The organism is Ottowia sp. (genome assembly GCF_035444425.1).
GTDB lineage: Bacteria > Pseudomonadota > Gammaproteobacteria > Burkholderiales > Burkholderiaceae_C > Ottowia.
In genome coordinates this window covers 1-55,551 of record NZ_DAOMOQ010000001.1, presented here as the reverse complement: position 1 = coordinate 55,551, position 55,551 = coordinate 1, and the positions used below count along the sequence as shown (strand labels likewise).

Sequence of the window (55,551 nt, the reverse complement as noted above, 5' to 3'; positions counted from 1 at the left end):
ATCGGCGCGCACCCGTGGCCAGCGCGGCAAGGATCAAGAGGCCGCCAGACCGGCCTCGCCCTGCATCGAACCAGTGCCCGGCCAGTGCGCGAACGCGCAGGTCGACGCTCACATTTCACGAGCACATCCGGCATGAACTTCGCCGCGTGGACACGCTCCGTGACTGTTATCATGAATCTTCGTCCCAACCGGCGGCGGCATGGCTTGCCGCCCGTTGTTGAACGGTCGTTTCCGCCGCCGATTCCGGCGACGTCCTGATCAGCCTGCTGTTCTCGCCTGTTTCCCACCAGATGGATCTGGTCTATCTGCTGCTGCTGCCTTTCGCCGGGAGCCTGGTCGCTGCCCTGATGCCGACGCACGCCCGCACGGCGGCGGCGGTGTGGGCAGCGCTGGTATCGACCGCCGCCGCGGTCTGGGTGGCGTGGCTGTTTCCGCAATTGCAGGCCGACGCGGTGCTGCGCGAGGAATACCGCTGGATTCCCTCGGCCGGCATCAACCTGGTGGTGCGCATGGACGGCTTCGCCTGGATGTTCGCCATGCTGGTGACCGGCATCGGCACCTTGGTCGCCATCTACGCGCGCTACTACATGTCGAAGAACGACCCGGTGCCGCGCTTCTTCTCGTTCTTCCTGGCCTTCATGGGTGCCATGCTGGGCGTGGTGCTGTCGGGCAACCTGGTGCAGATCGCCTTCTTCTGGGAACTGACCAGCCTGTTCTCGTTCCTGCTGATCGGCTACTGGCACCACCGCAAGGACGCGCGGCGCGGCGCCCGCTTGGCGCTCACAATCACGGCCGCCGGCGGGCTGGCCCTGCTGGCCGGCGTGCTGATGCTGGGGCACATCGTCGGCAGCTACGACCTCGACGCGGTGCTGGCCGCCGGCGAGCGCATCCGCGCGCACGAGCTGTACACGATCATGCTGGTGCTGGTGCTGCTGGGCGCGCTGACCAAGAGCGCGCAGTTCCCGTTCCACGTCTGGCTGCCGCGCGCGATGGCGGCGCCGACGCCGGTGTCGGCCTACCTGCACTCGGCCACCATGGTGAAGGCCGGCGTGTTCCTGCTGGCGCGGCTGTGGCCGGCGCTGTCGGGCACGCCGGAATGGTTCTGGATCGTCACCGGCGCCGGCGTCATCACGCTGGTGCTGGGCGCCTACATCGCCATGTTCCAGACCGACCTGAAGGGGTTGCTGGCGTACTCGACCATCAGCCACCTGGGCCTGATCACCCTGCTGCTGGGGTTGAACCGCGACCTGGCGGCGGTGGCGGCGGTGTTCCACATCATGAACCACGCGACCTTCAAGGCCTCGCTGTTCATGGCCGCCGGCGTCATCGACCACGAGACCGGAACGCGCGACGTGCGCCGGCTGTCGGGCCTGCGCAAGGCGATGCCGATCACCGGCACGCTGGCCTTCGTCGCCAGCGCGGCGATGGCGGGCGTGCCGCTGCTGAACGGCTTCCTGTCGAAGGAGATGTTCTTCGCCGAAACCGTCGACCTGAGCGCGATGCCCTGGCTCGACATCGGCCTGCCGATCGCCGCCACCGTGGCCGGCATCTTCGGTGTCGTGTACTCGCTGCGCTTTTCGGTCGACGTGTTCTTCGGGCCGCCGGCGCACGATCTGCCGCTGGAACCGAAAGAGCCAGTGCGCTGGATGCGCGTGCCGATCGAGATCCTGGTGCTGCTGTGCCTGGTGGTCGGCATGCTGCCGCAGTGGTCGATCGGCCCGGCGCTCGACCTGGCGGCGCGGCCGGTGGTGGGCGGCACCATGCCGTATTTCAGCCTGGCCGTGTGGCACGGCTTCAACAAGCCGCTGATCATGAGCACGATCGCGCTGATCGGCGGCATCACGCTGTTCCTGCTGCTGCACCGCGGGCTGGAAAGCGGGCGCATCGACCGCGTGCCGCTGCTGCAGGGCATCGACGGCGAGCGCGTGTTCCACAGCCTGCTGTACCGGCTCGACCGCGGCGCACGCCGCACGCTGACGCTGCTGTCGACCTACCGGCTGCAGCCGCAGATGCTGCTGACGGTGCTGGTGGCCATCGCGCTGGCCGGCGGTGCGCTGTGGCGCGGCGGCGTCAGCGGCGGCGACCGCGCGCGCGTGCCGGGCAGCTTCGAGTTCGCCCTGCTGTGGGTGCTGGGATGCGTGTGCGCCCTGGCCACCGCGCACCAGGCCAAGTTCCACCGGCTGGCGGCGCTGATCATGATCAGCGCGGTCGGCCTGGCGGTGAGCCTCACGTTCCTGTGGTTCTCGGCACCGGACCTGGCGCTGACGCAGCTCACGGTGGAAGTCGTCACCACCATCCTGTTCCTGCTTGGCCTGCGCTGGCTGCCCAAGCGCATGCAGCGCGAGGCGCCGCGCCTGCAGCCGAAGGTCTACCTGCGGCGCGGGCGCGATCTGCTGGTGGCGATCGCCGCCGGCCTCGGCATGGCGGCGCTGGCCTACGCCATGATGACGCGCGCCGCGCCGCAGAGCATCTCGCCCTTCTTCATCGACCGCGCGCTGCCCGAGGGCGGCGGCACCAACGTGGTGAACGTGATGCTGGTCGATTTCCGCGGCTTCGACACCATGGGGGAAATCACGGTGCTGGGCATCGTCGGCCTGACGGTATACGCGCTGCTGCGCCGCTTCCGGCCGCCGCGCGAGACGGTGCAGCTGCCGCCGCAGCAGCGCGCGGTGCCGCCCGACCTGGTCAGCGACCTGATCAACCCGCGCACGGCGCAGGACACGGCGCTCGGCTACGCCCTGGTGCCGGCGGTGCTGGTGCGCCTGCTGCTGCCGATCGCCGCGCTGATCTCGATGTATTTCTTCATGCGCGGGCACAACCTGCCGGGCGGCGGCTTCGTCGCCGGGTTGGTGCTGTCGATCGCCTTCATCACCCAGTACATGGTGGCCGGCACGCACTGGGTCGAGGCGCACCTGCAACTCGGCGTGGTGCGCTGGATCGCGGTCGGGCTGCTGCTGGCGCTCGGCACCGGCCTGGGCGCCCTGTGGTTCGGCTTTCCGTTCCTGACCTCGCACACGGCGCACTTCACGCTGCCCTGGCTGGGCGAGATCCACGTCGCCAGCGCGCTGTTCTTCGACGCCGGCGTATTCGCCACGGTGGTCGGCGCCACGCTGCTGATCCTGACCGCGCTGGCGCACCAGTCGGTGCGGGGTCACCGGCGCGCGCCGGAGAAGACCGTCACCGCCACCACCGGTCCGCGGGAGGTGGACTAGGCATGGGGCACCTCCCTGAGTCGCTCACATGCCTTCCCTCCTCTCCTGCGGGAGGAGGGACACAGCCAGTGCCCGGCGCAGGTCCGGGCACGGCTGTCGCTGGCATGGCCTGCTCCGCGGCCCTCTGTATCGTGGCCGGGGTTGCACAGCTGAGCACGGCCAGGAAGGAGGTCGGCGCATGGAAATGATCCTGGCGATTGCCATCGGCGTGCTGGGCGGTTCCGGCGTCTGGCTGGTGTTGCGCCCGCGCACCTTCCAGGTGCTGATGGGCCTGGCCATGCTGTCGTACGCGGTCAACCTGTTCATCTTCGCCATGGGCAGCCTGTCGCTCGACAAGGAGCCGATCGTGCTGCCCGGCCTGGTGCCGAACCTGGAGAACTACACCGACCCGCTGCCGCAGGCGCTGGTGCTGACCGCGATCGTGATCGGCTTCGCCACCACGGCGCTGTTCCTGGTGGTGCTGCTGGCCTCGCGCGGCCTGTCGGACACCGACCACGTCGATGGCGAGGAGCCCGACGACGGCACCGCCCTGCTGCCGCGCCCGACCGCGTACGCCGACTCGTCGGAGGCCAGGCCGTGAGCTTCACGAGCCTGGTCGAGTGGGCGATGCCGCACCTGGTGGTGCTGCCGGTGCTGCTGCCGATGGCGACTGCCGCCATCATGCTGCTGCTGGGCGACACGCGCCGGCCGCTCAAGGCCGTCATCAACGTGCTGTCATGCCTGCTCGGCGTGGTGATGGCGATCGGCCTGGTGGTCTGGGTGCAGCACGGCGGCGAGGTGCAGGCGGTGGGCGTGTACCTGCCGGCCAACTGGCCGATCCCCTACGGCATCGTGCTGGTGGCCGACCGCCTGTCGGCCATGATGGTGCTGCTGAGCAGCGTGCTGGGCCTGACCGCGGTGCTCTACGCCAGCGCCCGCTGGCACAAGGCCGGCGTGCATTTCCACCCGCTGTTCCAGCTGCAGCTGATGGGCCTGTACGGCGCCTTCCTGACGGCCGACCTGTTCAACCTGTTCGTGTTCTTCGAGATCATGCTGACGGCCTCCTACGGCCTGCTGCTGCATGGTTCCGGCTGGGCACGCGTGCGCTCGGGACTGCACTACATCGCCATGAACCTGCTGGCGTCGAGCATGTTCCTGATCGGCGTCGCCATGCTGTACGGCGTCACCGGGACGCTGAACATGGCCGACATGGCGATCATGGTGCCGGCGATTCCCGAGAACGACCGCGGCCTGCTGCACGCCGGCGCAGCCATCCTGTCGGTGGCCTTCCTGGTCAAGGCGGCGGCCTGGCCGCTGAACTTCTGGCTGCCCTCGGCCTACTCGGCCGCCAGCACGCCGGTGGCGGCGCTGTTTGCCGTCATGACCAAGCTGGGCGTGTACGCGATCCTGCGGGTGTGGACGCTGCTGTTTCCGCAGGAGGCCGGCGTGTCGGCGCTGTTCGGCGGGCCGGTGCTGGTCGGGCTCGGCCTGCTGACGCTGGCCTTCGGCGCCATCGGCATCATGGCGACCCAGCATCTGGGCCGCATGGCAGCGTTCAGCGCCATCCTGTCGTCCGGCACGCTGCTGGCGGCGCTCGGCTTCGGCCAGCCCGCCGTCACCGGAGGCGCGCTGTACTACATCCTGGGCTCGACGCTGGCGATCAGCGCGTTCTTCCTGCTGGTCGAACTGGTCGACCGCACGCGCGAGGTCGAGGAAACGCCGCTGTACGTCAGCGAGATCGAACCCGACGACCCGTTCGCCTTTCCGGTCGACCTGCTGCCGGTACGCGACGTCAACCTGGACGACGACGAACAGGCCCTGATCGGCCGCGCGATTCCGGCCGCGATGGCCTTTCTAGGCCTGGCCTTCATCGTCTGCGCGCTCACCATCGCCGGGCTGCCGCCGATGGCCGGCTTCGTCGGCAAGGTGGTGATGCTGTCGGCGCTGCTGAATCCGGCCGGCTTCGGCGAGAGCGCCACCGTGTCGGTCGCCGCCTGGGTGCTGCTGGCGCTGCTGGTGATCAGCGGCCTGCTGGCCACCATCGCCATGTCGCGCGCCGGCGTGCGCTACTTCTGGGCCACGCACGACCGCCCGGTGCCGCGCCTGCGCATCATCGAGACGCTGCCGATCGGCGCCCTGCTGCTGCTGGTCGGCGCGCTGGTGTGGCAGGCCGACGCGGTGCTGCGCTACGTCAACGCCACCGCGCGCGGCCTGCACGATCCGAAGGAGTACATCGGCACCGTGATGTCGGCCAAGCCGGTGCCCTCGCCCAACGCCAGCGGCGAAGGAGGCCTGCGCCGATGATCAAGCGCCTGCTGCCGTGGCCGCTGCTGACGCTGTCGCTGATCGTCATGTGGCTGGTGCTGAACCGCTCGCTCGGTCTCGGCCAGATCATCCTCGCGGTCATCTTCGGCATCGGCGCGCCCGCGCTGCTGGCGCCGCTGCGCCCGGCGCGCCCGCGCGTGCGGCACCCGCTGACGGTGATCCGCCTGATCCTGGCGGTGGGCCACGACGTCGTCGAATCGACCATCGCCGTGTTCCTGGGCGTGCTGCGCGAACGGCGCCAGCCGGTCAGGAGCGCTTTCGTCATCATCCCGCTGGAGTTGCGCGACCCCACCGCGCTGGCCTCGCTGACCATGATCACCACCGTGGTGCCGGGCACGGTGTGGTGCGAACTGGCGCGCGACAGCAGTGCGATGATGCTGCATGTCTGGGACGTGCCCGACGAAGCCGAGTTCATCACCTTCTTCAAGCGGCGCTACGAACAGCCCCTGATACGCATCTTCGAATCATGAGCCCCCTGCTTTCCGGCGTCATCACGTTCACCCTGGGTGCCTACGGCGTCGCCATCCTGATCGCGCTGTGGCGCATGCTGCGCGGCCCCACGGCGCAGGACCGCGTGCTGGCGCTGGACCTGATCTACATCATCGGCATGCTGATCGCGCTGGTGGTCGGCATCCGCTACACCTCCGACGTGTACTTTGCCGCCGCGCTGCTGATCGCCCTGTTCGGCTTCGTCAGCTCAGCCGCCATGGGCAAGTTCCTGCTGCGCGGAGAAGTGATCGAGTGATGAGCGCCGACACCCTGCCCTTCTGGGTCGAGATCATCGTCGCGGCGCTGCTGATCCTGAGCGCCGTGCTGACGCTGGGAGCGTCCTGGGGCCTGATCCGGATGCGGAACTTCTTCCAACGCATGCACCCGCCGGCGCTGGCCTACGTGGGCGCATCCTGGTGCGTGACCTTCGCGTCAATCATCTACTTCTCGGCGCGCAGCCAGGGCCTGCAGCTGCACGTCTGGCTAATCATCATCCTGCTGTCGATCACGGTGCCGGTGACCGCCGTGCTGCTGAGCCGCGCGGCGCTGTTCCGCGGCCGGCAGGTCGGCCAGCCGGGCATGCCGCCGGCGCTGCACCCCAGGACGGCGCCGCCGGCAAACGACGGCGGCCGCTGACGTTTTTGGCGCGCGCCTGCGGCGCGCTTCAATCCAGCCGCGCCATCCGGCAGCCGTGCGGCATGGCGGCGCCGTCGGCGCTGAGCTGCCGCACCACGCGGAAGCCGTAGCCCGAGCCCTCGACATCGAACGCCACGCCGGGCGTTCCCACGCGATCCATCACGCCCACCGCCAGCGGCTGCTGGAACTGGTGATCCGCCGCGCGCATGCGGCCGCGCTGGCCGGCCAGCGTGACGTCGGCGCGCTCCAGTTGCAGCGCCACCGCGCGTGGCTCGGTGCCGCCGGCGCGCTCGATGGCCTGTGCCAGCGCCTCGATCAGCAGCTGCATGCGCAGGTGCACGTAGTCGTCCTGCGGGCGCGGGAAGCGCTCGCGGAACGACTTGTAGAACGCCGCGCTCTCGGCCGTCGGCACATTGGGCAACCAGTCGGCCACCGCCACCACCTTGCCGATGCCGGCCTCGCCGATCGCCGCCGGCGCGCCCAGGGCGTTGCCGTAGAAGGTATAGAAGCGGCCCTCGAAACCGACGTCGCGCGCGGCCTTGATCAGCAGCGTCAGGTCGTTGCCCCAGTTGCCGGTCAGCACCGCCTGCGCGCCGCTGTTGCGGATCTTGGTGGCGTAGGGCAGGAAGTCCTTGATGCGGCCGATCGGGTGCAACTCCTCGCCCGCGATCACCACGTCCGGCCGCTGCTGGCCAAGCTGGCGCTTGGCCTCGCGCAGCACGGCGTGGCCGAAGCTGTAGTCCTGGCCGATCAGGTAGATGCGCCCCAGTTGCGCGTCCTCGCGCATCAGCTCCATCAGTGCCGTCATGCGCATGTCGGCGTGGGCGTCGAAACGGAAATGCCAGAAGCTGCACAGCTCGTTGGTGAGGATCGGATCGACCGCCGAGTAGTTGAGGAACAGCACCCGGCGCGCCGGTTCACGCTCGTTGTGCTTGTTGATGGCGTCGATCAGCGCCGCCGCCACCGCCGAGGAGTTGCCCTGCAGCACGAACTGGATGCCGGCGTCGATGGCGGCGCGCAGCATCGACAGCGACTCCTCGACCTGGCCCTTGTTGTCGAAGCGCTCGAGCTGCAGCAGGCGCCGCCCCTGCGCCGTCGGCACGCCACCACGCGCATTCACGCGCTCGATGGCCCAGCCCAGGTTGCGGAACACCGCCTCGCCGGTGTTGGCGAACGGGCCACTGAGCGATTCGATCAATGCCAGCTTGATCGGGGCGCTGCTGCCGCCTTGTGCGCCGGCCAGCAGCGGCAGGCTGCCCAGCAAGGACAGGGACGCGCGCAACAGCGCGCGGCGGGATGGGAACGTCATGGGAAAAACTCCAGAAAACAGCTTGAATGCGACAGGCCGGCACCAGACCGCGCGTTTGGCCGCGCCCGATCAGGCGTGGCACGCAGTTGCCGGCAGGATGCAATGAAGCGCTTGGTGGCGTGACCGGGAACCGGCCACGTTGTGGACCAGGAGGTCGGCACCGCGCTCAGGCAAGCTGCGATGGTAACGCGCGGCGTGCGGGCGTCGAGATACCAGGTGCCGGTGATCCGGTTTCGGCTTGATCGGCCTCAAGCCGTCGCCAGCTGATCCAGCGGCCAGCGCGGCTTGACGTCGAAGGCGTAGTCGGCGCGCGGCGCCTCGGCACCGGCCTGGATCCGCATCGCGGCCGCCAGCGCGATCATGGCGCCGTTGTCGGTGCACAAGTCGAATTCCGGGTAATGCACGCGCACGCCTTGCGCCGCGCAGGCGGCGCCCAGCTGCTCGCGCAGGCGCGCATTGGCGCCGACGCCGCCCGCCACCACCAGACGCTCCAGGCCGGTCCGGGCCAGCGCCGCCAGCGATTTCTTCACCAGCACGTCGACGATGGCGGCCTGGGTGCTGGCCGCCAGGTCGGCGCGCATCAGCTCGCAGGGTGCGCTCTCCAGCCTGCGCGCCTGCGTCAGCACCGCGGTCTTCAGGCCGGCAAAGGAGAAGTCCAGGTCGCCGCTGTGCAGCAGGGGACGCGGCAGCTTGTAGGCGCTGTCGTCGCCGTATTCCGCCAGCCGCGCCAGCGCCGGCCCGCCGGGATAACCGAGCCCGAGCAGCTTGGCCGACTTGTCGAAGGCCTCGCCCGCGGCGTCGTCGATAGTCTCGCCCAGCAGCGTGTAGCGGCCGACGCCGTCGACGCGCATCAGCTGCGTGTGGCCGCCGCTCACCAGCAGCGCGACGAAGGGAAATTCGGGCGGATCGGCGCTGAGGAACGGCGACAGCAGATGCCCCTCCAGATGGTGCACGCCCAGCACCGGCTTGGCCAGCGCCGCACCGAGCGCGCATGCGACACCGGCGCCGACCAGCAGCGCACCGGCCAGGCCGGGACCGCGCGTATAGGCCACGACGTCGATGCCCGACGAGGTCAGTCCAGCCTGCTCCAGCACCTGTCCTGTCAGCGGCAGCACGCGCCGGATGTGATCGCGGCTGGCCAGTTCCGGCACCACGCCGCCGTAGTCGGCGTGCATGGCCGCCTGGGTGTGCAGCGCCTGCGCCAGCAACCCGGGCACGCCGCCGTCGCGCGTGCGCACCAGCGCGACGCCGGTTTCATCGCAGGAAGATTCGATGCCAAGAACCACCACAGACATGGTTCGACATTATCCGCGCCGGCCTCGGGCGGCGCGCCGGCGGCGGCTCAACCCATGCTGCCGGCGATGTAGTTTTCCAGCTGCTCGATGATGAAGCGCTGCTCCTGCAGCTCCGCGTTCACCAGGTCACCGATCGACACCAGGCCGATCAGTTCACCGCCATCGACCACCGGCAGGTGGCGCATGCGGCCCTTGGTGATGATGCCCAGGCATTCCTGCACGGTCTGGCGCGGGCTGACCACGTACAGGCGCGCGGTCATCACGTCCATCAGCAGCGTGTCGGCCGACGACAATCCCTGCAGCACCAGCTTGCGCGCGTAGTCGCGCTCGGTGAAGATGCCCAGCAGCGCATCGCCCTGCACCACCAGCACCGAACCGATCTGGCGATCGAACATGATCTGCAGGGCATCGCGCACCGTGGCGGTGGGCGGCAAGGTGGCCAGCGTGGCATCTTTTCTGGCCGACAGGATATCCGCGACTGTCAACATGACGACCTCCTCCAGGCTAGGTGAACGCGTTCGAGCATGTATCCTGCCACAACCGGGCGCCTGCGGGCTACTGTCGTTACCGCAGCTCACGCCACACCCGGGATCGGCCGGCGTCCCTGCTCATGTCGCTGCGGCCTTCAAGCCAGCACAATCATGGCTTGATACCGGTTCCGCCACTGTTGCAAGACCTGAAGAAGCACCCATGACCGCGCCTGCGCTCCGCATGATTTCCTCCATGGCCACCAAGAAGGTGCTGACCGAACTGATCGCCCTGTACGCGCAGCAGCCAGCCGGCGCGGCGGTGGCGCTGGAATCGGTCGGCGGTGTCGATGCGGCCAGGCGCGTCGCCACCGGTGAAGCCTTCGACGCCGTCGTGCTCGGCGCCGACGCGCTCGACCGGCTGGTGGCCGACGGCCACGTGCGCGCAGGCAGCCGCATCGACATCGTGCGCTCGGACGTCGCCGTGGCGGTGCGTGCCGGCAGCCCGCACCCCGACCTGGGCAGCGAGGCGGCCGTCCGGCAGGCGGTGCTGGCCGCAGGCAGCGTCGGCTATTCGACCGGACCCAGCGGCGTGGCGCTGGCCCGGCTGTTCGAGCGCTGGGGCATCGCCGACGCGGTCAACGCCAAGCTGGTAACGCCCCCGCCCGGCGTCCCGGTCGGCTCGCTGGTCGCCAGCGGCGAGGTGGCACTCGGCTTCCAGCAACTGAGCGAGCTGATGCACCTGAGCGGCATCGACGTCGTCGGTCCGCTGCCTGACGCGATCCAGATCACCACCGTGTTCGCCGGCGGCGTCGCGACAGCCTCGCAGCAAGCTGACGCGGTGGCGGCCTTGCTGGCCTTCATGGCCTCGCCGCAGACCAGCGACATCAAGCGCGCCAACGGGATGGATCAGGCCTGAGCGCCGGCATCATGGACGCGGCGCTTCAAGGCCCCGCTTCCGCACCACGCAGCAGCTCGATCAGCGCGTCGCCGACGGGCACCGGCGAGGCATCGGCCACCCATGCGACGCCGATGGCCGGCAAGGGTACCTGCAGCGTGGTGTCGAGGCGCACGCCGAGTCCCCAGTCACAGATGAAGCGCGCCAGGCTGGCCGGCGCCAGCACCAGCGTCTGCTGGTCGGCCAGCACCTCGACCAGCACCGACTGCGATGACGTCGAGATCGGATGAACCCGCATCGGCGTCATCGACGCAGCAAACAGCTGGTCGAGTGCCTGCCGGGCCTCGATGCCGACAGGCGGCAGCAGCCAGGGGCAAGCCGCCAGATCGGCCAACGCCAGCCGCGACTTGCGGGTGAGCGGGTGGCGCACGCCGCACAGCACCACCGCCTCATCCTGCAGCAGCGCCTCGAAGCGGATGCGCGCCGGTACCGCGCGCGGCTGGCGCAGCAGGGCCAGGTCCAGGCGGCCACCGAGCAGGTGCTGCAGCAGTTGTTCGCCGGTTTCCTCCACCACCTCGACGCGCCATTGCGGCTGGCGCTGCAGCAGCCGCGTCAGCTGGCGCGCCAGCAGGGCCGCCACGGCCGGCAGCGTGCCGACCCGCAGCAGTCCGCTGGCGCCGTCACGCACCGCCGCCATGGTTTCGGCCGTGGACTGCACCGCCTGCAGGATATTGCGCACCAGCGGCAGCACCGAGGCGGTCACCGCCGTGGCGCGCATGCCGCGCGCATGCCGCTCGAACAAGCCCATGCCGAGCAGGCGCTCAAGCTCGGCCATGGCCTGCGTGGCGGCGGGCTGGCTCATGCCCACCGCCTCGGCGGCGCGCACGAGGCTGCCCTCCTCGGCCACCGCTACCAGCAACTGCAGATGCCGCAGGCGGGCCCGGGCCGCCAGGCGGGCGTACAGCACGTGCGGCGGCGGCAGCGGTGAGCTCACGGTGGCATCGGCAGCAAGCTATTTGTCTTGCTTATATCACTCCGTATTTTCTATTTGTGTTTCAAGGTGCGATTCCCGAACAATGCCCGGCACGCGTTCACATCGCTTCATCACGCAGGAGACACCAGCATGACCCAGACACCCGCCTTCCCGTCCCGCCGCCGCTTCGCCCGCTGCATGCTCGCGCTGGCCGCCGCCGCGACATCCTTCACCGCCGTCGCGCAGGCCAACTATCCGACCCGCCCCATCACCCTGGTGGTGCCGTTCGCCGCCGGCGGCGCCACCGACATCGTGGCCCGCATCGTGGCCGACAAGATGCGCTCGATCGGCCAGAGCGTGGTGGTCGACAACAAGGCCGGCGCCGGCGGCATGATCGGCGCGCAGGCAGTGGCCAAGGCCAAGCCCGACGGCTACACCATCGGCATGGGCACCGTGAGCACGCTGGCGGTGAACCCGGTGCTGCTGAAGTCCTACAAGATGGACCCGGCCAAGGACTTCGCACCGATCACGGCCCTGGTCGTCATCCCCACCGTGGTGTCCGCGGGCGCCGGTTTTCCGGTCAAGAACTTCGACGGCTTCCTGGCCGAGGTGCGCAAGCAGCCGGACCACTACAACGCCGGCTCTCCTGGCATCGGCTCGATCGGGCACCTGGTCATCGAGGCCATGAACGAGGACCTGAAGATCCAGCTGCGCCACATCCCCTACAAGGGTATGGGCCCGGCCATCACCAGCGCGCTGAGCGGCGAGACCCAGGTACTGAGCGACCAGTACCCGTCGTCGGCATCGCACATCAAGGCCGGCAAGCTGACGCCGCTGTTCGTGGGCGCCAACGCGCGCCTGCCCGAACTGCCGCAGGTGCCCACGCTGAAGGAACTGGGCTACCCGGAGCTGAATGAACTGGCCATCACCTGGTTCGGCCTGGTTGCGCCGGCCGGAACGCCAGCCGAGATCGTCAGCAAGCTCAACGCCGCCGCTGTCGCCGCGCTCAAGGATCCGGCCACGCAGGCCAGGCTGAAGGACCTGAACGCGCAGACCGTCGGCAACACGCCGGAAGCCTTCGGCCAGATGATCGCGCAGGCCGGCGAGCGCGTGCGCCGCATCGCCCAGTCGCGCAAGATCGAGGCCGAGTGATGGCCGGCGACCCCCACCCGCTGGCGCAGCGAATCGAGGCGCTGGCGCGCACCCAGCACCCGCGCGTGGTGGGCTGGCGCCGCACCATGCACCGGCAGCCGGAGCTGTCGTTCCAGGAGCGGGAGACGGTCAGGTTCCTGCTGGCCGAGCTCGCCCAGGTCGACTGCCTGGAGATCGAGCGGCCTACCGATACCAGCATCGTCGCCCGCCTGCGCGGCGGCCGACCGGGCCCTACGCTGGCCATCCGGGCCGACATCGACGCCCTGCCGATCCAGGACGGCAAGCACTGCGACTACCGCTCGCAGGTGCCCGGCGTGATGCACGCCTGCGGCCATGACGGCCATGCGGCGATGCTGCTGGGCAGCGTGCACCTGCTGTCGGCGCTGCGCAACGAGTTGCCTGGCGAGGTGCGCTTCTTCTTCCAGCACGCCGAGGAGCAGCACCCCGGCGGCGCCGCCGAGATGGTCGAGGCCGGCGTGATGAACGGCGTCGACCGCATCATCGCCGCCCACGTCATATCAACCCAGGACACCGGCGGCATCGTGGTGCGCGACGGCCCCGCCTTCGCCAGCTCGGACCGCTTCGTGCTGCGCGTGCTCGGCAAGGGCGGCCACGCGGCCAATCCGGACCGCTGCATCGACCCGGTGTTCGTCGGCGCGCAGATCGTCGCCAACCTGCAGGCCATCGTCGCGCGCAACACCGACGCGCACGACGCGCTGATCATCTCGGTGACGCGCTTCCACGCCGGCGAAGCCTTCAACGTGATTCCGGACGGCGCCGAACTGGGCGGCTCGGTGCGCTGCTTCTCGGATGCCGTGCGCCGGCGGGCACCCGAGCTGATCCGCCGCATCGCCGATGGCGTGGCCGGCGCCCACGGCGCCCGCTGCGAGCTGGACTACGTGCTCGGCTACGCTCCGGTCGTCAACGACGCGGGCGTGGCCGGTGCGCTACGCCACATGATCGAGCGCGACATGCCGGCGCTGCAGGTGCGCGAGATGAATCCGATGCCGAACAGCGAGGATTTCGGCGCCTTCCTCCAGCACGCTCCCGGCGCCTACGCCCTGATCGGCGCGCGCAGCGCCGCCAAGGGCATCTGCCATCCGCACCACCATCCGATGTTCGATTTCGACGAGGATGCCCTGCTGCACGGCGTGCAGCTGTTCAGCAACGCGCCGTTCACCCTGAACGGCGCCTGAGCGCTGCGCCGGCCAGCCAAGGACACCCGGCCGCGCGCCCGACGGCGCGGCTCGGCGTCGAACATGCCAAGCCGCCCACCATCGGCTTCGGTCGACCCGCGTCGAATCCGCACCGCCCGATCCGTTGCAAGGAGGCGACCGAGCGGCCTGGACGCTGCCACACACGTCCAATCCCCCGTCAACTGGTTTATTCTTGACGCCTGTCAATTGAGCTCGGCCCAACCCCCAACACAATCCAGCCCATGGCCATCAGCCAGTACATCAAGGACATTGGCCGCGGTGCCGATGGCGCGCGCGCGTTGTCACGCACCGCCGCGTGCGACCTGCTGGGGCAAGTCCTCGACGGCGCCTGCACCGACCTGGAGATCGGCGCCTTTTGCGTCGCCATGCGCATCAAGGGCGAGACCACGGAGGAAATGGCCGGGTTCCTCGACGCGCTGGACGCCCGCATCACCAAGCTGCCGGCCAGCCCGCGCCCGGTGGTCGTGCTGCCGAGCTACAACGGCGCCCGCAAGCTGCCGGTGCTGACGCCCCTGCTGGCGCGGCTGCTGGCGCGCGAAGGCCTGCCGGTGCTGATCCACGGCTGCGCCACAGAGGACCGCCGCGTCAGCACCCAGCAGGTGCTGGCCGAAGCTGGCCAGCTGCCGCAGCCGGCCAGCCAGTCGATCCCGTGCGGCAGCGTGCACTTCGTCCGCACCGAGAGCCTGCACCCGGGCCTTGCGCGCCTGCTCGAGGTGCGCCGCGCCATCGGGCTGCGCAACCCGGCGCACAGCCTGGTCAAGCTGATGAACCCGGTGGCCGGCCCGGCCCTGGTGGTGGGCAGCTACACGCACCCCGAATACGCGGCGTCGATGGCCGCCACCTTCCAGTCGATGGGCACGGCGGCGCTGTTGCTGCGCGGCACCGAGGGCGAGCCGGTGGCCGATGCGCGGCGCACCCCGCGCATGGAGCTGTTCATGCACGGTCGCACGCGCTGCGTGCAGGAAGCGCAGTCCGGCCCCCTGGGCGCCCTGCCCGCGCTGCCGACCGCCATCGACGCCCGCAGCACCCACGAATACATCGAGGCCGTGATGGCGGGCACGAGTCCCGTTCCCGAGCCGATCGCGCGGCAGGTCCGGCACATCGTGCAGGCCTGCCGCAGCATGGAAGCCGAAGGCGCTGCGATCCGCTCGCAGCGGTTAGCCGCATGAACACCTCCATCCGCAAGCAGGGACAGGTCACCTTGGTCGGTGCCGGGCCCGGCGACCCCGAATTGCTCACCATCAAGGCGGTGCGCGCGATCCAGTCGGCCAGCGTGATCCTGGTCGACGACCTGGTCGGCGAAGGCGTGCTGAGCCACGCCCGGCCGGGCGCACGCATCATCTACGTCGGCAAGCGCGGCGGCTGCAAGAGCACGCCGCAGTCGACCATCGAGCAGCTGATGCTGGACGCCGCGCGCGCCGGCGAGAACGTGGTGCGGCTCAAGGGTGGCGATCCGTTCATCTTCGGCCGCGGCGGCGAGGAAGTCGAGAGCCTGCGCCGCATCGGCATCGAACCGGTCGTCATCAGCGGCATCACCGCCGGCCTGGCCGGCATCACCAGCCTGGGCGCGCCGCTGACGCACCGCGAGTACGCGCAGGGCGTGGTGTTCGTCACCGGCCATCCGCAGAAGGACGGCCCCGGCGTCGACTGGGTGCGCCTGGGCGAGGCGGCGCGCGAGCTGCGGCTGACGCTGGTGATCTACATGGGCATCAGCAGCGCGGCACGCATCCAGGCTGGCCTGCTGGCGGCGCTGCCGGGCGAAACCCCGGTGGCGGTGATCCAGCGCGCCACCTTGCCGGCGCAGCGCCAGTGCATCACCTGCCTGGCGGATCTGCGCGACAGCCTGGCCGCCTGCGGTATCGGCAGCCCGGCCGTGATGGTGGTCGGCGACGTGGTGCGCGGCGTCGCGGCGATGCATGCGCAGCCGATGCTGGCCGACGTCGCCTGAAAACGCGCCAGACCCACATCAACCAGGGCCCGGACAGCGCCGTGCGGCGCTTCGACGCGATCATCCTCGGCGCCGGCGCCGCCGGCCTGTTCTGCGCCGCGCAGGCCGGGCAACACGGCCTGCGCGTGCTGCTGATCGACCATTTCGATCGCGTGGCCGAGAAAGTGCGCATCTCCGGTGGCGGACGGGCCAACTTCACCAACCGCGAACTCGATCCGGCCGCGCCACACAAGCACTTCATCGGCCGCAACCCGGCCTTCTGCCGCTCGGCGCTGGCGCGCTTCACGCCGGCGGATTTCACGGCCCTGCTGGACCGGCATGGCATCGGCTACCACGAGAAGCACAAGGGCCAGCTGTTCTGTGACCGCTCCGCCGATGACCTGATCGGCCTGCTGCTGGCCGAATGCGACGCCGCCCAAAGCGCCGGCGGCCTAGTGGAACGCTGGCAGCCGTGCCGCGTGCAGCGGGTGGAGTATGGCACCGCCGCCGACGACGACCCGGCACAGTCGTCAGCGTCCTACCGGATCACGACCGAGCGCGGCCTGGTCGAAACGCCCGCACTGGTGGTGGCCACCGGCGGCCTGTCGATCCCGAAGATCGGCGCCAGCGGTCTCGGCTTCGAGCTGGCGCGCCAGTTCGGCCTCAAGCTGACCGACACGCGGCCGGGCCTGGTGCCGCTGACCTTCGATGGCGCGGCCTGGGCGCCCTATGCCCAGCTGGCCGGGCTGTCGCTGCCGGTGCGCATCACCATCGGTGACAAGCCGCGGCGCGTGGACTTCCATGAGGACCTGCTGTTCACCCACCGCGGCCTGTCGGGGCCGGCGGTGCTGCAGATTTCCAGCTACTGGCGGCCCGGCACGCCGATCCTGATCGACCTGGCGCCGGACGTGGATCTGGCGGCCGAGCTGCTGGCGGCCAAGGCGCGCTCGCGCCGGCTGATCGCGCGCGAACTGGCGGCCTGGCTGCCACAGCGGCTGGCCGAGGCCTGGGTGGCGCAGGACGCGGCCTGGCAACGCCCGATCAACGAAGCATCGGACAAGGCCTTGCAGCGGCTGGCGGAGTGCCTGCAGCGCTGGGCGCTGACGCCCACCGGCACCGAAGGCTACCGCAAGGCCGAGGTCACCGTGGGCGGCGTCGACACGCGCGGGCTGTCGTCGCAGACCATGGAGGCCAGGACCCGGCCCGGGCTGTACTTCATCGGCGAGGTGGTGGACGTGACGGGCTGGCTGGGCGGCTACAACTTCCAGTGGGCCTGGGCCAGCGCCCACGCCTGCGCGGCAGCCTTGGGTATGCGTCACCGCAGCTTGCCGACTGCTCAGGAAAGCCTATAATGGCAGGCTTTGCTGGCAAACGCCCCGCCGGCCATACTAGTTCAATGCGCGGGGCAACACTTGCGGCGCATGGCGATGAACCACCGCGTGGACGGGGCCTGATCTACCCCGGATTCACCGCATCACCCGCTGGCCGCGTATACATGGAAACTGAATGACGACGATCCGAGTCAAAGAAAACGAGCCGTTCGACGTGGCGCTGCGCCGCTTCCGGCGCACCATCGAGAAGCTGGGCCTGCTGACCGAACTGCGCGCACGCGAGTTCTACGAGAAGCCCACCGCCGAGCGCAAGCGCAAGAAGGCCGCTGCCGTCAAGCGCCACCACAAGCGCGTGCGCAGCCAGCAGCTGCCCAAGAAGCTCTACTGAGTTTCGGCTCGGGAAACCGCAGTGATTGCCGTTTCCCCCATTCCAAAGGCTCGCCGGGGACGCTCAGCGAGCTTTTGTCGTTTCTGGAGAACACCATGAGCCTGAAAGAGCAGATCACCGAAGACATGAAAGCCGCCATGCGCGCCAGGGACTCCGAGCGTCTGGGCACCATCCGCCTGCTGCAGGCGGCGATGAAGCAAAGGGAAGTCGATGAGCGCATCACGCTGGATGATGCAGCGGTGATCGCCATCGTCGACAAGCTGATCAAGCAGCGCCGGGACAGCATCACCGCCTTCAGCCAGGCCGGCCGCCAGGACCTGGTGGACCAGGAAAGCGCCGAGTTGAAAGTGCTCGAAGCCTACCTGCCGGCACGCCTGTCGGCCGAGGAGATCGCCGCCGAGGTCAAGCGCATCGTCAGCGAGTTGGGCGCCGGCGGTCCTGGTGACATGGGCAAGGTGATGGGCGTGGTCAAGCAGCGCCTGGCGGGCAAGGCCGACATGGGTGTGGTCAGCGCGGCGGTGAAGGCAGCGCTGACGGGCTGATCGGCGCACGTCGTCAAGCAGCGCTGCCGAACCCGCCGCCACCCGGCGTGTGGATCTCGAAGATGTCGCCCGACTGCATCTCGGCGCTGCCGATATGCGCCAGTTCCTCCACCTGGCCGTCCGCGCGCAGCACCCGGTTGATGCCGACCATGCCGGGGCCGCCGCCGGCCATGCCGAAGGCGCCGCGCTCGCGGCCGTTGCTGAGGATGCTGGCGGTCATCGGCTCCAGGAAGCGCACGCGGCGCACACCGCCGTCGCCGCCGTTCCAGCGGCCCTGGCCGCCTGAACCGGCGCGGATCTCATAGCTTTCCAGACGCACCGGAAAGCGCCACTCCAGCACCTCGGGGTCGGTCATGCGCGAGTTGGTCATGTGCGTCTGCACCACGCTGGTGCCCGGAAAGCCGCCGACCAGTCGGCCGCTGTCGTCGAATTCACCGCCGGCACCGGAGCCGCCCGAGATGGTCTCGTAGTACTGGTACTGCGCGTTGCCGAAGGTGAAGTTGTTCACCGTGCACTGGCTGGCGCCCATCAGGCCCAACGCGCCGATGATGGTGTTGGTGATGCAAGTCGAGGTCTCGACGTTGCCCGCCACCACGCTGGCCGGCGGGTTCGGGCGCAGCATGCTGCCCTCGGGGATCACCACCTCGATCGGCTTCAGGCAGCCGGCGTTGAGCGGGATGTCGTCGTCGACCAACATACGGAACACGTACAGCACCGCCGCCATGCAGACCGCCGTCGGGGCGTTGAAGTTGTTGCTCTGCTGCGGCGAGGTGCCGGTGAAGTCAACCCTGGCAGTGCGCGCCTCGCCGTCGATGCGGACCGCCACCTGGATCTGCGCGCCGTTGTCCAGCGGCAGCGTGAACTTGCCGCCCTGCATGCGCGCCGCCAGCTTGGTGATGGCGCGGCGCACGCTTTCCTCCGCGTTGTCCTGCACGTGCTGCATGTAGGCCTGCACCACGTCGAGGCCGAACTGCTGGACCATCTTGCGCAGCTCCTGCACGCCCTTTTCGTTGGCGGCGATCTGCGCCTTCAGGTCGGCCAGGTTCTGCTGCGGGTTGCGGCTGGGGTATTCGCCGCTGGCCAGCAGCTCCAGCATGCTGCGCTCCTGCAGCACGCCGCGGTCGACCAGCTTGACGTTGTCGATCTGCACGCCCTCCTCCTCGATGCGGGTCGAGAACGGCGGCATCGAGCCGGGCGAGATGCCGCCGACATCGGCGTGGTGACCGCGGCTGCCGACGTAGAAGATCGGCTCGTCCCTGCCCTCGAGGTACACCGGCGTGATCACCGTGATATCCGGCAGGTGCGTGCCGCCGTGGTACGGATCGTTCAGCACGTAGACGTCGCCGCGCTGCATGTCGCCGCGGTTGCGGGCGATCACGGTCTTGATGCTCTCGCCCATCGAGCCCAGGTGCACCGGCATGTGCGGCGCGTTGGCGATCAGGTTGCCATCGGCGTCGAACAGCGCGCAGGAAAAATCCAACCGCTCCTTGATGTTGACCGAGTAGGCGGTGTTCTGCAGCTGCAGGCCCATCTGCTCGGCGATGTTCATGAACAGGTTGTTGAACACCTCCAGCAGCACCGGATCGACGGCGGTGCCGGCCGCGTACCGGATGGCGCGCGGCGTGGTGCGCTCCAGCACGATGTGATCGAAGGCGGTGAGACAGGCGCGCCAGCCGGGCTCGACCACGGTGGTGGCATTCTGCTCGGCGATGATGGCCGGGCCGTCGATCGCGTCGCCTGGCCGCAGGTCGGCGCGCTGGATCAGCGCGGTGTCGTGCCAGCCCGGCTGGCCATCGGTGCCGGCGACATACATGCGCACACGGTCGCAGCACGGGACCTCGCGTTCGGGATGCAGCGGGTGCGCCTGCTCGGTTGGCGCATCGCCGGTCACCACTGCCTCGACCGACACCGCCTCGACGATCAGCGCCTTGCCCTCCATCAGGAAGGCGAAGCGCTGGCGGTAGGCGGCCTCGAAAGCGCGCGTGATCGCATGCATCACGCCGGCGTCGCTGGTGTGGCCGGCGTGCAGGTGCGGAAACGGCACGATCAGCGCCGAATCCGTGCCCTCGTAGCGCACGTGGGCGCGGCGGTGCACATGGACGTCGCCACGGCTGACCTGCTGACGCTCCAGCTCCTGCTGCGCCGCCAGCGCCAGCTCGCTCAGCGTGTCGCGCAACTGCGGCACGTGGTCGACCAGCAACGGCAGTTCCACCGCGGTTTCGCGCATGACGTTCTGGTCCGCCAGGCCCATGCCGTAGGCCGACAGCACGCCGGCCAGCGGGTGCACCAGCACGCGCGTCATGCCGAGCGCGTCGGCCACGCCGCAGGCGTGCTGGCCGCCAGCGCCGCCGAAGCACTGCAAGGTGTAGCGCGTGACGTCGTAGCCGCGCGCCACGCTGATTTTCTTGATCGCATTGGCCATCTGCTGCACAGCGATCTGGATGAAGCCGTGCGCCACCTCCTCGGGCATACGGCCGCCGGCTTCTTCGTGGGTGGCGATCTCGGCGAACTTCGCATGCGCCGCCTCGGCATCCAGCGCCTCGTCGGCGGCCGGGCCGAACACCTTGGGGAAATGCGCCGGCTGGACCTTGCCGACCATCACATTGGCATCGGTCAGCGTCAGCGGCCCGCCACGCCGGTAGCTGGCCGGCCCGGGGTTGGCGCCGGCGCTCTCGGGTCCGACACGGAAGCGCGCACCGTCGAACTGCAGGATCGAGCCGCCGCCGGCCGCCACCGTGTGGATGCTCATCATCGGTGCGCGCATGCGCACGCCGGCGACCTGGGTCTCGAACTCACGCTCGAACTGGCCCGCGTAGTGGCTGACGTCAGTCGAGGTGCCGCCCATGTCGAAGCCGATCACCCTACCCTGCCCGGCGATCTCGGCGGTACGGGCCATGCCGACGATGCCGCCGGCCGGCCCCGACAGGATCGCGTCCTTGCCCTGGAACACCAGCGCGTCGGTCAGGCCGCCCGAGGACTGCATGAAGAACAGCCGCACGCCCGGCATCTCGGCCGCCACCCGCTCGACGTAGCGGCGCAGGATCGGCGACAGGTAGGCATCGACCACGGTGGTGTCGCCGCGGCTGACGAACTTCATCATCGGGCTGGTCTCGTGCGAGGTCGAGACCTGCGTGAAGCCGACCTCGCGCGCGATGCGCGCCGCCGCCTGTTCATGCTCGGGGTAGCGGTAGCCGTGCATGAACACGATCGCCACGCTGCGCAGGCCGCTGGCGTGCTGGGCCAGCAGGTCCGCCTTCAGCCGCGCCTCGTCCAGCGCCTGCACCAGTTCGCCGCGCGCGCCGACGCGCTCCTCGGCCTCGACCACGGCGCTGTAGAGCAGTTCTGGCAGCACGATGTGGCGGTCGAACAGGCGCGGTCGGTTCTGGTAGGCGATGCGCAGGCCGTCGCGAAAGCCGCGTGTGGTCACCAGCAGCGTCGGTTCACCCTTGCGCTCGAGCAGCGCGTTGGTGGCCACCGTGGTGCCCATCTTGACGCACTCGACCAGCTCCGGCGTGATCAGCTCATCCGCTTGCAATTTCAGCAGGTGGCGGATGCCGGCCACCGCCGCGTCGGCGTACTGCTCGGGGTTGTCCGACAGCAGCTTGTGCGTGACGATGCCGCCGTCTGGGCGCCGGGCCACGATGTCGGTGAAGGTGCCGCCGCGGTCGATCCAGAACTGCCAGCGGGCGGGGGATGCTTGTGTGTTCATGGTTCAGCAGAGAATCGAAAAAGCCAACAGCCGGACACGAAGGACGCGAAACAGCTCGGAAGAACATGGATTTCTCTTGCGTTCTTCGCGCCCGGCTGTTTGAGCGGATCGGTAAGACCATGGCGCAGGCTACAGCGACGTCGCCGCGCGCGCCGCCTGGTCGTACAGGCCCGACATGGTGCGCAGCAGGCGCGCCAGTTCGCCCAGGTCGGGGTTGAGCTGCGGGTCCAGGTTGTCCATCAGGCAGGCCTCGCGCACCTCGCGGTAGCGCCGCACGGCAGCCTCGCCCTCGGCGGTGGGCAGGTAGAACACGTCCTTGCCCGCCTTGTCGGTGCACAGCAGTCCGGCGGCCACCAATTTCTTGAGCGCGTAGGCGACCACATGGGTGTCCTCGTAGTTCAGCACGAAGCAGATGTCGGCCAGCTTCTTGTGGCGTGCCCGGTGATTCACGTGGTGCAACACCAGCACGTCGGTCACCGTCAGGTCGGGCACGCCGGCGGCGGCCATGCAGCGCACCATCCAGCGGCTGAAGGCGTTCCAGGCCACGATCATGCCGAACTCGAATTCCGACGCCTCGACGCTGCGCGGCGACACCAGGTGCGACGACGACACGATGCCGCCGCCCGCCGATTTGCCGGCTCGCTCGGCCGATTTGCTGACCATCAGGGTATTCCCGAATTAACGTGTAATTTGTAGATAATTTATTGACACTTTATCGGAAGCGTTCTTAGACTTCAAGCACGCAGCGGGATCGGTGCGCCGCCGGGCCGGTACTGGTTTCCACTCTCGGCCGATGCGCCGCCGCGGCCTATCCTCGGCTCACTGTCCTCATCTCTCAAGGAGTTTGCATGATGTTGAAGCGACGTACCCTGAACACCCTGATCGGCCTGTGCGCCACCGGCCTCGCCGCCAGCGCCGGTGCGCAGACCAAGTGGGATCTACCCGGCGCCTACCCGGCCAGCAACTTCCACACCGAGAACCTGGTCCAGTTCGCCAAGGACGTCGATGCGGCGACCGGCGGCAAGCTCAAGATCCAGATCCACGACAACGCCTCGCTGTTCAAGGCGCCGGAGATCAAGCGCGCCGTGCAGGGCGGCCAGGCGCAGGCCGGCGAGATCCTGCTGGTCAACTTCCAGAACGAATGGCCGCTGTGGGGACTGGACGGGATTCCGTTCCTGGCCACCAGCTACGCCGAATCCCAGAAGCTCTACCAGGCCAGCAAGGCCGCGCTCAACAAGAAGCTGGGCGAACAGGGCATGATGCTGCTGTATTCCGTGGCCTGGCCGCCGCAGGGCATCTACAGCAAGAAGCAACTCGACAGCGCGGCCGACCTGAAGGGCGTCAAATGGCGCGCCTACAGCCCGGCGACGGCCCGCATCGGTGAACTGGTCGGCGCGCAGCCGGTGACGATCCAGCAGGCGGAGCTGTCGCAGGCCATGGCCACCGGCGTGGTCGAATCCTTCATGACCTCGGGCTCGACCGGCTACGACACCAAGACCTACGAGCACCTGAAGTTCTTCGCCGACACCCAGGCCTGGCTGCCGAAGAACGCGGTGATCGCCAACAAGAAGGCCTTCGACGCGCTCGACAAGGCAACCCAGGACGGCCTGCTGAAGGCCGCCGCCGAGGCCGAGAAGCGCGGCTGGGCCACCAGCGAGAAGAAGACCGGCGAGTACCTCGACCTGCTGAAGAAGAACGGCATGACCATCTACCCGCCGTCGGCCCAGCTCAAGGCCGACATGCAGAAGGTCGGCGAGACCATGCTGAAGGAATGGCTCGACAAGGCCGGGGCCGAAGGCAAGGCCGTGGTCGATGCGTATCGGAAATGATGCGGTTCCCGGAGCGCCTGTTGGCACTTCCCTCCTCTCCGGCAGGAGGGGACAACGCCAGTCGCCTGTGAGTATGGGCGATGGCGTTCGCTGGCTTGGCCTGCTCCGCGGCCGCCAGGCCGACATGACTTCGCCACGTTGACCCCCGTCGATTGACGCGTGGGAACGTGGCTGGTGCTCCTGCCCCGTCCCTGTCCTCCCCAGGCTCATGCGCCGATTGCTCGACTTCTTCTACGATGCCGCGGCTTGGCTGGCGGCGCTGGCCATGATCGGCGTGCTGGCCATGGTGCTGACCTCGATCCTGGGCCGGCTGCTGAACTTCCACCTGCCCGGCACCGACGCCTACGCCGGCTACAGCATGGCGGCAGCCGGTTTCCTGGCGCTGGCGCACACGCTGAAGAAGCGCGAGCACATCCGCGTGACGCTGGTCATCGGCCGCTTCGCCGGCCGCACGCGGCGCGCACTGGAACTGTGGTCGCTGGCGGTGGCGACCCTGCTGGCCGGCCTGTTTGCCTTCTATTCGTGCCGGCTGGTGTGGCAGTCGCACCTGTTCAACGACATCTCCACCGCCAACGACGCCACGCCGCTGTGGATCCCGCAGATCGGCATGGCGGTGGGCACCGTGCTGTTGTTCGTCGCCTTCGTCGACGAATGGGTGCTGGAGATCACGCACCGCCGCCAGCCCGACGAACACGACGAGGAAGCGCAGCACCATGAGTGACTTCGCCATCACCGGGTTGCTGATCGTCTCGCTGTTCGCGCTGCTCGGCAGCGGCGTATGGATCGGCCTGGCGCTGACCGGCGTGGCCTGGATCGGCATGCAGCTGTTTTCGGCCCGGCCGGCCGGCGACGCGATGGCGGTGACGATCTGGGGTTCGTCCTCATCATGGACGCTCACCGCCCTGCCGCTGTTCGTCTGGATGGGCGAAATCCTGTTTCGCACCCGCCTGTCGGAAAGCATGTTCCGCGGCCTGGCGCCCTGGGTCACCTGGCTGCCGGGGCGCCTGCTGCACACCAACGTGATCGGCTGCGCCATCTTCGCCGCCGTGTCGGGCTCGTCGGCCGCCACCTGCGCCACCATCGGCCGCATGTCGCTGCCCGAACTGGCCCAGCGCGGCTACCCCGACCACATCACGATCGGTTCGCTGGCCGGCGCCGGCACGCTGGGCCTGTTGATCCCGCCCTCGATCATCATGATCGTCTACGGCGTCGCCGCCGACGTGTCGATCGCCAAGCTGTTCATCGGCGGCGTCATCCCGGGCATCCTGCTGGCGACGCTGTTCTCCGGCTACCTGATGGTGTGGGCGCTGCTGCATCCCGACCAGGTGCCGCAGCCCGATCAGCGCCTGTCCTGGCGCCAGAAGCTGCACGAGTCGCGCCACCTGATCCCGGTGGTGCTGCTGATCGCGGCGGTGCTGGGCTCGATCTACGCCGGCATCGCCACCGCCACCGAGGCCGCCGCCGTGGGCGTGGTCGGTGCCCTGCTGCTGTCCGCGGTGCAGGGCAGCCTGAACTGGCAGACCTTCACGCTGTCGCTGATGGGCGCCACGCGCCTGTACTGCATGATCGCGCTGATCCTGGCCGGCGCCGCCTTCCTGACCCTGTCCATGGGCTACATCGGCCTGCCGCGCGAGTTGGCCGAGTGGATCAGCGGCCTGGGCCTGTCGCCCTTCATGCTGATGCTGGCGCTGGCGGCGTTCTACATCCTGCTGGGCTGTTTCCTGGACGGCATCTCGATGGTGGTGCTGACCATGGGCGTGCTGCTGCCGACGGTGCAGGCAGCCGGCTTCGACATGATCTGGTTCGGCGTCTTCGTCGTCATCGTGGTCGAGATGGCGCAGATCACGCCGCCGGTCGGCTTCAACCTGTTCGTGCTGCAGGGCATGACCAAGAAGGACATCGGCTACATCGCGCGCGTCACGATGCCGTTCTTCTTCCTGATGTGCATCATGGTGCTGCTGCTGTGGTTCTTCCCGCAGATCGCCACCTGGATGCCAAGTCACATGTGAACAGGCACCAGGCCCTATGATCCTGACCGGCCCGCCTGATGCGCGGGCCGGATTGTTTGGAGAGCCATAAGACGTGTTCAAGAATCTGATGCTGTACCGCCTGAGCCCCGACTGGCCGCAGTCGGCAGCGCAATGGGAAGAGGCCATCGCCGGCGAGCCGTTCGCGGAATGCGACGCCGCGCAGCAGAAATCCAGCGGCTGGGTGGCGCCGCGCGGCGACGAGCATGGCGCGCTGGTCGAGACCGTGGACGGTCAGTGGATCGCCCGCTTCGTCATCGAGACCAAGTCGGTGCCGGGCGACGCGGTGCGCCGCAAGGTGCAGGAGGCGGTAGATGCGATCGAGAAGACCAGCGGCCGTAAGCCCGGCAAGAAGGAGCTGCGCGACCTGCGCGACGACGCCCTGATCGCGCTGCTGCCTCAGGCTTTCCCGCGCCGCAGCCAGGTCACCGTGTGGCTGAACCCGCGCACCCGCCTGCTGGTGCTGGATGCCGGCGCGCAGGGCAAGGCCGACGAGCTCATCACCAGCCTGGTGCGGGTGGCCGGCAAGGGCTTCGGCATCGGGCTGCTGCAGACCGCCACCTCGCCGCAGGCCGCCATGGCCGCCTGGCTGGCCGACCCCGAGGGCGACGCCCTGCCGCACGCCTTCAACATCGAACGCGAGTGCGAGCTGAAGGGCAGCGGCGACGAGCCGGCTGTCATCAAGTTCACCCGCCACCCGCTGCAGACCGAGGAAGTGCGCCAGCACATCACCGAGGGCAAGCTGCCGACCCGGCTGGCGCTGGGCTGGAGCGGCCGCGTGGGCTTCGTGCTGACACAGGCGCTGCAGCTGAAGAAAATCGCTTTCCAGGAAGGTGTGTTCGAGGACGGTCCGAAGACCACCGACGAGGACCGCTTCGACGCCGATGTGGCGCTGGCCACCGGCGAGCTGGGCGCGCTGATCACCGACCTGATCGAGGCGCTGGGCGGCGAGGCCGCAACCACCGCTGTCAGCGACCAGGCGCCGCCGGCCACCCATGCGGCACCCGCCGCCGCGCGCACGCCGGTGGCGGTTGAGGCCGACGACGGCCCGCCGTTCTGACACTAGGCACCGACGCGGGCTGGCCATGCATGTCGTTCTCGCCATCTGCCTGGGCGCCAGCGCCGGTGCGCTGCTGCGCTGGCAGTTCGGCCTGTGGCTGAACCACCCGCACGCCTGGATGCCCTGGGGCACGCTGGCCGCCAACCTGATCGGCGGCTACCTGATCGGTCTGATCCTGGCCTGGGCGCACCACGCCGATCTGGACCCGCTCTGGCGCCTGCTGATCGTGACCGGCTTTCTGGGCGCGCTGACCACCTTCTCCAGTTTCAGCGCCGAAGTGGTCGAGATGATGCTGGCCGACCGCTGGGGACAGGCGCTGGCCACCATCGCGCTGCACCTGCTGGGTTCGCTGGCGCTGACTTTCGTCGGCATCAAGACCGTGGCGCTGCTGATCGCCAGGTAGCGGCGCAAGGCTGCCATCCGGTGCTGGCCGCCGTTCCCCGGCGTGGGGGCGAAGCGCGACTGGACGGGCTCACCGCAGGGCCACACGCGGGCCCGGCTTAAGACGGGGTTCATCTGGACCAGCCAGACTTGCCCGCATGAAAAATCGTCTGCTCTCCTCCTGGCCCGGCGTCACCACGCCATCCGGCGGGCAAGCACCCCGCCGGCCGACCCCCACACGGCACGGCGGGCCCATGTACTTCGCGCCGGACGCGATGAAATCGATCGGTCCCGTCCTGGCCACGCTGATCGTGCTGGCCGCCGCCATGCTCGGCCTGCAGACCTACGCGCCCTACGGCAGCGGCCCCGCGCTGGGCATCGCCATGGGCGCGGCGTCGATCGCCGCCATGAGCGTTTCGCTGATGCTCGCCGCACGTCCGTCGCTGGCCGAACCCCTGTTCGGCGGGCTCGACCGCATGTACGTGGTGCACAAGTGGCTGGGCATCTCCGCGCTGGCGCTGATGATCGGCCACAACACGATCGAGCCGGAACTGGAGGGCTTCGTGCGCGAAACCCGGACCGGCGAGTTCGCCTCCGACCTGGGCGAGATCGCGCTCAACGGCTTCATCGGACTGCTCCTGATCAGCTGGTTCAAGCGCATTCCGTTCACCCGGCTGGAGCTGCCGTGGCCGATCTGGCGCTTCAGCCACCGCTTCACCGGCCTGCTGTTTGCCGTGGTGGCGTTCCACCAGCTCGCCGTCGACAAGCCGGCCGACCTCAGCGGCGCGCTGGGCCTGTACCTGAACGCCCTGAGCCTGGCCGGCATCGCCGCCTGGCTGTACACGCAGTTCATCGCGCCCCTGCTGCGCCCACGCAGCTTCGTGGTCGAGCGCGTCGAGCGCCATGGCACGGTGGCCGAAATGACGCTGCGCCCCGAAGGCCGGCCGATGCACTGGCGCCCCGGGCAGTTCGCCTTCGTCTCGGCCACCGGCGCCGGCATGGCCGAGCCGCACCCCTTCACCATCGCCAGCGCCCCCACGGCGGACGGCAGCCTGCGCTTCGGCATCAAGGCCCTGGGCGGCTGGACCCGGCACCTGCCGGATCAGCTGGCGCCCGGCCAGCGCATCAAGATCGACGGGCCCTACGGCCGCTTCGTGTTCCGCAAGCGGGTGCCACGGCAGGTATGGCTGGCCGGCGGCATCGGCATCACGCCCTTCCTGGCCTGGGCCGAAAGCCTGACCGATGCGGACCGGCAGCAGATCACCCTGGTCTGGGCGGTGGCGACCCGGGCCGAAGCCTTCGCCGCCGAGCGGCTGGCCTCCATCGCTGCGCGCCATCCCGGCTTCACGCTGCACATCGTCGCCAGCGCCGAGGACGGTCGGCTGACGGCGCAGAAGCTGGCCGGCCTGGCGCCCTTCGCGCTGCGCGATGCCGAGTTGTTCTACTGCGGGCCGACCGGTCTGCGCGAGGCCATCGAGTCAGGGCTGAAGGCCATGGGCCAGAGCCCGCGGCGCGTGCATGCGGAGGCGTTCGAGCTGCGCTGATGCGCCGCCCCACGCTGAGCCGATTGGTTGCGGAAAGGAGTCACCGCCATGAAAGCCACGCTGATCGTTCTTCTTGCCACCGTGGCGCTCGCCGTGGCGCTGGGTCCACGCACCCTGGACGCGATCCAGGGTCAGTCGAACGTCGAGTCCCGTGCGGCCGCGCGGGACAGCGGCGACTCGGACGCAGCCTCGGCGGATCGCACCGACCGCCGTCGCGGCACCAAGCGCAAGAATCATGACGACGACGATGACTGAGGCTATCCGCCACCCCGGTGCATGTGCAGGTCGAAGTGCTGCATGAAGGCGTTGCGCGCCTCGATCGGCACACCGTCGAACTGGAAGGCAACGCGCAGCGTCGGCAGTTGAAGCAGTGCGATGCGGCGCGACGGCAGCGACATCCACGTGATCGCCAAACAGCCTTCGCCGATCGCCACACGTACGGATGAGGCTTCACGCTGCCACGGATGCGAACCCAGCGCCTGCGGCAGCAGACGCAGCCACTCCGCCTCGCTGTCCGCCACCTCGCGCTCGAAGCGCTCGGGCATCTCCGCCGTCATTACCCCCCGGCAATCGGCGGCCAGACGGCCAGCGCATCGCCTTCCTGCAGGGTGCGCGTGGCACGGTCCTCGGGCGCGATGTAGCTGCCGTTGACCAGCACGATGTGCACCAGATGCGGTGGCAGGTGAAAGGGCGCGATGATCTGCGCGATGCTGTCGGTGGGAGCGACGTCCAGCGTCATCACGTTGCCGGGCTTGACCTCGGGCGGCAGGTAGTCGCCCAGCGTGGCGAAGAGCTTGAAAGTGATGCGCATGCGTGGTTCAGAAGGAAATCAAGCCGCAGGCGCCATCAGAGAAGTGCCCATAGCCATCAACAGAATGGCATCACCGGCGCCGCGCATCGCCGGCGCCGTTCCACTGGCCCTGCGCCTGCGCGCAGGCCAGGTAGGCAGGCATGAGCTGCGTGGGGTCGTCCTGCAGGCGGTCCTTCCAGGCACCGAGCTTCACCTTGCCGTCGATCAGCCCGCGCAGCACGCCCACGTGCTCGGTCCAGTTGATGGCGTTGGCGCCGATCAGTACGTCATCCTGGAACTGCAGGTTCAGGTGGCGCAGGCCACCCTGGTCGGTCAGGTCGGCGTGCGAGCCGCTCTGCTCCGCCGGCACGCCCTGCCAGTGGCCGAAGCTGGCCGAGATCAGGCCCATGGTGTCGAGCACGTTGAGCGTGGGCACGCTCTTCAGCTCAGCCGCCTGGCCCAGCATGTTGAGCGCGGCCACGCGCGCTTGGTCGGCCGCGTTGGGCTGGATGGCGCTGACCACGGGCTTGCCGCTGGCCTTGTCGAAGGCCTCGGCGCAGTCGCCGGCGGCGAAGATGCCGTCCACGATGGTGCGCATGCGGCTGTCGGTGAGCACGCCGCTCTTGGTGGTCACGCCGCTGCTTTCAAGGAAAGCGATGGACGGGCGCACGCCGGTGGAGCTGATGATGACGTCGGCCTCGATGACCTGGCCGTTGCTCAGGTGCACCTTCATGGGCCGGCCGGCCTGGGCGGGCTCGATGCGCTCGAACACCGCCTCGGTGACGACCTCCACGCCCTGCGCGCGGCACCAGTCGAGGATCATGCCGCCGGCCACCTCGCCCATCATGCGCGGCACCATGCGGTTGCCCTTGGCCACCATCGTCATCCTGGCGCCGCGCCGGCGCAGTGATTCCATGATGATGGCGCCGATGAAGCCGGCGCCCGTCTGCACCACGCGCACGCCGGGCTGCACGCGCTCCATGATGGCGCGCGCGTCGGCCAGCGTCCAGCAGTTGAACACGCCCTCGCTGTCGCCGCCCGGCACCGACAGGCGCACGGGGTTGGAGCCGGTGGCGATCAGGAGGCGGTCGTAGGTCACCGTCTGGCCATTGTCGAGCACCACGCGGTGGTCGGCTGGCTCAATGCACAGGGCCTTGGCCTGGATCTGGTCGATGCGCAACTGCTTGAAATGGTCGCTGTCATGGCGCAGGTGCGTGCCCGATTCGGCCACGTTGCCGGCGATCAGGTAGGGGATGGCCATGCGCGAGTAAGGCGCCTCGGCCTCGCCACCGACCAGGGTGATGGTGTCGGCCGGCGCGGCCTTGCGCAGGGTTTCGGCGGCGATGACGCCGGCCGGGCCGGCGCCGAGGATGACGTGGTGCATAGGAAGCCCTCGATGCTACGAATGTGGTGACTGCTCCGCTGATGGAAGCCGCCCCTCGGCTCGTTTGCTCCCTCTTCCCAAGGGAAGAGGGAGCAATACCTCACAGCCCCAAGCGCGCCTTGGTCTCAGGCGTCGGACGACCTTCGCTGTCCCAGCCGCGCACTTCGTAGTACTTCGGCATCATCTCGTCCACCTTGCTGACCTGGCCCTTCGATCCGCCGACCTTGGCGGCTTCGGTCTTCAGGCGCTTGGGCAGCGTGTCGTCGGCCTTGGTGAAGCCGGCGGCGTTGTTGAACTCGCGCTCCATGTTCCAGATGCGCTCGCCGATCAGCGACAGCTCTTCCACCGTGTAGGCCTCGTCGCAGGCGGCCTGCAGTTGCGGCGCCAGGTCGGGCAGGCTCCAGGCGAAGGTGGTGAACACGCACAGGCCGGCCGAGTCGAACGCCGCCGTGGCGTCCTGGAACGCCTTGACCAGCTCGGGCTTGCCCTCGGTGGCGGTGGGGTCGGTCTTGACGGGGATGCCCATCACCTCCGACGCGACGGTGTAGCCGCGCAGGTGGCAGCCGCCGCGGTTGCTGGTGGCGTAGGCCAGGCCAATGCCCTGCAGGGCACGACCGTCGTAGGCCGGAAATTCCAGGCCCTTGGCCGACATCGACAACTCGGGGTGGCCGAACTTGGCCGTCAGCCGCTTGGAGCCCTGGCCGATCTCCTTGCCGAAGCCCTGGCCGGCGATGGTGTCTTCCACCAGCTGCACCAGCGCCTTGGCCGAGCCGAAGGGCGCCTCGATGCCGAACTGCTCCTTGGTCAGCACGCCCATCTCGTATAGCTCTAACGCCGCGCCCAGCGTGGCGCCCAGGCTGATCGGGTCCATGCCTTCTTCGTTGCACAGCTGGTTGACGTACTGCAGCGCCTCCAGATCGCCTACGCCGTTGGCGGCGCCCAGCGCCCAGGCGGCTTCGTATTCCAGCCCGCCGGTGGCGTGGTGGTAGCGCGGCTTGCCCCTCACGCTGAAGTGATTCGCGTCCTGCTTGCTGATGCGCCCGCAGGCGATGGTGCAGCCAAAGCAGGCCTGGTTGGTCACCAACTGTGCCTTGCCGTCGCTCTCGCGCGGGCGGCGCATGGCCTCGGCGCTGATGGCGTCAGCCTCCTCGAACTGCACGTCGCGGTGGTTGCGTGTGGGCAGCGCACCGATCTCGTTGATCACGTTCATCAGCACCTGCGTGCCGTGCGTGGGCAGGCCATCGCCGGTGACGGGGTTCTCGGCCAGGATCTTCTTGCGCTCCATGGTCTCCTTCATGAAGGCCTTGGGATCGCGCACGTTGCCCACGCCCAGGGTGCCGCGCACGGCAATCGCCTTCAGGTTCTTGCTGCCCATGACGGCGCCCACGCCCGAGCGGCCAGCCGCGCGGTGCAGGTCGTTCATCACGGCGGCAAACAGCACGCCGTTCTCACCCGTGCGGCCGATGCTGGAGATGCGCACCTGCGGATCCTGCAGTTCCTTCTTGATGATGGCCTCGGTGTCCCACACGCTCTTGCCCCACAGCCCGGCGGCGTCGCGCAGTTCCACCTTGTCGTCCTGGATGTAGAGCCACACCGGCTTGGGCGACTTGCCCTCGAAGATGATCATGTCCCAGCCGGCAAACTTCAGCTCGGCACCCCAGTAGCCGCCCGAGTTGGAGCAGGCGATGGCGCCGGTGAGCGGTCCCTTGGTGATGACGGTGTAGCGCCCGCCGGTCGAGGCCATGGTGCCCGTGAGCGGGCCGGTGGCCCAGATCAGCTTGTTCTCGGGCGCCAGCGGGTCGATCCTGGGGTCGACCTCCGACGTGTAGTACTTGGTGCCGAGGCCGCGCGATCCGATGTAGGCGCGTGCCCACGCCATGTTCAGCGCTTCGGTCTTGATGGTGCCCGTCGTCAGGTTGACGCGGAGAATCTTTCCAGCCCAGGACATGATTTTGCTCCTTGATTGATAGCTGTTTGCGCTGACGTATCAAGCGGCAGAGGTCTGATTGACCAGCTTGTCGGCCCAGGCGCGCATGCGGTCCAAGCCGGTCCAGTTGGCGTCGATGAAGGTGATCGCCCCCGTCGGACAGGCGGCGGCGCAGGCCGGGCCGTCGGCGTTGTCGAAACACAGGTCGCACTTCTGCACCTTGCCGGTTTCCTGCACGTAGTTGATGGTGCCGAACGGGCAGGCCACGGTGCAGACCTTGCAGCCCACGCAGGTGGCGTCGTGCACGATCTTGGCGCCCGAGCCGGCGTCCACCGTGGTGGCTTCCACCGGACATGCGTGCACGCACCAGGCCTCGTCGCACTGGGTGCAGGTGTAGGGCACCTTCTTGCCGGTCTCATGGAAGTCAAAGACCTTGATGCGTGATTTGCTGGTCGAGTAGATGCCGTAGTTCTCGAACGAGCAGGCCATTTCGCACTGCAGACAGCCGGTGCATTTTTCGGCATCGAGGTGCAACACCTTTTGCATGAAAGACTCCTTGCGTGGGGGCGCGACATGCACCCTGCCTATAAATGATTTTGCATAGGCAGGCGCACCTTGGTACTGCGCCGTCAGCAATCCCAGGAGCGAGACAACGCCGCGCGAAGGCCGCGCGGCCGCACGATGGGTCGCCGTGAGCGCACTCCCAACCCATCGGCCGCATGCGGCTCTGGGGCCTGGACAGCGGCAGGCGGCGCGTGTTCTCGGTGCTGCGCATGCTGGGCGACGACATCAGGCAGCGCCGGGCATCGGGTTGCCTCGCCGCCGTTCCCTGGCCCGGCGGATCGTGAGCCGTTCTCGGCGTCAGGGCGGCCTGCTTGAATTCACCATCACCCATGCAGGTGGTTGCGCTAGGTGAGCCACGGCTGGCGTCCGCCACTCTTCAGCGCAAACCACGCCGCGTCACCCCGCCAGGGCCAGCACCACCACGCTTTCATCCACTGCGGCCTGCACCCGGCTGCCAACCCGCAGGCGGTTGGGCCGCGCCGTGAAGCCGACCAGCTGGGTATCGCCCGCCAGCGTCATGGTGACTTCGTCACGCTGCACGCCGCGCGAGATGCGCAGCACGCGGCCAGGCAGCAGGTTGGCGCCTGCGCCCCGCGCTGCGGCATCCGAGGGGTCTATGCGCACCGCCGTGGCCTTGCACAGCGCCAGCGCCGGCAGACCAGGCGCCAACCCCAGCAACTCGGCGCTTTCGCGCGTGACGAGCGCGGCCAGTTCGCCCCCGCCCGCCAGCACCAGCACCACCCGCACCATGGGGTCGCGCGCGCCGTCGCTCTCCAGCCGCGCCACGCTGGCGCGCAGGTGGTTGCGCATGCTGGTGCGCGGGCCGGCCAGGGCCACGCTGTCGGCGCCGTTGACGCGCGCCAGCACACCGCTGCGCGCGCTGTGCAGTTGCTCGGCCGCCGCCAGCAGGCGCGTTCCCGCCGCCGTCAGCCGGGCACCACCGCCGCCGGCGCCGCCCACGCTGCTGTCGACCAGCGGCTCACCCGCCAGGTTGGTCAGCGTGTGGATGGCCTGCCAGGCCGCCTTGTAGCTGACGCCCGCCACGCGCGCGGCCTGCGAGATGGAGCCGTGCGCGCCCACCAGTTGCAGGATTTCAAGGCGCTTGTCGGCCTGGGCATAACCCAGGGCATCGGGTGACAGCGGTCGCTTGGCCATGCGCTGATTGTGCCGGTCCGTGACCGACCGCATTGGCATAGAATCGCTATTCCATCGTTGAATAACGAAACCTGTCATGCCGCTACCGATTCGCACCCTGCTCGCCTTTGCCGCCGCCCTGGCGCTATCCATCGCCGCGCGCGCCGAAGTGGTGCACGTTGCCGTGGCGGCCAACTTCACCGCACCGGCCAAGGCGCTGGCCGAGGTGTTCGCCCGGACCACCGGGCACGAAGCCAGGCTGTCGTTCGGCGCCACCGGGGCGTTCTACACCCAGATCAAGAACGGCGCGCCGTTCGACGTGCTGCTGGCGGCCGACGACGCGCGCCCGATCCGGCTCGAGAAGGAAGGCGACGCCGTGCCCGACTCGCGCTTCACCTACGCCACCGGCCAGCTGGTGCTGTGGTCGGCCAGCCCGGATCTGGTCGACGGCCAGGGCGAGGTGCTCAAGGGCGGCGGCTTCAACAAGCTTGCTATCGCCAACCCCAAGAACGCGCCCTACGGTGCCGCCGCCGTACAGACGATGGACAAGCTGGGCCTCGCTGCCGCGCTGGCACCGAAGCTGGTGACCGGCGAGAGCATCGGCCAGACCTACAACTTCGTCGCCACCGGCAACGCCGATCTGGGCTTCGTCGCCTTGTCGCAGGTGCTGGACGGCGGCAAGCTCAAGAGCGGATCGATGTGGGTGGTACCGGCCGAACACCACGCGCCAATCGTGCAGGACGCGGTGATACTCAAGCGCGCCGCCGGCAACCCGGCTGCCAAGGCCTGGATGGCGCTGCTGCGCACACCACAGTCGAAGGAATTCATCCGCAGCTTCGGCTACGCGGTGAAGTGAGGCCCGGCGCCATGACACCGACGCGGCGACACGGCCTCACGGCGCTGGCCGCGTCGATGGCGTGCCGGCACATTGGCCCATGACGCACAATTGCCCGCGCCCGCGCCCGCGCCCGCGCCTCCGCGGCCGTTTCGCCACCGAAGCCGCGCGACAGCGACATCATTGAGTCAAGCGACGTCACCCCATGCTCGACGCCAACGGCCTCGCCGCCATCCGCCTGTCGATCGAACTGTCGGTCCTGGCCACGCTGATCCTGCTGGTGGCCGGCACGCCGCTGGCCTGGTGGATCGCGCGCGGGCGCTCGCCGCGCTGGAACTGGCTGCGGGTGCCGGTGCGCGCCCTGGTGTCGTTGCCGCTGGTGCTGCCGCCGACGGTGCTGGGCTTCTACCTGCTGCTGGCGCTGGGGCCGAGCGGGCCGCTGGGCCAGTTCACCCAGGCACTCGGCTGGGGCCTGCTGTCGTTCAGCTTCTGGGGCCTGCTGATCGGCTCCATCATCTACTCGCTGCCCTTCGTGGTACAGCCGCTGATCAACGCCTTCGAGGCGATCGGCCAGCGCCCGCTCGAAGCCGCCGCCACGCTGCGCGCCGGCCCGCTGGACGCGTTCTGGCACGTGGCGCTGCCGCTGGCGCGGCCCGGCTACCTGACCGGCGCCGTGATGGGCTTCGCGCACACGCTGGGCGAGTTCGGCGTGGTGCTGATGATCGGCGGCAACATCCCCGGCAGCACGCAGACCATCTCGGTGCTGGTCTACGACCACGTCGAGTCGCTTGAGTACGCACAGGCGCACTGGCTGGCCGGCGGCATGCTGGCGTTCAGCTTCCTGGTGCTGCTGACGCTGCACCTGACCCAGGCACGCAAGGCCGCATGACGCCAGACTGCTCAGGCACCGCCATTACACCCGATGCGCCCGGAAGCGGCGTGCCGGACGCGCTGCAAGCGCGCGCCAGGGTCGGCTACGGCACCGCGTTCACGCTCGACGTCGACGTGCAGTTGCCCGGCCGCGGCGTCAGCGCCGTGTTCGGTCCCTCGGGCTGCGGCAAAACCACGCTGCTGCGCGCGGTGGCGGGCCTGACGCGCCCGGCGCCGGGCCGCATCGTCGTCGCCGGCGACGCGTGGCAGGACGACGCGGCCGGCATCTGGCGCCCCACGCACCAGCGTCCGCTCGGCGTGGTGTTCCAGGAGGCCAGCCTGTTCGAGCACCTGACAGTGCAGCGCAACCTCGACTTCGGCATGCGTCGCGTGCCGGCGGCCACGCGCCAGATATCGCTGGCGCAGGCGGTCGAGCTGCTCGGCATCGGCCACCTGCTGGACCGGCGCCCGGCGCAGCTGTCGGGCGGCGAGCGCCAGCGCGTGGCGATCGCGCGCGCGCTGGCCACCAGCCCGCGCCTGCTGCTGATGGACGAGCCGCTGGCGGCGCTGGACGCGGCGCGCAAGGCCGAGCTGTTGCCCTGGTTCGAGCGCGTGGTGCGCGAGCTGCGCATCCCGATGCTGTACGTCACGCACTCGCTCGACGAGGTGGCACGCCTGGCCGATCACCTGCTGGTGCTGGACGCCGGCCGCGTCGTGGCGCAAGGGCCGGTGGGCGCGCTGATGGCGCGGCTGGATCTGGCACTGGCACACGGCGACGCGGCCGGCGCGCTGATCGACGGCGTGGTCGAGCGGCTCGACACCGATTACCAGCTGTTGCAGGTGCGCTTTGCCGGCGGCAGCGTGCAATGCGTGCACGCGCCCGGCAGCGCCGTGCGTCAGCCGGGCGAGCGCGTGCGCCTGCGCGTGCAGGCGCGCGACGTCAGCCTGACCCTGCAGGCCGCACGCGACACCAGCATCCTCAACGTGCTGCCGGCCACCGTGCGTTCGCTGGCCGCCGACGGACCGGCGCAGACCCTGGTCGCCCTGGATGCCGGCGGCGCGCCGCTGCTGGCGCGCGTGACGCGCAAGTCGGCCGAGGCGCTGGCGCTGGCGCCGGGCCAGACGGTGTTCGCGCAGATCAAGGGCGTGGCGGTGCTGGACTGACCCACGGACGGCAGGCCGGGCCAACCCGCCCGGGCGCCGCATCACTTGTCGGCATTCGGGAAGAACAGCTGCTCGCCGCCGATCTTGTAGCTTGCGATCACGCCCTGCCCCGCCGATGAAGTCACCCAGTCGACGAACTGCTGCGCCTCGGCCTGCTTGACCTGCGGGTGCCTGGCCGGATTGACCACCATCACGCCGTACTGGTTGAACAGACGCTTGTCGCCCTCCACCAGGATCGCCAGGTCGGCGCGGTTCTTGAAGTTGAGCCAGGTGCCGCGATCGGCCAGCACATAGGCGCCGGTGGAGGCCGCCATGTTCAGCGCCGGGCCCATGCCGCAGCCGCACTCCCGGTAGCCACTACCCTTGGCGTCCTTCAGGCCGGCGGCATCCCAGAAGCGCAGCTCGGCCGCGTGCGTGCCGCTCTTGTCGCCGCGCGAGACGAAGGGCGCGTTGGCAGCAGCCAGCTTCTTCAAGCCCTCGACGATGTCCTGGCCACGGGTAGCGGCCGGATCGCTCTTCGGCCCGACGAGGATGAAGTCGTTGTACATCACCGGATGGCGCTTGAGACCGAACCCGTCGGCGACGAACTTCTCCTCGGCCTTCTGGTCGTGCACGAAGACCACGTCGGCATCACCGCGCCGGCCGGTATCCAGCGCCTGCCCTGTGCCCAGAGCCACCACCTTGACGTCGATGCCGCTGGCCTTCTTGAACTCGGGCAGCAGGTGCGCGAACAGGCCCGACTGCTCGGTCGAGGTGGTCGAAGCCACCACGATGGATTGCGCCGACGCAGCCCACGACACCGCCCCGAAGGCCAGCGCGAGCACGGACCGGGCGGCGACCGCCGGCCTGAAGAACTTGAACGGATTCACAGCAACTCCCCTTTGAGAAACAGATCAGCCTCGGGCGAGACCGCGCGCAGCACGTCGCGGTTGAAGAACAACTCGACCGGCAGGTCGGCCAATACGCGCCCGCGCTCCAGGTAGACCACGCGCCGCGCCAGCCGCTTGACCTGGCCCAGGTTGTGGCTGGCAAATACCATGGTCAGCGCCGGCGCGCCATCATCGGGCGGGCGAATGAACTCCTGCAGCAGCGCCTCGACCTCGTGCTTGGCGTGCGGATCCAGGCTGGCGGTGGGTTCGTCGAGCAGCAGCAACTGCGGCTGCTGCGCCCAGGCGCGCGCCAGCGCCAGCCGCTGCTGCTGGCCGCCCGACAGGTTGCGGGCGCTGCGCTCGGCCAGGTGCTCCATCTGCACGCGTTCGAGGGCCGATCGCGCGCGCAGCCTGGCCTCGCGCCATGGCTGCCCGCGCAGCCACAGGCCGATGGCGATGTTGTTTCGCACGCTGGTGCGCAGCATCCAGGGCCGCTGGAACAGCATGGCCTGGGTCGGGCGCGGCGGCGCCTGCAGCGCGCCGGTGCTGGGGGCGATGAGGCCGTGCACCAGCCGCAGCAGCGTGCTCTTGCCACAGCCGTTGCCGCCGATCAGCGCCACGCTCTCGCCGGCGGCGATCGCCAGCGTGACGCCCTGCAGCGCCCGCACCGCACCGAAATGCACACCCACGTCCTGCAGGGCAACCAGCGGCAGCGCCAGCCCGGCCTGGGCGGGCGCCAGCTGGACCATCGCGCGTCGCGCCACGCCGGGAAGCTCGAACACCGCTTCGGGCGCGTTCATGCGGCCGCCAGCACCTGCGTGACCGGGGTGACGACGCCATCGACGCGTTCGCGCCAACCGCGCACCAGCGAGATCAGCGCGTTCAGCGCCAGTACCACCGCCAGCAGCACGATCCCCAGGCCCAGCGCCAGCGGCAGATCGCCCTTGCTGGTCTCCAGCGCGATGGCGGTGGTCATGACGCGGGTGAAGCCGTCGATGTTGCCGCCGACGATCATCACCGCACCGACCTCCGACACGGCGCGGCCGAAAGCGGCCATCAGCACCGTCAGCAGCGCGTAGCGCTCATCCCAGGCCAGCATCAGGCCGCGCATGAAGCGGCCGGCGCCGAGCGAGGCCAGCTGCTCGCCGTGCAGCACGTCGGCGTCTTCCACCGTCTGGCGCGTCAGCGCGGTCACCACCGGCACCACCAGCACCACCTGCGCGATCACCATGGCCTGGAACGTGAACATCCAGCCCAGGAAACCCAGCGGCCCGCTGCGCGAGAGCAGCAGATAGACCAGCAAGCCAACCACCACCGATGGCAGCGCGAGCAGGGTGTTGAGCACCGTCAGCACCACGCCGCGGCCGCGAAAGCGCGCCACGCCCAGCCCGGCCCCGGCCAGCAGCCCGATGCCGTAGCCGATCAGGCAGGCGGTGCCGCTGACGGCCAGCGAGCGGCCGACGATGGTCCACAGCGTCGCATCGAACGAGCTGATCAGTGCCAAGGCGGTGCGCGCGCTGTCGGTAAATGTGTTCACGGCCGCCGCGATGCTAAACGCCAGCCCAATGGCCGTCATCGGGAAAGGCGAGCTATGCATTGCCATGCATAAGCGCCGCCTTGCCCCGGGGCAAGCGTCCGCGCATGGGGCAAACTTGGGGGGTGCAGAAGATCGGACTGACCTACTCGCTCGACGCCGACGACGCCGACGCCCTGATCCACAACCCGCTGATCGATCTGCTGCAGGCGGTGCACGCCAGCGGCTCGATCTCGGGCGCAGCCCGCGCGCTTGGCCTGTCGTACCGGCACATCTGGGGCGAGCTGAGGCGCTGGGAACAGCGCCTGGGGCAGCCGCTGGTGCTGTGGGAGCGCGGCCGGCCGGCACGCCTGTCGGGTTTCGGCGATAAGCTGCTGTGGTCGGAACGCCAGGCGCAGGCGCGCGCCGCGCCCCAGATCGAGGCCCTGCGCGCCGAGCTGGCGCGCAGCTTCGCCGTCGCCTTCGACGACCAGGCGCATGTGCTGAGCTTCCACGCCAGCCATGACGACGCCCTGACCGCACTGCGCAAGCACCTCACGGCGCAGCCGATGACGCCGCGCCTGCACCTGGACATCCGCTTCATCGGCAGCGTCGACGCGATCCAGGCGCTGAACCAGGGCCGCTGCATCATGGCCGGCTTCCACACGCCGCGCGAGGCGCCGGTCGGCTCGCTGGCCGAGCGCACCTACAAGCCGCTGCTGCAACCCGGCCTGCACAAGCTGATCGGCTTCGCCAGCCGGGTGCAGGGCCTGATGGTGCGCCCAGGCAATCCGCGCGGCATCACCGGCCTGGCCGACCTGACGCGCCCCGGCCTGCGCTTCGTGAACCGCGCGCACGGCACCGGCACCCGCGTGCTGCTGGACGAGTTGCTGGCGCAGGCCGGCATCGATGCTGGCCGCGTCGTCGGCTACCAGCACAGCGAACCCTCGCATGCCGCCGTGGCGCAGGCGATCGCCGCCGGCCACGCCGAGGTCGGGCTCGGCATCGAGGCCGCGGCGCGCGCGCGCGGGCTCGGCTTCGTCCCGCTGGTCGAGGAAGACTACCACCTGGTGTGCCTGAAATCGGCGCTCGATGAGCCGCCGGTGGCGGCGCTGCGCCAGGTCCTGCGCAGCAGCGCCTGGCAGCAGGCGCTGCACGGCTTGCCGGGCTACCGCGCCACCCACGCCGGCGAAGTGCGTGCGCTGACCACGGTACTGCCCTGGTGGCGCTTCACCCGCGCCAAGCCCGCGTCCAAGCGCACCCGCTGAGCACCCGCGTGCGGGATAGTCCGCTCACTGGTCGCGGACGCCTTCATTAGAATCGCACACCAGTCTGCGCCAGGCAGCGCCCACCGGCATGCGCGCGCCAGCTTCCCTCACGCGCTACCGCGCGACGACAACGACAACGGAGATCCCGATGCAAGCCCTGCTGAAGTTTTCCCGAGCCATCGACTGGCTCAACGCCCAGGTGGGCAAGTACATCATCTGGGCCATCTTCGCCGCCACCGTGATCAGTGCCTTGAACGCGGTGGTGCGCAAGACATTCAACTACAGCTCCAACGGCTTCCTCGAGGTGCAGTGGTACCTGTTCGCCTGGTCGTTCCTGGTCGCCGCCGGCTACACGCTGCTGCACCGCGAGCACGTGCGCATCGACGTGCTGAACGCCCACCTGCCCAAGACCGTGCGCGTCTGGATCGACATCGTCGGCTACGCGCTGTTCCTCACGCCGGTGTGCCTGATGGTGCTGTATCTGAGCACGCCGCAGGTCATCGACAAGTTCGCCTCGGGCGAGATGTCGGGCAACCCGGGCGGCCTGATCCGCTGGCCGGTGTGGCTGGCGCTGCCGATCGGCTTCACCCTGCTGATGCTGCAGGGCTGGTCGCAACTGATCAAGTGCATTGCCTTCCTGCGTGGCCAGGGCCCCGACCCGACCGAGAAGCCCACCGACAAGAGCGATGAGCAGGAGCTGATCGAGGTGCTGCGCCAGCGCAATGCCGGCGCGGCGGTATCGCCCCCGTCCGCGGGCCCGGCCCACTGAACGCGCCGGACGCCCCGCACCATGGAATTCATCGCCACCAACTTCGCCCCCATCATGTTCGTGGGGCTGATCTGTTTTCTGATCCTGGGCTTTCCGGTCGCCTTCAGCCTGGGTGCCGCCGGCCTGTTCTTCGGCCTGCTCGGGGTCACGCTGGACATCTTCCCCTCGGCCATCCTCGCCGTGCTGCCGTTCCGGTTGATCGGCGTCATGGCCAACGAGACGCTGCTGGCCGTGCCCTTCTTCACCCTGATGGGCCTGATCCTCGAGCGCAGCGGCATGGCCGAGGATCTGCTCGACACCGTGGGCCAGGTGTTCGGCCCGCTGCGCGGCGGCCTGGCGCTGGCGGTGATCTTCGTCGGCGCCATGCTCGCCGCCACCACCGGCGTGGTGGCCGCCTCGGTGATCTCGATGGGCCTGATCTCCATGCCCATCATGCTGCGCTACGGCTACAGCCGCAGCCTGACCAGCGGCGTCATCGCTGCCTCCGGCACGCTGGCGCAGATCATCCCGCCCTCGCTGGTGCTGATCGTGCTGGCCGACCAGATGGGCCGGAGCGTTGGCGAGATGTACAAGGGCGCCTTCATCCCCGGCTTCGCGCTGATGGGCCTCTACGTGCTGTGGGTCGTGGTGCTGGCGATCTTCGCACCCAAGTCCGTGCCCGCCCTGCCACCCGAGGCCCGCACCTTCCGCGAGCCCAATGGCAGCCACGGCTACGGCTCGCTCGCGGTGCTGACGGTGCTGTCGGCCGGGGTCGCGATCTACCTGGGCCAGCACATGGAGGCCGTGCACACCTGGTGGGAAGGCAGGCTGGTCGAGTACGTGGCGACCGACGAGAAGATCGTGGTCGCCATGTGCGGCGGCGTGTTCGTTGCCTGGCTGATCGCCGTCATCAATCGCGTCACCGGCCTGGGCCTGCTGTCCAAGCTGGCCGAGCGCGTGACCTTCGTGCTGATTCCGCCGCTGCTGCTGATCTTCCTGGTGCTGGGCACCATCTTCCTGGGCGTGGCCACGCCCACCGAGGGCGGCGCCATGGGCGCCATGGGTGCACTCATCATGGCCGTGATGCGCCGGCGCCTGGGCTGGACGCTGCTCAAGCAGGCCCTAGCGACGACCACCAAGCTGGCATCCTTCGTGATGTTCATCCTGATCGGCGCCACCATCTTCAGCATGGTGTTCCAGGCCGCCGACGGCCCGATCTGGGTCGAGCACCTGCTGGCCAAGCTGCCAGGCGGCCAGCTCGGCTTCCTGATCTTCGTGAACGTGCTGGTGTTCGTGCTGGCGTTCTTCCTCGACTTCTTCGAGCTTTCCTTCATCGTCGTGCCCGTGCTGGCACCGATCGCCGACAAGATGGGCATCGACCTGGTCTGGTTCGGCGTGCTGCTGGCGGTCAACATGCAGACCTCGTTCCTGCACCCGCCGTTCGGCTTCGCCCTGTTCTACCTGCGCTCGGTGGCACCCGAGAAACCCTACGTCGACAGCCACACCGGCAAGACCATGGAGCCGGTGACGACGATGCAGATCTACAAGGGCGCGATTCCCTTCCTGCTGTTGCAGCTCTTCATGGTGGCGTTGCTGATCGCCTTCCCCGGCCTCGTGACGCGCGACCAGGACCAGCGCAGCAAGGCCGACCTGGAAGCCGCAGGCACCGAACTGCTGCAGAGTCTGGAAAGCGCGCCCGGCTTCGACCTGGGCGGCGGACTTGCACCCGAGTTCACCGTCCCGGGTCCGGATGGAACACCCGCGGAGAGCGAGCCGGCGCCAGACAGTCCGACGGCCCCCGAATCCAGCGTGGAGGACCCCGTCAAGGCGATCGAGCAGGCCATCGGCAAGCAGTGACCTGAGACGCCGGCGGCATCTCGGAGGCGCGCGGCCGGGCCGCTGGTCGTCGGAAGTGCCAGCGGGTGCCGACGCACCCGAACTCACAGCGCACGCCGCGGGCCAGCACCGCGATGTCGGGCCCGGACATCGTTCGTCATCCGGGCCCGCGTCCGCGGGAGGTAGGCCGCGCCACGCGCTGACGCACAAAAAAAGCCGCGACGCTGGGCCGCGGCTGGATTGCGATGCGTAGCGGCCAGCACCAGGAGGTGCTCGCGCCCCGCAGCAGGTCGGGTTAGATCTTCAGGCCCGCCATGGTCTGCATGAACGTCAGTTCGGACACCCGGTTCCAGAGGATCTGGTCACGCTGGAACGCGCGCATGTCCTCGTAGATCTTCTTGAATTCAGGTTCCTTGGCGCTGTGCTCTTCGTACACCTCCTGTGCCGCCTTGAAGCCGGCGTCAACGACCGCCTTGGGGAACGGCTTGAACTGGATGCCGCTGGCCACGATGCGCTTGAGCGCCGGCGGGTTCAGCATCAGGTACTTGGTCGTGCCGTCGTTGTAGGACACGGCGGCGGCAGCGCGCACGATCGCCTGGTTCTCCGGCGACAGCTTGGCAAAGGCCTTCTTGTTGATGAAGAACTCGAGTTCGGCACCACCTTCCCACCAGGCGTTGTAGTAGTAGAACTTGGTGACCTTGGCATAGCCGAGCTTCTCGTCGTCGTAGGGACCGACGAACTCGGCAGCGTCGAGCGTGCCCTTCTCCAGCGCCTGGTAGACCTCGCCGCCCGGCATGTTCTGCGCCACCACACCCAGCTTGGCCATGGACTCGCCGAACACGCCGCCGCCCAGGCGCATCTTCAGGCCCTTGAGGTCATCCGGCGTCTTGATTTCCTTGCGGTACCACCCCCCCATCTGGGTGCCCGTGTTCAGCGCGGCCAGGGTGAAGAAGTTGTACTTGTCGAACACCGCGTCCAGCAGCTTGCGGCCGTTGCCCTGATCCTTCCAGGTCAGGTTCTGGTTGGCCGCCAGGCCGAACGGCACGGCGCAGCTGAAGGCGAACACCGGATCCTTGCCGGTGTAGTAGTAAGCCGCCGTCTCGCCCATCTCGATGGTGTCCTCGGCCAGGGCATCGACGATGCCGAAGGGCGGGATCAACTCGCCGGCGGCGTGTACCGACACCTCGAACTTGCCACCCGACAGCGCCTTCACGGTCTCGGAGAACTTGACGGCGCAGCCATGCAGGGTGTCGAGCGACTTCGGAAAGCTCGTGGCCATGCGCCAGCGCACCGCGGGCTGGGCATGCACGGCAGGCGCAACGCCGGCCGCGAGCACACTTGCGATACCGGCGCGCTTGATGAGTGAACGACGATCCATGTCAGATGGCTCCTTGAATAGTTACGAAAACGAATAAGTGTAGTGCCGCATGTACCACGACAGCCATTAGGGATTCACCTGCCGACGGATTGCAGGCAGCGCCGGCGTCAATCGAATCAGGCCACTGCCTTCAGAGCCGGCGCCGCCGGCAGGCCCAGCTCGGCCGCAAAGCGCCGCCGCACCGAGGCCTCGATGCCCGCTGCATCCAGCCCCTGCAGAGCCAGCAGGCGCGCCGGATCGCCATGCTCGATGAACTCGTCCGGCAGGCCGAGCTGCAGCAGCGGCCTGAGCACGCCGGCAGCGGCCAGCGCCTCGGCCACGGCGCTGCCGGCGCCACCCATGATGGCGCCCTCTTCCACCGTCACCAGCACCTCGTGCGCGGCCGCCACCTGCAGCAGCAGTTCGGTGTCCAGCGGTTTGGCCCAGCGCATGTTCACCACCGTGGCGTCCAGGCGCTCGGCCGCCTGCAACGCCGGGTACAGCAGCGTGCCGAAGGCCAGGATGGCGATGCGCTGGCCCTGACGGCGCAGCTCGCCCTTGCCGAACGGCAGCGCGCTCAGATCCTTCAGCGGTTCGACACCGACCCCGGCACCGCGCGGGTAGCGCACCGCGACCGGATGGTCCTGCGCGAAGGCGGTCGACAGCAGCTGGCGGCACTCGCGTTCATCGGCCGGGCAGGCCAGACTGACATTCGGGATGCAGCGCAGATAGGCAATGTCGTAGTTGCCCGCGTGGGTAGCGCCGTCGGCACCGACCAGACCGGCGCGGTCGAGCGCCAGCACCACCGGCAGCTTCTGGATCGCCACGTCGTGGATCAGCTGGTCATAGGCGCGCTGCAGGAAGGTGGAATAGATCGCCACCACGGGCTTGAGCCCTTCGCAGGCTAGGCCAGCCGCGAAGGTCACCGCGTGCTGCTCGGCAATGCCGACGTCGTAGTAGCGCTTCGGAAAACGCTGGTGGAACTCGACCATGCCCGAACCCTCGCGCATCGCCGGCGTGATGCCGACCAAGCGCTGGTCCTGCTCGGCCATGTCGCACAGCCAGCGGCCGAACACCTGGGTGAAGGTCTGCCTGGGCGGCGTCGCCGGCTTGACCAGGCCGACGGCCGGGTCGAACTTGCCCGGTCCGTGGTAGGCGATGGGGTCGGCCTCGGCCAGCTTGTAGCCCTGGCCCTTGCGGGTCACCACGTGCAGGAACTGCGGGCCGGACTGCTGCGCCATCAGCTCGCGGATGTTTTCCAGCGTGGGGATCAGCGCATCCAGGTCGTGGCCGTCGATCGGGCCGATGTAGTTGAAGCCGAACTTCTCGAACAGCGTCGCCGGCAGCACCATGCCCTTGGCGCCCTGCTCGATGCGCCGCGCCAATTCGAACAGCGGTGGCACCGGACCCAGCACGGTCTTGCCGACGCTCTTGGCGGCAGCGTAGAAATGCCCGCTCATCAGCTGCGCCAGGTAGCGGTTCAGTGCGCCGACGGGTGGGCTGATCGACATGTCGTTGTCGTTCAGGATCACCAGCAGGCGCGCGTCGCGCTCGACGCCAGCGTTGTTGAGCGCCTCGAAGGCCATGCCGGCCGTCATGGCGCCGTCGCCGATGATCGCCACGGCCTTGCGGTCCTCGCCCTTTTGCCGCGCCGCCAGCGCCATGCCGAGCGCAGCCGAGATGCTGGTCGACGAATGCGCGGTGCCGAAGGTGTCGTACTCGCTCTCGTCGCGGCGCGGAAAGCCCGACATGCCGCCGAGCTGGCGCAGCGTCGGCATGCGTTCACGTCGCCCGGTCAGGATCTTGTGCGGGTAGGTCTGGTGGCCGACGTCCCACACCAGCCGGTCGTGCGGTGTGTTGAAGACGTAGTGCAGCGCGATGCTGAGTTCCACCGTGCCGAGGTTGGAGCTGAGGTGGCCGCCGGTCTTGGCGACGTTGTGCAGCACACATTCGCGCAGTTCCTCGGCCAGCGCGTTCAGCTGCGCGCGTGGCAGCCGGCGCAGTTCGGACGGGTCGTTGATGGAGTCAAGCAGTTGCGTGGAAGCCATGTCAATGTGTGCGTTTCACCACCATGTCGGCCAGCGCACGCAGGCGGCCGACATCGGCCAGGCCGCTGACGTCGAGCGCGCCGTGCGCCCGCATGCACAGGGCCTCGGCCAGCATCTGCGAGGCGTCGAGGCCCAGCAGCGACACGTAGGTGGGCTTGTCGGCGGCGGCATCCTTGCCGGCGGTCTTGCCGAGGGCGGCGGAATCGGCGGTGACGTCGAGGATGTCGTCCACCACCTGGAATGCCAGGCCGAGCGCGGCGCCGTAGTCGTTCAGCGCACGCAGCGCCGCCGGGTCCACGGCGTCGGCGCAGGCGGCACCCATGCGCACGCTGCCTTCCAGCAGCGCGCCGGTCTTGAGCCGGTGCATGGCACGCAGCTCGGGCTCGGTCAGCGGCTTGCCGACGCTGGCCAGGTCGATCGCCTGCCCGCCCGCCATGCCGCTGGCGCCGGCGGCCTGCGCCAGCAGGCGGCACAGCCGCGCCTGGATCGCCGGCGGCACCGCATCGCCCTCGGGCGTCAGGATCTCGAAGGCCAGCGCCTGCAGCGCGTCGCCGGCCAGCAGCGCCGGCGCCTCACCGAACTGCACGTGCACCGTCGGCTTGCCGCGCCGCAGCACGTCGTTGTCCATACACGGCAGGTCGTCATGCACCAGCGAGTACGCGTGGATCAGTTCCACCGCGCAGGCGGCGCGCAGCGCCGCTTCGACGCGGCCCTGCACCGCCTCGGCAGCGGCCATCACCAGCAGCGGGCGCAGGCGCTTGCCACCGTCGAGCACCGCGTAGCGCATCGCCTCGCCCAGGCCGGCCGGCGCATCGGCCGGCACCCAATCGGACAGGGCCTGCTCGACCTGCGCCAGTTGCCGTGTCGACCATTGCGCGAAATCCAGCGTGCTCACTCGGGCATCCACGGCTTCAGCGTTCCTTCTTCGTCCAGCACCTTGACCTGATCCTCCACCGCCTGCAGGCGGTCGCGGCAGTAGCGCAGCAGTTCGGTGCCGCGCTGGTACTGGCCCAGCAGATCCTCCAGCGGCAGCTGGCCCGACTCGAGGCCGGCGATCAGCTGCTCGAGCTGCTGCACGGCGTCGCCGTAGCTGGCAGGCTGCGCGGGACTGGCGTTGGTTTTTCGGGACATGGCGCGGAGCAAAAGGTCTATTTTAGGTGCGCGGGCCTGTGCGCGCCCCGCGAGCACGGCCACCCGCGCCCCCGCAGACCCCCGAATCGCTAAAATTAAGGGTTCCACGTCAAAAAAACGTGGCTCTCACGCGCCCACGCTCCTCGGATGCCACGCGCTTACTTCCTGCCCCTTCATAGGGGGAGTCTCTAGGTCGGAACACCATGTCTGATTTAAGTCTTCAGTTACAGCAGGCGGCAAGTCAACTTCCCGTCCAAGCCTATTTCGACCAGGCGCTGTTCGAGCGCGAACTGCAGCTGCTGTTCAAGCCCGGTCCGCGCTACGTGGGGCACCAGCTGGCCGTTCCCAATCCGGGCGACTACTGCGCCCTGCCGCAGGAAGCCAATGGCCGCGCGCTGGTGCGCAACCCGCAGGGCGGCGTCGAGCTGATCTCCAACGTCTGCCGGCATCGCCAGGCACTGATGCTCGATGGCCGCGGCTCGCTGCAGACCGAAGGCAAGGGCCACGCCGGCGGCAACATCGTCTGCCCGGTGCACCGCTGGACCTATTCCAGCAGCGGCGAACTGCTGGGCGCGCCGCACTTCAAGCACGACCCCTGCCTGCACCTGGCCAACTACAAGCTGCGCGAATGGAACGGCCTGCTGTTCGACGACAACGGCCGCGACATCCTGGCCGATCTGCAGGCCATGGGCCCGGTGGCGCAGGATCTGTCCTTCGAGGGTTTCGCACTCGATCACGTCGAGATGCACGAGTGCAACTACAACTGGAAGACCTTCATCGAGGTCTACCTGGAGGACTACCACGTCGGCCCGTTCCACCCGGGCCTCGGCAACTTCGTCACCTGCGACGACCTGCAATGGCAGTTCGGGCAGGAGTTCTCGGTGCAGACCGTGGGCGTGGCGCCCGCCTTCAAGCCCGGCACCGATGTCTACAGGAAGTGGCACGAGGTGCTGCTGAACTACCAGGGCGGCGACAAACCCACGCGCGGCGCCATCTGGCTGACCTACTACCCGCACATCATGGTCGAGTGGTATCCGCACGTGCTCACCGTCAGCACGCTGCACCCGATCAGCGTCGACAGGACCATGAACGTGGTCGAGTTCTACTACCCCGAGGACATCGTCGCCTTCGAGCGCGAGTTCGTCGAGGCTCAGCGCGCTGCCTATATGGAAACCGCCATCGAGGACGACGAGATCGCCGAGCGCATGGACGCCGGCCGCAAGGCGCTGATGCTGCGCGGCGTGAGCGAGGTCGGCCCCTACCAGAGTCCGATGGAAGACGGCATGCAGCACTTCCATGAGTGGTACAGGAAAAAGATTGGTGCCAATCCGCTGAACACCTGAGGCTTCGAAAGCGCGCCCCCTGAGCCGCTGACGCGGCATCCCCGCACTCTCTTCGGGAAGGCAGACATAGCCGATGCCCGGCGCAGGTCCGTCCGCGGCGTTCACTGGATTAGCCTGCGCCGCGGTCTTTTGATTGCACGCATCAAGAGCGCTCGGCTCAAGGCCAAGTGCTTTTATTTTGATAGCTGACTTGATCCATAATCGCCGCCCATGCAAGCCGTCTGGATGGTCGCCGCCTCGCTCTTCTTTGCCCTGATGAGCGTGTGTATCAAGTACGCGTCACCCTACTTCGGTCCGCTGGAGATCGTCTGCTACCGCGGCGCCATCGGCATTGTCTTCATGTGGGTGGTGCTGCGCTCGCAGAAAGTCAGCCTGCGCACCACCGTGCCGATGATGCACGTGTGGCGCAACGTGATCGGCGTCAGCGCGCTGGTGTGCTGGTTCTATGCCATCGCCCACCTGCCGCTGGCCACGGCCATGACGCTGAACTACATGAGCGGCGTCTGGGTCGCGGCCTTCCTGGTCGGCGGCACGCTTCTGCTCGGACGCCTGTCCGACATCCGGCGCCAGGGCCCGCTGGTGCTGGCGGTGATGGCCGGCTTCGGCGGCGTCATCATGATGCTGCGTCCGACGCTGGAGCAGAACCAGTTGTTCGCCGGCCTGATCGGCCTGATGTCGGGCCTGATGTCGGCGCTGGCGTACATCCAGGTGGCCGCGCTCGGTCGTGTCGGCGAGCCGGAGGCGCGCACGGTGTTCTATTTCTGCATCGGTGCCACGCTGGCCGGCGGCATCGGCATGCAGTTCTTCGACATGCACCCGCTGGACACGCCGCAGGCACTGTGGCTGCTGGCCGTCGGCATCCTGGGCGCGCTCGGCCAGCTGTGCATGACGCGCGCCTACACCCGCGGCGCCACCATGGTGGTGGCCAACCTGCAGTACACCGGCATCATCTTCGCCGCGCTGTTCGGCATACTGCTGTTCGGTGACGAGTTGCCGATGCTCGGCTGGCTCGGCATGATGACCATCATCCTGAGCGGCATGAGCGCCACCTTCCTGCGCGCCCGCGCGCTGCCCAATCCACCCGCAGAATCGCACTGACATGAGCTACACACACCTGATTTCCGCCTCAGAACTGCAAGCCCTGCGGGCGGGCGGCGCGCCGCTGATGGTGTTCGACTGCAGCAGCGAACTGAGCGACGCCGCCAGGGCCGATGCGATGTTTGCCGAGAAGCACATCACCGGCGCCGTCCAGGCGCACCTGGAGCGCGACCTCAGCGCGCATCCGCCCGCACCCGCCGTCAACGGCGGACGCCACCCGTTGCCGACACGCGAGCACTTCGCTGCCTGGCTGTCCACCCTCGGTTTCGCCAACGCCATGCAGGCAGTGGTCTACGACCGCAACGGCGGCGGCTACTGCGGGCGCCTGTGGTGGATGCTCAAGTGGGTTGGCCACGACGCCGTGGCCGTGCTCGATGGCGGGCTGCAGGCCTGGGAGGCGGCGGGTGGCGCCGTGGAATCCGGTGCGGCGCAAGCACGAAAGCTGACCGACTTCCAGCTCAAGCCCGCGCTGCGCCGCCTGGTGCAGACCGACGAAGTCATGCAGCAACTCGGCCGCCCGACGCAGACGCTGATCGATGCCCGTGGCGCACCGCGCTACCGCGGCGAAATCGAGCCGCTCGACCCGGTCGCCGGCCACATCCCCGGCGCACTGAACCGCCCGTTCGGCGACAACTTCGGCCCCGACGGCCGCTTCAAGCCACGCGAGACGCTGAAGGCCGAGTTCGACCAGTTGCTGGCCGGCCATGACCCCGCCGGCGTGGTGCACCACTGCGGCAGCGGGGTCAGCACCGTGCCCAACATCGTCGCGATGGAACTGGCCGGCTACCCGCCCGTCGCGCTGTACGCCGGCAGCTGGAGCGAGTGGTGCCGCACCGAGGGCCTGCCGGTCGCCAAGGGCTGAAGCACCGGCGCCGTATCAGCACCGCACCAGCATCACTCCGTCGGCGCTCAGTGCTGCTCGCGATGCAGGCTTGACTGCAGTGCCGGCGGCTCATCGTGGTGCGCGTGCTCGCCGCCCAGCGCACCCATCAGTGCCACCAACCCCATGCCGATCGCCAGCCACAGGATCTGCGCCGCCGTCTCGCGCGCATTCAGGCGCTGCTGCAACTGCGGGATCAAATCGGCCAGCGCAACATAGATGAAACTGCTGGACGCCAGCATCAGCAGGTACGGCAGCAGGCCCGTCAGGCGCCCCAGCAGCAGGTAGCCGACCACGCCGCCCAGCGCGGTCACGGCGCCGGCCAGTGAGACCTTGGTCAGCGCGGTACGCCTGTCGCCACCGTGGCCCGAGCGCAGCACCGCCAGGTCGCCCATGTGGTGCGGCACCTCGTGCACCAGCACCGCCAGCGCCGCCGCCACACCCAGCGGCGGGCTGGCGACGAAGGCCGAGGCGATGATCACGCCATCACCAAAGCAGTGCACGCTGTCGCCGGCCAGCACGGCCCAGTTGCCGCCATGGTGGTGATGGTGATGGTGGACATGGGTGTGGCTGCGTGCATGATCGTGACCTGCCGCCGCGGCATGCGCATCCGCACCCTCAGCCACGCTGGCGCTCATGGCCTCATCCAGGGTCGGCAGATCCTCGTGCCGCTCGTGACCGTGGTGCCACAGTTCGGCCTTGTCGAGCAGGAAGAAGAACACCAGGCCGCCGAGCAGCGTCATCGACAGCGCATGCGTCTCGACACCGCTCTCGAAAGCCTCCGGCAATAGCTTGAGGAATGCGGTCGCCAGCAAGGCGCCGGCCGCCAGGCTGAGCATGTGCTGCGTGTAGCGCGCCAGCACGCCGAACGACAGCGCCGCGGCGATCCAGACGCTGCCGACGCCCGCCGCCAGGGTGCCGATCAGGATGTAAACCAGGTTCATGACTGCTGCCGCCCGCCTGCGCGAGCGCCTTCACCAAGTGGCCCGAAGCGCCGCCATCCAGCGGCAGGCATCGCGCCACGAAAAAGCCGCCCGAAGGCGGCTCGCGCTGTGCGCCCGACGCGATCAGTCAGGCCACGCCGTGCTGCTGGAACCAGGCCAGCGCCCGCTTCCAGCCATCCTCGGCCGCTTCCTTGCGGAAGCTCGGCCGGTAGTCGGCGTGGAATGCATGCGGCGCATCCGGGTACAGCACGAACTGCGAGGCCTTGGCGGCGGCGTTGCCCTGCTCGGCCGCCTTCGCCAAGGCTGCCTTCATCTTATCGACCGTGTCAAGAGGGATGCCGGTATCCGCCTCGCCGTACAGGCCCAGCACCGGTCCCTTCAGCTGCGCCGCCACCTCGACTGGGTGCATGGGCGCCAGCGCGCTGGCCTCACCCACCAGGCGCCCATACCAGGCCACGCCGGCCTTGACCTTGGGGTTGTGCGCCGCGTACAGCCAAGTCTGTCGGCCACCCCAGCAGAAGCCGGTCACGCCGAGCTTGTCGACACTGCCGCCGTTTGCCGCCGCCCATGCCACGGTGGCATCCAAATCGCCCATCACCTGGGCGTCGGGCACCTTGGAAATCACCTCGCTCATCAACTTGGCCATCTCGCCATAGCTTTGCGCGTCACCCTGGCGCACGAACAGCTCGGGCGCAATGGCCAGGTAGCCCGCCTTGGCAAAGCGGCGCGCGGTGTCGGCGATGTACTCGTGCACGCCGAAGATCTCCGACAGCACCAGCACCACCGGCAGACCGGTCTTGCCGGCGGGCTGGGCGCGGTAGGCCGGCATCTTGAAGCCATTCACGTCGATCATCACCTCGCCCGCCGTCAGCCCCTCGGCCGAGGTCTTGATCGCCGTCTGCGCCATGATCGGCAGCGTGGCGGCAGCGTACCCCGCCCCCAAGCCCAGCTTCAGGGCGGCGCGGCGCGACGGTGGCTGCGGGGCCAGCGGCGCGTCGAGCAGGGCATGGGCGTCGAGGACTTGATCGGACTTCTGCATCGTCTGGAACTCCTGAGGGGTTGGCGGGCCAGCCTGGCCGGCCCGGATTGATCCATCACGCCCGGCCAAGCAGTCGCCAACGACCGACTCATGCCAAGCAAGCCCACTATAATCAACGATTCAGTTTTTCGCCGGCTTAGCTCAGTTGGTAGAGCAACGCACTCGTAACGCGTAGGTCGCCAGTTCGATTCCGGCAGCCGGCACCATTTCAGAGGTTCACCAAGCCTCAGAACCCGCATGCTTCCTAGGCATCGCGGGTTTTTTCTTGTCTCAGTTCCTGTCAGTTGGTAGCATGACACACTGACATTTCGTCGGTGTTTGTGACGGCACCCGATCACCCTGACGGTGATCGACGCCAAGGACCTGAGCGCCACGCAAGTGCTGACGCTGGGCGTGGCGGCCATAGCCCGCCCCGGCTGCCGTGACGCCGATCCCGACGCTGGGCGAATATTGGGCCTGATGCTTGCTGGGCCTGCTGGCGACCGGGCTGGGAGTGCGACGGGTGCGTCGCGCCGAAGCCTGACTAAGTGAGGCCGCGCCGGCATGCTGGAGCGCTAACGTGGTCACACGCCGCAGGCGGCACGGGGTGATGGACTTGAAGCATCCATCGCCAAACCTTTGATAGCTGGAGTCGGGTCCGCAGCCCCTCGTTGCGTCCCTGCCTGGCCGGATTCGGCAGTCGCTACACGGTCTTGCAACCACCTTGAAGGTCACATCAACCCATGCCTGCGCGGGCTTCTTCTCTTGCAGCGAACACCGCCGCAAAGCCCTAACATGACGTTGCGCGACACGCACCGGGACCCGCGGCGCGTTAGCTTTCCAGGAACACCCCATGCATCGCCTGCATTCACTCATCCTCGCCCTGGCGATCAGCCTGCCGATCGCCGCGCTGGCCGCACTCAAGCCCGGTGATCCGGCGCCGCCGTTCACCACGCCGGCAGCACTGGCGGGCAAGGCGTTCGACTTCGACCTGGCCCAGGCATTGAAGCAGGGGCCGGTGGTGCTTTACTTCTACCCCAAGGCGTTCACGCGCGGCTGCACCATCGAGGCCAACGCCTTCGCCGAGGCACAGCCGAAGTTCGCCGCGCTGGGCGCCATCGTGCTGGGCCTGTCGCACGACGACATCAACACGCTCCAACGGTTTTCCACCGAAGCTTGCCGCGACCGCTTCGCGGTCGGCTCCGACCCGAAGGCGCGCACCATCCAGGCCTACGACGCCGGCTCGCTGCTGCCGGGCATGGCCAGCCGAATCTCCTACGTGATCGGCCAGGACGGCCGCATCGTCTTCACGCACGAGGGCAGCAACCCGCTGCAGCATGTGGAGAAAACCCTGAAGGCCGTCGAGCAGCTGCAGCGCTGAAACAATCGAAATGCGCCGCGTGCATCCCGTACCGGTTCGATGCCGCAGCGATGGCGCCTACCCGGCCTGCAAGGCGCGCCAGGTCTCAATGCAATGCGCCGCCAGCGCCGTCACCCAGTCGGGCTCGGCGGGCACGAATGCCAGACCGTAGCGCGGGCTGATCAGGAAGCCGCCGCGCTGGAAGGCACGGGCATCCTGGGCGCGCACGAAATCCGCCAGGACGGCGAATGGCACATCGCGGACCACGTCGGCGTCGACCACATACAGCACCGACGTGCGCTGCGTAACCTCCTCCAGCCGCCCACTGGCCTGAAAGCGGTACACCACGCGACCGTAATCCAGTTCGTGCAGCGCCACCGGATTGCACTGCTCGCGCACCGGGATGCCGAACCGGGCCACGACATCCCTGGGGCTCGCCGTGAACGCCACATCGTCGACCCGGACGTAAGGCTGCAGCCTCATGGCTGGCGTGGCCGACCAGGCACCGCCCGCGTCACGCCGCGGCTGCAGCCGACGGCTCAGGCTCCGGCTCGGCCAGCAACCGGCCCAGCAGCACGCCCAGTTGCAGGTCTTCCACATGGCCGAAGTGCCGCATCCGCAGCCAGCCCTGGCGATCGAGCATCAGCGTGGTTGGCGTGCCCTCCAGGCCGAGACGGCGCATGGTGCGCGGGATGCCCGACACGTCGTCCGCGGGCGCATCGACACCGACCGGGAAGCGCAGCCGGTACTCGTGGATGAAGGCCTCGAGCGCATGCGGCT

Annotated in this window: 54 protein-coding genes and 1 tRNA gene; 32 read left to right on the top strand and 23 right to left on the bottom strand. The window is 68.7% G+C overall.

Going from position 1 to position 55,551, the window contains the following annotated elements:
• The first annotated feature begins 290 nt into the window (after positions 1 to 290).
• The 6 genes from PK606_RS00275 (at position 291) to PK606_RS00250 (ending at position 6,641) form a co-directional block, all read left to right on the top strand.
• A complete protein-coding gene (locus PK606_RS00275) occupies positions 291 to 3,212 on the top strand; it encodes a monovalent cation/H+ antiporter subunit A (protein ID WP_324559353.1) in 2,922 nt (973 codons plus the stop codon).
• Positions 3,213 to 3,390: 178 nt separating this feature from the next.
• Positions 3,391 to 3,792, top strand: coding sequence for a Na+/H+ antiporter subunit C (locus tag PK606_RS00270; RefSeq protein ID WP_324559351.1), 402 nt, complete (start codon positions 3,391 to 3,393; stop codon positions 3,790 to 3,792).
• A complete protein-coding gene (locus PK606_RS00265) occupies positions 3,789 to 5,495 on the top strand; it encodes a monovalent cation/H+ antiporter subunit D (protein WP_324559349.1) in 1,707 nt (568 codons plus the stop codon). The genes PK606_RS00270 and PK606_RS00265 overlap by 4 nt, the downstream gene beginning before the upstream one ends.
• A complete protein-coding gene (locus PK606_RS00260) occupies positions 5,492 to 5,986 on the top strand; it encodes a Na+/H+ antiporter subunit E (protein ID WP_324559347.1) in 495 nt (164 codons plus the stop codon). Before PK606_RS00265 ends, PK606_RS00260 begins: the two co-directional genes overlap by 4 nt.
• Positions 5,983 to 6,261, top strand: coding sequence for a K+/H+ antiporter subunit F (locus PK606_RS00255; protein ID WP_324559345.1), 279 nt, complete (start codon positions 5,983 to 5,985; stop codon positions 6,259 to 6,261). The genes PK606_RS00260 and PK606_RS00255 overlap by 4 nt, the downstream gene beginning before the upstream one ends.
• Entirely contained in the window at positions 6,261 to 6,641 is a 381-nt protein-coding gene (locus PK606_RS00250) for a Na+/H+ antiporter subunit G (protein WP_324559343.1), read from the top strand. The genes PK606_RS00255 and PK606_RS00250 overlap by 1 nt, the downstream gene beginning before the upstream one ends.
• Positions 6,642 to 6,669: 28 nt before the next feature.
• Here the strand turns inward: PK606_RS00250 and PK606_RS00245 are convergent, their stop codons facing one another.
• The 3 genes from PK606_RS00245 to PK606_RS00235 form a co-directional block, all read right to left on the bottom strand.
• Positions 6,670 to 7,950 carry a branched-chain amino acid ABC transporter substrate-binding protein gene (locus PK606_RS00245; RefSeq protein ID WP_324559341.1) on the bottom strand — a complete coding sequence of 427 codons (1,281 nt, stop codon included), beginning with the start codon at positions 7,948 to 7,950 and terminating at the stop codon, positions 6,670 to 6,672.
• A 248-nt stretch (positions 7,951 to 8,198) separates the two neighbouring features.
• Positions 8,199 to 9,245 (bottom strand): tRNA (adenosine(37)-N6)-threonylcarbamoyltransferase complex transferase subunit TsaD, encoded by a 1,047-nt coding sequence (gene tsaD / locus PK606_RS00240; RefSeq protein WP_324559339.1) that lies wholly within the window; start codon positions 9,243 to 9,245, stop codon positions 8,199 to 8,201.
• 47 nt (positions 9,246 to 9,292) lie between these two features.
• A complete protein-coding gene (locus tag PK606_RS00235) occupies positions 9,293 to 9,733 on the bottom strand; it encodes a CBS domain-containing protein (RefSeq protein ID WP_324559338.1) in 441 nt (146 codons plus the stop codon).
• A gap of 202 nt (positions 9,734 to 9,935) precedes the next feature.
• On the opposite strand from PK606_RS00235, the gene PK606_RS00230 reads away from it, so the two are divergent.
• Positions 9,936 to 10,631 carry a substrate-binding domain-containing protein gene (locus PK606_RS00230; RefSeq protein WP_324559336.1) on the top strand — a complete coding sequence of 232 codons (696 nt, stop codon included), beginning with the start codon at positions 9,936 to 9,938 and terminating at the stop codon, positions 10,629 to 10,631.
• 25 nt (positions 10,632 to 10,656) lie between these two features.
• On the opposite strand, the gene PK606_RS00225 is transcribed toward PK606_RS00230, so the two are convergent.
• A complete protein-coding gene (locus PK606_RS00225; protein ID WP_324559334.1) occupies positions 10,657 to 11,604 on the bottom strand; it encodes a LysR family transcriptional regulator in 948 nt (315 codons plus the stop codon).
• A 129-nt stretch (positions 11,605 to 11,733) separates the two neighbouring features.
• On the opposite strand from PK606_RS00225, the gene PK606_RS00220 reads away from it, so the two are divergent.
• The 7 genes from PK606_RS00220 (at position 11,734) to PK606_RS00190 (ending at position 18,140) form a co-directional block, all read left to right on the top strand.
• Positions 11,734 to 12,735, top strand: a complete 1,002-nt coding sequence (locus PK606_RS00220; protein ID WP_324559332.1) for a Bug family tripartite tricarboxylate transporter substrate binding protein — start codon at positions 11,734 to 11,736, stop codon at positions 12,733 to 12,735.
• Entirely contained in the window at positions 12,735 to 13,931 is a 1,197-nt protein-coding gene (locus PK606_RS00215) for an amidohydrolase (protein WP_324559330.1), read from the top strand. The genes PK606_RS00220 and PK606_RS00215 overlap by 1 nt, the downstream gene beginning before the upstream one ends.
• Before the next feature lie 242 nt (positions 13,932 to 14,173).
• Positions 14,174 to 15,121: a DNA-binding protein YbiB gene (gene ybiB / locus PK606_RS00210; protein ID WP_324559328.1), complete on the top strand. Its 948-nt coding sequence runs from the start codon at positions 14,174 to 14,176 to the stop codon at positions 15,119 to 15,121.
• On the top strand, positions 15,118 to 15,900 hold the full coding sequence (cobA, locus tag PK606_RS00205) for a uroporphyrinogen-III C-methyltransferase (protein ID WP_324559326.1): 783 nt from the start codon (positions 15,118 to 15,120) through the stop codon (positions 15,898 to 15,900). The genes ybiB and cobA overlap by 4 nt, the downstream gene beginning before the upstream one ends.
• A gap of 41 nt (positions 15,901 to 15,941) precedes the next feature.
• Positions 15,942 to 17,231 carry a BaiN/RdsA family NAD(P)/FAD-dependent oxidoreductase gene (locus PK606_RS00200; protein ID WP_324559324.1) on the top strand — a complete coding sequence of 430 codons (1,290 nt, stop codon included), beginning with the start codon at positions 15,942 to 15,944 and terminating at the stop codon, positions 17,229 to 17,231.
• A 154-nt stretch (positions 17,232 to 17,385) separates the two neighbouring features.
• Positions 17,386 to 17,598 carry a 30S ribosomal protein S21 gene (gene rpsU / locus PK606_RS00195; protein WP_324559322.1) on the top strand — a complete coding sequence of 71 codons (213 nt, stop codon included), beginning with the start codon at positions 17,386 to 17,388 and terminating at the stop codon, positions 17,596 to 17,598.
• Between the two features lie 95 nt (positions 17,599 to 17,693).
• Positions 17,694 to 18,140, top strand: coding sequence for a GatB/YqeY domain-containing protein (locus PK606_RS00190; protein WP_324559320.1), 447 nt, complete (start codon positions 17,694 to 17,696; stop codon positions 18,138 to 18,140).
• 13 nt (positions 18,141 to 18,153) lie between these two features.
• On the opposite strand, the gene PK606_RS00185 is transcribed toward PK606_RS00190, so the two are convergent.
• Positions 18,154 to 21,849 (bottom strand): hydantoinase B/oxoprolinase family protein, encoded by a 3,696-nt coding sequence (locus PK606_RS00185; RefSeq protein WP_324559318.1) that lies wholly within the window; start codon positions 21,847 to 21,849, stop codon positions 18,154 to 18,156.
• Between the two features lie 129 nt (positions 21,850 to 21,978).
• A complete protein-coding gene (locus PK606_RS00180; protein ID WP_324559316.1) occupies positions 21,979 to 22,512 on the bottom strand; it encodes a winged helix DNA-binding protein in 534 nt (177 codons plus the stop codon).
• A gap of 188 nt (positions 22,513 to 22,700) precedes the next feature.
• Here PK606_RS00180 and PK606_RS00175 point away from each other — a divergent pair, with 188 nt between their 5' ends.
• The 7 genes from PK606_RS00175 (at position 22,701) to PK606_RS00145 (ending at position 28,945) form a co-directional block, all read left to right on the top strand.
• Positions 22,701 to 23,678: a TRAP transporter substrate-binding protein gene (locus tag PK606_RS00175; RefSeq protein ID WP_324559314.1), complete on the top strand. Its 978-nt coding sequence runs from the start codon at positions 22,701 to 22,703 to the stop codon at positions 23,676 to 23,678.
• Between the two features lie 208 nt (positions 23,679 to 23,886).
• Positions 23,887 to 24,399 (top strand): TRAP transporter small permease, encoded by a 513-nt coding sequence (locus PK606_RS00170; RefSeq protein ID WP_324559312.1) that lies wholly within the window; start codon positions 23,887 to 23,889, stop codon positions 24,397 to 24,399.
• Positions 24,392 to 25,687 carry a TRAP transporter large permease gene (locus PK606_RS00165; protein ID WP_324559310.1) on the top strand — a complete coding sequence of 432 codons (1,296 nt, stop codon included), beginning with the start codon at positions 24,392 to 24,394 and terminating at the stop codon, positions 25,685 to 25,687. The genes PK606_RS00170 and PK606_RS00165 overlap by 8 nt, the downstream gene beginning before the upstream one ends.
• A gap of 73 nt (positions 25,688 to 25,760) precedes the next feature.
• Positions 25,761 to 26,765: a recombination-associated protein RdgC gene (locus PK606_RS00160; RefSeq protein ID WP_324559308.1), complete on the top strand. Its 1,005-nt coding sequence runs from the start codon at positions 25,761 to 25,763 to the stop codon at positions 26,763 to 26,765.
• A gap of 25 nt (positions 26,766 to 26,790) precedes the next feature.
• Positions 26,791 to 27,168: a fluoride efflux transporter CrcB gene (gene crcB, locus PK606_RS00155; protein WP_324559306.1), complete on the top strand. Its 378-nt coding sequence runs from the start codon at positions 26,791 to 26,793 to the stop codon at positions 27,166 to 27,168.
• A gap of 136 nt (positions 27,169 to 27,304) precedes the next feature.
• Positions 27,305 to 28,690, top strand: coding sequence for a ferredoxin reductase family protein (locus PK606_RS00150; protein WP_324559304.1), 1,386 nt, complete (start codon positions 27,305 to 27,307; stop codon positions 28,688 to 28,690).
• Positions 28,691 to 28,738: 48 nt separating this feature from the next.
• The gene (locus PK606_RS00145; protein WP_324559302.1) at positions 28,739 to 28,945 is read left to right on the top strand and encodes a hypothetical protein; all 207 of its coding nucleotides are present in this window, start codon (positions 28,739 to 28,741) and stop codon (positions 28,943 to 28,945) included.
• Between the two features lie 2 nt (positions 28,946 to 28,947).
• Here PK606_RS00145 and PK606_RS00140 read toward each other — a convergent pair whose 3' ends face one another.
• The 6 genes from PK606_RS00140 to PK606_RS00115 form a co-directional block, all read right to left on the bottom strand.
• Positions 28,948 to 29,235 carry a hypothetical protein gene (locus tag PK606_RS00140; RefSeq protein WP_324559301.1) on the bottom strand — a complete coding sequence of 96 codons (288 nt, stop codon included), beginning with the start codon at positions 29,233 to 29,235 and terminating at the stop codon, positions 28,948 to 28,950.
• Positions 29,236 to 29,246: 11 nt separating this feature from the next.
• Entirely contained in the window at positions 29,247 to 29,501 is a 255-nt protein-coding gene (gene thiS, locus PK606_RS00135; RefSeq protein ID WP_324559299.1) for a sulfur carrier protein ThiS, read from the bottom strand.
• Positions 29,502 to 29,571: 70 nt separating this feature from the next.
• Positions 29,572 to 30,864, bottom strand: a complete 1,293-nt coding sequence (locus tag PK606_RS00130) for an NAD(P)/FAD-dependent oxidoreductase (RefSeq protein ID WP_324559297.1) — start codon at positions 30,862 to 30,864, stop codon at positions 29,572 to 29,574.
• 100 nt (positions 30,865 to 30,964) lie between these two features.
• Entirely contained in the window at positions 30,965 to 32,812 is a 1,848-nt protein-coding gene (locus PK606_RS00125; protein WP_324559295.1) for an aldehyde ferredoxin oxidoreductase family protein, read from the bottom strand.
• Between the two features lie 39 nt (positions 32,813 to 32,851).
• Positions 32,852 to 33,337, bottom strand: coding sequence for a 4Fe-4S dicluster domain-containing protein (locus PK606_RS00120; RefSeq protein WP_324559293.1), 486 nt, complete (start codon positions 33,335 to 33,337; stop codon positions 32,852 to 32,854).
• Positions 33,338 to 33,751: 414 nt separating this feature from the next.
• On the bottom strand, positions 33,752 to 34,510 hold the full coding sequence (locus tag PK606_RS00115; RefSeq protein ID WP_324559291.1) for a TOBE domain-containing protein: 759 nt from the start codon (positions 34,508 to 34,510) through the stop codon (positions 33,752 to 33,754).
• Between the two features lie 76 nt (positions 34,511 to 34,586).
• Here PK606_RS00115 and modA point away from each other — a divergent pair, with 76 nt between their 5' ends.
• From modA to modC, 3 genes are all read left to right on the top strand, one after another.
• Complete coding sequence (gene modA / locus PK606_RS00110; protein WP_324559290.1) at positions 34,587 to 35,345, top strand: molybdate ABC transporter substrate-binding protein; 759 nt, start codon at positions 34,587 to 34,589, stop codon at positions 35,343 to 35,345.
• Between the two features lie 184 nt (positions 35,346 to 35,529).
• On the top strand, positions 35,530 to 36,213 hold the full coding sequence (gene modB, locus PK606_RS00105) for a molybdate ABC transporter permease subunit (RefSeq protein WP_324559288.1): 684 nt from the start codon (positions 35,530 to 35,532) through the stop codon (positions 36,211 to 36,213).
• A complete protein-coding gene (gene modC, locus PK606_RS00100) occupies positions 36,210 to 37,358 on the top strand; it encodes a molybdenum ABC transporter ATP-binding protein (RefSeq protein ID WP_324559286.1) in 1,149 nt (382 codons plus the stop codon). Before modB ends, modC begins: the two co-directional genes overlap by 4 nt.
• 41 nt (positions 37,359 to 37,399) lie before the next feature.
• Here modC and PK606_RS00095 read toward each other — a convergent pair whose 3' ends face one another.
• From PK606_RS00095 to PK606_RS00085, 3 genes are read right to left on the bottom strand one after another with little or no spacing between them, the layout of a single operon-like run.
• Positions 37,400 to 38,182, bottom strand: coding sequence for an ABC transporter substrate-binding protein (locus PK606_RS00095; RefSeq protein WP_324559622.1), 783 nt, complete (start codon positions 38,180 to 38,182; stop codon positions 37,400 to 37,402).
• Positions 38,183 to 38,223: 41 nt separating this feature from the next.
• A complete protein-coding gene (locus PK606_RS00090; RefSeq protein WP_502920763.1) occupies positions 38,224 to 38,976 on the bottom strand; it encodes an ATP-binding cassette domain-containing protein in 753 nt (250 codons plus the stop codon).
• A gap of 47 nt (positions 38,977 to 39,023) precedes the next feature.
• Entirely contained in the window at positions 39,024 to 39,764 is a 741-nt protein-coding gene (locus PK606_RS00085) for an ABC transporter permease (protein ID WP_324559281.1), read from the bottom strand.
• Positions 39,765 to 39,886: 122 nt separating this feature from the next.
• Between PK606_RS00085 and PK606_RS00080 the strand changes: the two genes are divergently transcribed.
• The 3 genes from PK606_RS00080 to PK606_RS00070 all read left to right on the top strand — a co-directional run bounded on the left by PK606_RS00080 (position 39,887) and on the right by PK606_RS00070 (position 43,613).
• The gene (locus PK606_RS00080) at positions 39,887 to 41,008 is read left to right on the top strand and encodes a substrate-binding domain-containing protein (protein WP_324559279.1); all 1,122 of its coding nucleotides are present in this window, start codon (positions 39,887 to 39,889) and stop codon (positions 41,006 to 41,008) included.
• Positions 41,009 to 41,156: 148 nt separating this feature from the next.
• Positions 41,157 to 41,777 carry a TRAP transporter small permease subunit gene (locus PK606_RS00075; protein ID WP_324559277.1) on the top strand — a complete coding sequence of 207 codons (621 nt, stop codon included), beginning with the start codon at positions 41,157 to 41,159 and terminating at the stop codon, positions 41,775 to 41,777.
• A gap of 21 nt (positions 41,778 to 41,798) precedes the next feature.
• On the top strand, positions 41,799 to 43,613 hold the full coding sequence (locus tag PK606_RS00070) for a TRAP transporter large permease (protein WP_324559275.1): 1,815 nt from the start codon (positions 41,799 to 41,801) through the stop codon (positions 43,611 to 43,613).
• Positions 43,614 to 43,887: 274 nt separating this feature from the next.
• Here the strand turns inward: PK606_RS00070 and PK606_RS00065 are convergent, their stop codons facing one another.
• The 4 genes from PK606_RS00065 to xseB all read right to left on the bottom strand — a co-directional run bounded on the left by PK606_RS00065 (position 43,888) and on the right by xseB (position 48,128).
• The gene (locus PK606_RS00065; RefSeq protein ID WP_324559274.1) at positions 43,888 to 44,970 is read right to left on the bottom strand and encodes a TRAP transporter substrate-binding protein; all 1,083 of its coding nucleotides are present in this window, start codon (positions 44,968 to 44,970) and stop codon (positions 43,888 to 43,890) included.
• Between the two features lie 116 nt (positions 44,971 to 45,086).
• Positions 45,087 to 46,997 (bottom strand): 1-deoxy-D-xylulose-5-phosphate synthase, encoded by a 1,911-nt coding sequence (dxs, locus tag PK606_RS00060; RefSeq protein ID WP_324559272.1) that lies wholly within the window; start codon positions 46,995 to 46,997, stop codon positions 45,087 to 45,089.
• 1 nt (position 46,998) lies between these two features.
• A complete protein-coding gene (locus PK606_RS00055) occupies positions 46,999 to 47,904 on the bottom strand; it encodes a polyprenyl synthetase family protein (RefSeq protein ID WP_324559270.1) in 906 nt (301 codons plus the stop codon).
• Positions 47,889 to 48,128, bottom strand: a complete 240-nt coding sequence (gene xseB / locus PK606_RS00050) for an exodeoxyribonuclease VII small subunit (RefSeq protein WP_324559268.1) — start codon at positions 48,126 to 48,128, stop codon at positions 47,889 to 47,891. The genes PK606_RS00055 and xseB overlap by 16 nt, the downstream gene beginning before the upstream one ends.
• 203 nt (positions 48,129 to 48,331) lie before the next feature.
• Here xseB and PK606_RS00045 point away from each other — a divergent pair, with 203 nt between their 5' ends.
• From PK606_RS00045 to PK606_RS00035, 3 genes are all read left to right on the top strand, one after another.
• Positions 48,332 to 49,471: an aromatic ring-hydroxylating oxygenase subunit alpha gene (locus tag PK606_RS00045; protein WP_324559266.1), complete on the top strand. Its 1,140-nt coding sequence runs from the start codon at positions 48,332 to 48,334 to the stop codon at positions 49,469 to 49,471.
• 210 nt (positions 49,472 to 49,681) lie between these two features.
• Positions 49,682 to 50,569, top strand: a complete 888-nt coding sequence (locus tag PK606_RS00040; RefSeq protein ID WP_324559264.1) for a DMT family transporter — start codon at positions 49,682 to 49,684, stop codon at positions 50,567 to 50,569.
• 1 nt (position 50,570) lies between these two features.
• A complete protein-coding gene (locus tag PK606_RS00035) occupies positions 50,571 to 51,431 on the top strand; it encodes a sulfurtransferase (RefSeq protein WP_324559262.1) in 861 nt (286 codons plus the stop codon).
• Between the two features lie 47 nt (positions 51,432 to 51,478).
• Here PK606_RS00035 and PK606_RS00030 read toward each other — a convergent pair whose 3' ends face one another.
• On the bottom strand, positions 51,479 to 52,393 hold the full coding sequence (locus tag PK606_RS00030) for a ZIP family metal transporter (RefSeq protein WP_324559260.1): 915 nt from the start codon (positions 52,391 to 52,393) through the stop codon (positions 51,479 to 51,481).
• A gap of 127 nt (positions 52,394 to 52,520) precedes the next feature.
• Positions 52,521 to 53,432, bottom strand: a complete 912-nt coding sequence (locus tag PK606_RS00025) for a dienelactone hydrolase family protein (RefSeq protein WP_324559258.1) — start codon at positions 53,430 to 53,432, stop codon at positions 52,521 to 52,523.
• Positions 53,433 to 53,562: 130 nt separating this feature from the next.
• On the opposite strand from PK606_RS00025, the gene PK606_RS00020 reads away from it, so the two are divergent.
• A tRNA-Thr gene (locus tag PK606_RS00020) sits at positions 53,563 to 53,638 on the top strand.
• A gap of 626 nt (positions 53,639 to 54,264) precedes the next feature.
• Entirely contained in the window at positions 54,265 to 54,792 is a 528-nt protein-coding gene (locus PK606_RS00015) for a peroxiredoxin (RefSeq protein WP_324559256.1), read from the top strand.
• A 57-nt stretch (positions 54,793 to 54,849) separates the two neighbouring features.
• On the opposite strand, the gene PK606_RS00010 is transcribed toward PK606_RS00015, so the two are convergent.
• Both PK606_RS00010 and PK606_RS00005 read right to left on the bottom strand, forming a co-directional pair.
• On the bottom strand, positions 54,850 to 55,254 hold the full coding sequence (locus PK606_RS00010; protein WP_324559254.1) for a hypothetical protein: 405 nt from the start codon (positions 55,252 to 55,254) through the stop codon (positions 54,850 to 54,852).
• Positions 55,255 to 55,285: 31 nt separating this feature from the next.
• Positions 55,286 to 55,551: thioredoxin domain-containing protein (locus PK606_RS00005; protein ID WP_502920758.1), on the bottom strand; the 266-nt coding region annotated here is incomplete at its 5' end.

Bases quoted from the DNA above. Each gene is read 5' to 3' on its own strand.
- PK606_RS00040 (WP_324559264.1), top strand. From the start codon at position 49,682: ATGCAAGCCGTCTGGATGGTCGCCGCCTCGCTCTTCTTTGCCCTGATG.
- rpsU (WP_324559322.1), top strand. From the start codon at position 17,386: ATGACGACGATCCGAGTCAAAGAAAACGAGCCGTTCGACGTGGCGCTG.
- PK606_RS00250 (WP_324559343.1), top strand. From the start codon at position 6,261: ATGAGCGCCGACACCCTGCCCTTCTGGGTCGAGATCATCGTCGCGGCG.
- PK606_RS00150 (WP_324559304.1), top strand. From the start codon at position 27,305: ATGAAAAATCGTCTGCTCTCCTCCTGGCCCGGCGTCACCACGCCATCC.
- cobA (WP_324559326.1), top strand. From the start codon at position 15,118: ATGAACACCTCCATCCGCAAGCAGGGACAGGTCACCTTGGTCGGTGCC.
- modA (WP_324559290.1), top strand. From the start codon at position 34,587: ATGCCGCTACCGATTCGCACCCTGCTCGCCTTTGCCGCCGCCCTGGCG.
- PK606_RS00175 (WP_324559314.1), top strand. From the start codon at position 22,701: ATGTTGAAGCGACGTACCCTGAACACCCTGATCGGCCTGTGCGCCACC.
- PK606_RS00245 (WP_324559341.1), bottom strand. From the start codon at position 7,950: ATGACGTTCCCATCCCGCCGCGCGCTGTTGCGCGCGTCCCTGTCCTTG.
- tsaD (WP_324559339.1), bottom strand. From the start codon at position 9,245: ATGTCTGTGGTGGTTCTTGGCATCGAATCTTCCTGCGATGAAACCGGC.
- ybiB (WP_324559328.1), top strand. From the start codon at position 14,174: ATGGCCATCAGCCAGTACATCAAGGACATTGGCCGCGGTGCCGATGGC.
- PK606_RS00180 (WP_324559316.1), bottom strand. From the start codon at position 22,512: ATGGTCAGCAAATCGGCCGAGCGAGCCGGCAAATCGGCGGGCGGCGGC.
- PK606_RS00065 (WP_324559274.1), bottom strand. From the start codon at position 44,970: ATGGATCGTCGTTCACTCATCAAGCGCGCCGGTATCGCAAGTGTGCTC.
- PK606_RS00230 (WP_324559336.1), top strand. From the start codon at position 9,936: ATGACCGCGCCTGCGCTCCGCATGATTTCCTCCATGGCCACCAAGAAG.
- xseB (WP_324559268.1), bottom strand. From the start codon at position 48,128: ATGTCCCGAAAAACCAACGCCAGTCCCGCGCAGCCTGCCAGCTACGGC.
- PK606_RS00185 (WP_324559318.1), bottom strand. From the start codon at position 21,849: ATGAACACACAAGCATCCCCCGCCCGCTGGCAGTTCTGGATCGACCGC.
- modC (WP_324559286.1), top strand. From the start codon at position 36,210: ATGACGCCAGACTGCTCAGGCACCGCCATTACACCCGATGCGCCCGGA.
- PK606_RS00120 (WP_324559293.1), bottom strand. From the start codon at position 33,337: ATGCAAAAGGTGTTGCACCTCGATGCCGAAAAATGCACCGGCTGTCTG.
- PK606_RS00220 (WP_324559332.1), top strand. From the start codon at position 11,734: ATGACCCAGACACCCGCCTTCCCGTCCCGCCGCCGCTTCGCCCGCTGC.
- PK606_RS00030 (WP_324559260.1), bottom strand. From the start codon at position 52,393: ATGAACCTGGTTTACATCCTGATCGGCACCCTGGCGGCGGGCGTCGGC.
- PK606_RS00235 (WP_324559338.1), bottom strand. From the start codon at position 9,733: ATGTTGACAGTCGCGGATATCCTGTCGGCCAGAAAAGATGCCACGCTG.
- PK606_RS00125 (WP_324559295.1), bottom strand. From the start codon at position 32,812: ATGTCCTGGGCTGGAAAGATTCTCCGCGTCAACCTGACGACGGGCACC.
- PK606_RS00035 (WP_324559262.1), top strand. From the start codon at position 50,571: ATGAGCTACACACACCTGATTTCCGCCTCAGAACTGCAAGCCCTGCGG.
- modB (WP_324559288.1), top strand. From the start codon at position 35,530: ATGCTCGACGCCAACGGCCTCGCCGCCATCCGCCTGTCGATCGAACTG.
- PK606_RS00115 (WP_324559291.1), bottom strand. From the start codon at position 34,510: ATGGCCAAGCGACCGCTGTCACCCGATGCCCTGGGTTATGCCCAGGCC.
- PK606_RS00045 (WP_324559266.1), top strand. From the start codon at position 48,332: ATGTCTGATTTAAGTCTTCAGTTACAGCAGGCGGCAAGTCAACTTCCC.
- PK606_RS00025 (WP_324559258.1), bottom strand. From the start codon at position 53,432: ATGCAGAAGTCCGATCAAGTCCTCGACGCCCATGCCCTGCTCGACGCG.
- PK606_RS00010 (WP_324559254.1), bottom strand. From the start codon at position 55,254: ATGAGGCTGCAGCCTTACGTCCGGGTCGACGATGTGGCGTTCACGGCG.
- thiS (WP_324559299.1), bottom strand. From the start codon at position 29,501: ATGCGCATCACTTTCAAGCTCTTCGCCACGCTGGGCGACTACCTGCCG.
- PK606_RS00275 (WP_324559353.1), top strand. From the start codon at position 291: ATGGATCTGGTCTATCTGCTGCTGCTGCCTTTCGCCGGGAGCCTGGTC.
- PK606_RS00255 (WP_324559345.1), top strand. From the start codon at position 5,983: ATGAGCCCCCTGCTTTCCGGCGTCATCACGTTCACCCTGGGTGCCTAC.
- PK606_RS00090 (WP_502920763.1), bottom strand. From the start codon at position 38,976: ATGGTCCAGCTGGCGCCCGCCCAGGCCGGGCTGGCGCTGCCGCTGGTT.
- PK606_RS00190 (WP_324559320.1), top strand. From the start codon at position 17,694: ATGAGCCTGAAAGAGCAGATCACCGAAGACATGAAAGCCGCCATGCGC.
- PK606_RS00260 (WP_324559347.1), top strand. From the start codon at position 5,492: ATGATCAAGCGCCTGCTGCCGTGGCCGCTGCTGACGCTGTCGCTGATC.
- dxs (WP_324559272.1), bottom strand. From the start codon at position 46,997: ATGGCTTCCACGCAACTGCTTGACTCCATCAACGACCCGTCCGAACTG.
- PK606_RS00145 (WP_324559302.1), top strand. From the start codon at position 28,739: ATGAAAGCCACGCTGATCGTTCTTCTTGCCACCGTGGCGCTCGCCGTG.
- crcB (WP_324559306.1), top strand. From the start codon at position 26,791: ATGCATGTCGTTCTCGCCATCTGCCTGGGCGCCAGCGCCGGTGCGCTG.
- PK606_RS00130 (WP_324559297.1), bottom strand. From the start codon at position 30,864: ATGCACCACGTCATCCTCGGCGCCGGCCCGGCCGGCGTCATCGCCGCC.
- PK606_RS00140 (WP_324559301.1), bottom strand. From the start codon at position 29,235: ATGCCCGAGCGCTTCGAGCGCGAGGTGGCGGACAGCGAGGCGGAGTGG.
- PK606_RS00270 (WP_324559351.1), top strand. From the start codon at position 3,391: ATGGAAATGATCCTGGCGATTGCCATCGGCGTGCTGGGCGGTTCCGGC.
- PK606_RS00075 (WP_324559277.1), top strand. From the start codon at position 41,157: ATGCAAGCCCTGCTGAAGTTTTCCCGAGCCATCGACTGGCTCAACGCC.
- PK606_RS00070 (WP_324559275.1), top strand. From the start codon at position 41,799: ATGGAATTCATCGCCACCAACTTCGCCCCCATCATGTTCGTGGGGCTG.
- PK606_RS00015 (WP_324559256.1), top strand. From the start codon at position 54,265: ATGCATCGCCTGCATTCACTCATCCTCGCCCTGGCGATCAGCCTGCCG.
- PK606_RS00165 (WP_324559310.1), top strand. From the start codon at position 24,392: ATGAGTGACTTCGCCATCACCGGGTTGCTGATCGTCTCGCTGTTCGCG.
- PK606_RS00170 (WP_324559312.1), top strand. From the start codon at position 23,887: ATGCGCCGATTGCTCGACTTCTTCTACGATGCCGCGGCTTGGCTGGCG.
- PK606_RS00215 (WP_324559330.1), top strand. From the start codon at position 12,735: ATGGCCGGCGACCCCCACCCGCTGGCGCAGCGAATCGAGGCGCTGGCG.